51 protein-coding genes and 6 pseudogenes (2 of these 57 cut by a window edge) are annotated in these 57,671 nt (G+C 58.7%); 41 read left to right on the top strand and 16 right to left on the bottom strand.

All coding sequences use genetic code 11. The features are described 5' to 3' along the window. The 4 genes in view from F2982_RS31225 to arsH are tightly spaced (at most 2 nt apart) and all read left to right on the top strand, a layout consistent with a single transcriptional unit that may run on beyond the window. Window positions 1-434 carry the 3' portion of an arsenate reductase ArsC gene (locus F2982_RS31225; protein ID WP_203431370.1) on the top strand. The gene continues 94 nt to the left of window position 1, outside the view, so 434 of the gene's 528 nt are visible here — the last part of the coding sequence; its start codon lies beyond the left edge, outside the window; the stop codon is at window positions 432-434. A 1-nt stretch (window position 435) separates the two neighbouring features. Next, window positions 436-1,494 carry an ACR3 family arsenite efflux transporter gene (gene arsB / locus F2982_RS31220; protein ID WP_203431369.1) on the top strand — a complete coding sequence of 353 codons (1,059 nt, stop codon included), beginning with the start codon at window positions 436-438 and terminating at the stop codon, window positions 1,492-1,494. A 2-nt stretch (window positions 1,495-1,496) separates the two neighbouring features. After that, window positions 1,497-1,922, top strand: a complete 426-nt coding sequence (gene arsC / locus F2982_RS31215; protein ID WP_203431368.1) for an arsenate reductase (glutaredoxin) — start codon at window positions 1,497-1,499, stop codon at window positions 1,920-1,922. Next, on the top strand, window positions 1,915-2,625 hold the full coding sequence (gene arsH / locus F2982_RS31210) for an arsenical resistance protein ArsH (protein WP_162708705.1): 711 nt from the start codon (window positions 1,915-1,917) through the stop codon (window positions 2,623-2,625). Before arsC ends, arsH begins: the two co-directional genes overlap by 8 nt. Before the next feature lie 4 nt (window positions 2,626-2,629). Here arsH and arsK read toward each other — a convergent pair. After that, window positions 2,630-3,834, bottom strand: a pseudogene (arsK, locus tag F2982_RS31205) (arsenite efflux MFS transporter ArsK). 46 nt (window positions 3,835-3,880) lie between these two features. Between arsK and F2982_RS31200 the strand changes: the two are divergent. The 5 genes and pseudogenes from F2982_RS31200 to F2982_RS31180 all read left to right on the top strand — a co-directional run. Next, window positions 3,881-4,189, top strand: a pseudogene (locus F2982_RS31200) (SDR family NAD(P)-dependent oxidoreductase); the annotation flags it as partial. 606 nt (window positions 4,190-4,795) lie between these two features. Then, on the top strand, window positions 4,796-5,062 hold the full coding sequence (locus F2982_RS31195) for a PepSY domain-containing protein (protein WP_112717164.1): 267 nt from the start codon (window positions 4,796-4,798) through the stop codon (window positions 5,060-5,062). Between the two features lie 3 nt (window positions 5,063-5,065). Next, entirely contained in the window at window positions 5,066-5,632 is a 567-nt protein-coding gene (locus F2982_RS31190) for a cytochrome b/b6 domain-containing protein (protein WP_203431367.1), read from the top strand. After that, window positions 5,629-6,305: pseudogene (locus tag F2982_RS31185) on the top strand (response regulator transcription factor). The gene F2982_RS31190 and the pseudogene F2982_RS31185 overlap by 4 nt, the downstream one beginning before the upstream one ends. Beyond that, the gene (locus F2982_RS31180; RefSeq protein ID WP_203431366.1) at window positions 6,302-7,618 is read left to right on the top strand and encodes an ATP-binding protein; all 1,317 of its coding nucleotides are present in this window, start codon (window positions 6,302-6,304) and stop codon (window positions 7,616-7,618) included. The pseudogene F2982_RS31185 and the gene F2982_RS31180 overlap by 4 nt, the downstream one beginning before the upstream one ends. Before the next feature lie 48 nt (window positions 7,619-7,666). Here the strand turns inward: F2982_RS31180 and F2982_RS31175 are convergent, their stop codons facing one another. Both F2982_RS31175 and F2982_RS31170 read right to left on the bottom strand, forming a co-directional pair. Further along, window positions 7,667-9,190: a cryptochrome/photolyase family protein gene (locus F2982_RS31175; protein WP_203431365.1), complete on the bottom strand. Its 1,524-nt coding sequence runs from the start codon at window positions 9,188-9,190 to the stop codon at window positions 7,667-7,669. Between the two features lie 56 nt (window positions 9,191-9,246). Beyond that, on the bottom strand, window positions 9,247-9,939 hold the full coding sequence (locus F2982_RS31170; RefSeq protein WP_148194963.1) for a VIT family protein: 693 nt from the start codon (window positions 9,937-9,939) through the stop codon (window positions 9,247-9,249). An 820-nt stretch (window positions 9,940-10,759) separates the two neighbouring features. Between F2982_RS31170 and F2982_RS31165 the strand changes: the two genes are divergently transcribed. Then, entirely contained in the window at window positions 10,760-12,904 is a 2,145-nt protein-coding gene (locus F2982_RS31165) for an EAL domain-containing protein (RefSeq protein WP_203431364.1), read from the top strand. Window positions 12,905-13,075: 171 nt separating this feature from the next. Here F2982_RS31165 and F2982_RS31160 read toward each other — a convergent pair whose 3' ends face one another. Genes F2982_RS31160 through F2982_RS31150 form a run of 3 tightly spaced genes read right to left on the bottom strand, consistent with a single transcriptional unit; the run spans window position 13,076 to window position 17,314 of the window. Further along, window positions 13,076-13,396, bottom strand: coding sequence for a hypothetical protein (locus tag F2982_RS31160; RefSeq protein WP_203431363.1), 321 nt, complete (start codon window positions 13,394-13,396; stop codon window positions 13,076-13,078). Further along, the gene (locus F2982_RS31155; protein ID WP_203431362.1) at window positions 13,365-15,752 is read right to left on the bottom strand and encodes a DUF2309 domain-containing protein; all 2,388 of its coding nucleotides are present in this window, start codon (window positions 15,750-15,752) and stop codon (window positions 13,365-13,367) included. The genes F2982_RS31160 and F2982_RS31155 overlap by 32 nt, the downstream gene beginning before the upstream one ends. Before the next feature lie 2 nt (window positions 15,753-15,754). After that, a complete protein-coding gene (locus F2982_RS31150; RefSeq protein WP_203431361.1) occupies window positions 15,755-17,314 on the bottom strand; it encodes a proton-conducting transporter membrane subunit in 1,560 nt (519 codons plus the stop codon). Window positions 17,315-17,408: 94 nt separating this feature from the next. Here F2982_RS31150 and F2982_RS31145 point away from each other — a divergent pair, with 94 nt between their 5' ends. After that, complete coding sequence (locus tag F2982_RS31145) at window positions 17,409-18,287, top strand: LysR family transcriptional regulator (protein ID WP_112717145.1); 879 nt, start codon at window positions 17,409-17,411, stop codon at window positions 18,285-18,287. 261 nt (window positions 18,288-18,548) lie between these two features. On the opposite strand, the gene F2982_RS31140 is transcribed toward F2982_RS31145, so the two are convergent. Next, window positions 18,549-19,445 (bottom strand): helix-turn-helix domain-containing protein, encoded by an 897-nt coding sequence (locus F2982_RS31140; protein ID WP_112717143.1) that lies wholly within the window; start codon window positions 19,443-19,445, stop codon window positions 18,549-18,551. Between the two features lie 146 nt (window positions 19,446-19,591). On the opposite strand from F2982_RS31140, the gene F2982_RS31135 reads away from it, so the two are divergent. The 6 genes and pseudogenes from F2982_RS31135 to F2982_RS31110 all read left to right on the top strand — a co-directional run bounded on the left by F2982_RS31135 (window position 19,592) and on the right by F2982_RS31110 (window position 27,806). Continuing rightward, window positions 19,592-20,824, top strand: coding sequence for an extracellular solute-binding protein (locus F2982_RS31135; protein ID WP_203431360.1), 1,233 nt, complete (start codon window positions 19,592-19,594; stop codon window positions 20,822-20,824). Window positions 20,825-20,898: 74 nt separating this feature from the next. After that, complete coding sequence (locus tag F2982_RS31130; protein WP_246777700.1) at window positions 20,899-21,807, top strand: sugar ABC transporter permease; 909 nt, start codon at window positions 20,899-20,901, stop codon at window positions 21,805-21,807. Continuing rightward, window positions 21,807-22,657: pseudogene (locus tag F2982_RS31125) on the top strand (carbohydrate ABC transporter permease). Before F2982_RS31130 ends, F2982_RS31125 begins: the two are co-directional and overlap by 1 nt. Then, window positions 22,654-24,744: an alpha-galactosidase gene (locus F2982_RS31120; protein ID WP_203431359.1), complete on the top strand. Its 2,091-nt coding sequence runs from the start codon at window positions 22,654-22,656 to the stop codon at window positions 24,742-24,744. Before F2982_RS31125 ends, F2982_RS31120 begins: the two are co-directional and overlap by 4 nt. Beyond that, the gene (gene ugpC / locus F2982_RS31115; protein WP_203431358.1) at window positions 24,745-25,836 is read left to right on the top strand and encodes a sn-glycerol-3-phosphate ABC transporter ATP-binding protein UgpC; all 1,092 of its coding nucleotides are present in this window, start codon (window positions 24,745-24,747) and stop codon (window positions 25,834-25,836) included. Then, window positions 25,836-27,806: a beta-galactosidase gene (locus tag F2982_RS31110; protein ID WP_203431357.1), complete on the top strand. Its 1,971-nt coding sequence runs from the start codon at window positions 25,836-25,838 to the stop codon at window positions 27,804-27,806. Before ugpC ends, F2982_RS31110 begins: the two co-directional genes overlap by 1 nt. A gap of 32 nt (window positions 27,807-27,838) precedes the next feature. Here the strand turns inward: F2982_RS31110 and F2982_RS31105 are convergent, their stop codons facing one another. Continuing rightward, window positions 27,839-28,798, bottom strand: coding sequence for a LysR substrate-binding domain-containing protein (locus F2982_RS31105; protein WP_246777699.1), 960 nt, complete (start codon window positions 28,796-28,798; stop codon window positions 27,839-27,841). 59 nt (window positions 28,799-28,857) lie between these two features. Between F2982_RS31105 and F2982_RS31100 the strand changes: the two genes are divergently transcribed. Then, window positions 28,858-29,082, top strand: coding sequence for a hypothetical protein (locus F2982_RS31100; protein WP_148194973.1), 225 nt, complete (start codon window positions 28,858-28,860; stop codon window positions 29,080-29,082). 204 nt (window positions 29,083-29,286) lie between these two features. Further along, window positions 29,287-30,266 (top strand): annotated as a pseudogene (locus F2982_RS31095) (TerC family protein). Between the two features lie 489 nt (window positions 30,267-30,755). On the opposite strand, the gene trpB reads toward F2982_RS31095, so the two are convergent. From trpB to folE, 3 genes are all read right to left on the bottom strand, one after another. Further along, a complete protein-coding gene (trpB, locus tag F2982_RS31090; protein ID WP_199628435.1) occupies window positions 30,756-31,964 on the bottom strand; it encodes a tryptophan synthase subunit beta in 1,209 nt (402 codons plus the stop codon). 71 nt (window positions 31,965-32,035) lie between these two features. After that, window positions 32,036-33,361 (bottom strand): AarF/ABC1/UbiB kinase family protein, encoded by a 1,326-nt coding sequence (locus F2982_RS31085; RefSeq protein WP_203431356.1) that lies wholly within the window; start codon window positions 33,359-33,361, stop codon window positions 32,036-32,038. Between the two features lie 222 nt (window positions 33,362-33,583). Beyond that, window positions 33,584-34,195: a GTP cyclohydrolase I FolE gene (folE, locus tag F2982_RS31080; RefSeq protein ID WP_199628433.1), complete on the bottom strand. Its 612-nt coding sequence runs from the start codon at window positions 34,193-34,195 to the stop codon at window positions 33,584-33,586. 143 nt (window positions 34,196-34,338) lie between these two features. Between folE and F2982_RS31075 the strand changes: the two genes are divergently transcribed. The 4 genes from F2982_RS31075 to F2982_RS31060 all read left to right on the top strand — a co-directional run bounded on the left by F2982_RS31075 (window position 34,339) and on the right by F2982_RS31060 (window position 36,762). After that, a complete protein-coding gene (locus tag F2982_RS31075) occupies window positions 34,339-35,334 on the top strand; it encodes an NAD(P)-binding protein (protein WP_148195529.1) in 996 nt (331 codons plus the stop codon). Further along, window positions 35,331-35,768, top strand: a complete 438-nt coding sequence (locus F2982_RS31070) for a DUF3429 family protein (RefSeq protein WP_203431355.1) — start codon at window positions 35,331-35,333, stop codon at window positions 35,766-35,768. The genes F2982_RS31075 and F2982_RS31070 overlap by 4 nt, the downstream gene beginning before the upstream one ends. Before the next feature lie 112 nt (window positions 35,769-35,880). Continuing rightward, window positions 35,881-36,438, top strand: a complete 558-nt coding sequence (locus F2982_RS31065) for a fasciclin domain-containing protein (protein ID WP_199628430.1) — start codon at window positions 35,881-35,883, stop codon at window positions 36,436-36,438. Window positions 36,439-36,534: 96 nt separating this feature from the next. Next, complete coding sequence (locus F2982_RS31060; RefSeq protein WP_165402660.1) at window positions 36,535-36,762, top strand: hypothetical protein; 228 nt, start codon at window positions 36,535-36,537, stop codon at window positions 36,760-36,762. Between the two features lie 264 nt (window positions 36,763-37,026). Here the strand turns inward: F2982_RS31060 and F2982_RS31055 are convergent, their stop codons facing one another. Then, window positions 37,027-38,319 (bottom strand): pilus assembly protein TadG-related protein, encoded by a 1,293-nt coding sequence (locus F2982_RS31055; protein WP_112717556.1) that lies wholly within the window; start codon window positions 38,317-38,319, stop codon window positions 37,027-37,029. Between the two features lie 370 nt (window positions 38,320-38,689). Here F2982_RS31055 and F2982_RS31050 point away from each other — a divergent pair, with 370 nt between their 5' ends. From F2982_RS31050 to F2982_RS31005, 10 genes are read left to right on the top strand one after another with little or no spacing between them, the layout of a single operon-like run. Then, the gene (locus F2982_RS31050) at window positions 38,690-39,352 is read left to right on the top strand and encodes a response regulator transcription factor (RefSeq protein WP_203431354.1); all 663 of its coding nucleotides are present in this window, start codon (window positions 38,690-38,692) and stop codon (window positions 39,350-39,352) included. Beyond that, window positions 39,349-40,716, top strand: a complete 1,368-nt coding sequence (locus tag F2982_RS31045) for an ATP-binding protein (RefSeq protein WP_203431353.1) — start codon at window positions 39,349-39,351, stop codon at window positions 40,714-40,716. Before F2982_RS31050 ends, F2982_RS31045 begins: the two co-directional genes overlap by 4 nt. Next, window positions 40,703-41,476, top strand: a complete 774-nt coding sequence (locus tag F2982_RS31040; RefSeq protein ID WP_246777698.1) for an MtnX-like HAD-IB family phosphatase — start codon at window positions 40,703-40,705, stop codon at window positions 41,474-41,476. The genes F2982_RS31045 and F2982_RS31040 overlap by 14 nt, the downstream gene beginning before the upstream one ends. A gap of 26 nt (window positions 41,477-41,502) precedes the next feature. After that, on the top strand, window positions 41,503-42,915 hold the full coding sequence (locus F2982_RS31035) for an aminotransferase class III-fold pyridoxal phosphate-dependent enzyme (protein WP_203431352.1): 1,413 nt from the start codon (window positions 41,503-41,505) through the stop codon (window positions 42,913-42,915). A 4-nt stretch (window positions 42,916-42,919) separates the two neighbouring features. Then, the gene (locus F2982_RS31030; protein ID WP_203431648.1) at window positions 42,920-43,873 is read left to right on the top strand and encodes an arginase family protein; all 954 of its coding nucleotides are present in this window, start codon (window positions 42,920-42,922) and stop codon (window positions 43,871-43,873) included. Next, window positions 43,870-44,220 carry a permease gene (locus F2982_RS31025; RefSeq protein ID WP_203431351.1) on the top strand — a complete coding sequence of 117 codons (351 nt, stop codon included), beginning with the start codon at window positions 43,870-43,872 and terminating at the stop codon, window positions 44,218-44,220. Before F2982_RS31030 ends, F2982_RS31025 begins: the two co-directional genes overlap by 4 nt. Continuing rightward, a complete protein-coding gene (locus F2982_RS31020; protein ID WP_203431350.1) occupies window positions 44,217-45,092 on the top strand; it encodes a fatty acid desaturase in 876 nt (291 codons plus the stop codon). The genes F2982_RS31025 and F2982_RS31020 overlap by 4 nt, the downstream gene beginning before the upstream one ends. After that, window positions 45,082-45,897 carry an alpha/beta fold hydrolase gene (locus F2982_RS31015; protein WP_148195376.1) on the top strand — a complete coding sequence of 272 codons (816 nt, stop codon included), beginning with the start codon at window positions 45,082-45,084 and terminating at the stop codon, window positions 45,895-45,897. The genes F2982_RS31020 and F2982_RS31015 overlap by 11 nt, the downstream gene beginning before the upstream one ends. Further along, window positions 45,878-47,050 carry a GNAT family N-acetyltransferase gene (locus tag F2982_RS31010; protein ID WP_203431349.1) on the top strand — a complete coding sequence of 391 codons (1,173 nt, stop codon included), beginning with the start codon at window positions 45,878-45,880 and terminating at the stop codon, window positions 47,048-47,050. Before F2982_RS31015 ends, F2982_RS31010 begins: the two co-directional genes overlap by 20 nt. A 26-nt stretch (window positions 47,051-47,076) precedes the next feature. Continuing rightward, a complete protein-coding gene (locus F2982_RS31005) occupies window positions 47,077-47,409 on the top strand; it encodes an EamA family transporter (protein WP_246777697.1) in 333 nt (110 codons plus the stop codon). 17 nt (window positions 47,410-47,426) lie between these two features. On the opposite strand, the gene F2982_RS31000 is transcribed toward F2982_RS31005, so the two are convergent. Further along, window positions 47,427-48,134 carry a MipA/OmpV family protein gene (locus tag F2982_RS31000; RefSeq protein WP_246777696.1) on the bottom strand — a complete coding sequence of 236 codons (708 nt, stop codon included), beginning with the start codon at window positions 48,132-48,134 and terminating at the stop codon, window positions 47,427-47,429. Window positions 48,135-48,506: 372 nt separating this feature from the next. Further along, the gene (locus tag F2982_RS30995; protein ID WP_203431347.1) at window positions 48,507-49,235 is read right to left on the bottom strand and encodes an SDR family oxidoreductase; all 729 of its coding nucleotides are present in this window, start codon (window positions 49,233-49,235) and stop codon (window positions 48,507-48,509) included. Between the two features lie 95 nt (window positions 49,236-49,330). Here F2982_RS30995 and F2982_RS30990 point away from each other — a divergent pair, with 95 nt between their 5' ends. Then, window positions 49,331-49,753, top strand: a complete 423-nt coding sequence (locus tag F2982_RS30990) for a helix-turn-helix domain-containing protein (protein ID WP_203431346.1) — start codon at window positions 49,331-49,333, stop codon at window positions 49,751-49,753. A gap of 332 nt (window positions 49,754-50,085) precedes the next feature. Here F2982_RS30990 and F2982_RS32000 read toward each other — a convergent pair whose 3' ends face one another. Then, the gene (locus tag F2982_RS32000) at window positions 50,086-50,226 is read right to left on the bottom strand and encodes a hypothetical protein (protein ID WP_246777695.1); all 141 of its coding nucleotides are present in this window, start codon (window positions 50,224-50,226) and stop codon (window positions 50,086-50,088) included. A gap of 28 nt (window positions 50,227-50,254) precedes the next feature. Between F2982_RS32000 and F2982_RS30985 the strand changes: the two genes are divergently transcribed. The 3 genes and pseudogenes from F2982_RS30985 to F2982_RS30975 all read left to right on the top strand — a co-directional run bounded on the left by F2982_RS30985 (window position 50,255) and on the right by F2982_RS30975 (window position 52,440). Continuing rightward, entirely contained in the window at window positions 50,255-51,091 is an 837-nt protein-coding gene (locus F2982_RS30985; RefSeq protein WP_246777694.1) for an alpha/beta hydrolase, read from the top strand. Window positions 51,092-51,186: 95 nt separating this feature from the next. After that, window positions 51,187-51,635, top strand: a pseudogene (locus F2982_RS30980) (Rid family hydrolase). A gap of 73 nt (window positions 51,636-51,708) precedes the next feature. Beyond that, window positions 51,709-52,440 carry a gamma-glutamylcyclotransferase gene (locus F2982_RS30975; RefSeq protein WP_203431646.1) on the top strand — a complete coding sequence of 244 codons (732 nt, stop codon included), beginning with the start codon at window positions 51,709-51,711 and terminating at the stop codon, window positions 52,438-52,440. Here F2982_RS30975 and F2982_RS30970 read toward each other — a convergent pair. Further along, window positions 52,427-53,326: a LysR family transcriptional regulator gene (locus F2982_RS30970; RefSeq protein WP_130279729.1), complete on the bottom strand. Its 900-nt coding sequence runs from the start codon at window positions 53,324-53,326 to the stop codon at window positions 52,427-52,429. The genes F2982_RS30975 and F2982_RS30970 overlap by 14 nt on opposite strands. A 117-nt stretch (window positions 53,327-53,443) precedes the next feature. Between F2982_RS30970 and F2982_RS30965 the strand changes: the two genes are divergently transcribed. The 4 genes from F2982_RS30965 to F2982_RS30950 form a co-directional block, all read left to right on the top strand. Continuing rightward, window positions 53,444-54,379 carry a VOC family protein gene (locus tag F2982_RS30965; RefSeq protein WP_203431344.1) on the top strand — a complete coding sequence of 312 codons (936 nt, stop codon included), beginning with the start codon at window positions 53,444-53,446 and terminating at the stop codon, window positions 54,377-54,379. A 272-nt stretch (window positions 54,380-54,651) separates the two neighbouring features. Next, window positions 54,652-55,341, top strand: coding sequence for a hydrolase (locus F2982_RS30960; protein WP_112717085.1), 690 nt, complete (start codon window positions 54,652-54,654; stop codon window positions 55,339-55,341). A gap of 77 nt (window positions 55,342-55,418) precedes the next feature. After that, window positions 55,419-55,706: a XapX domain-containing protein gene (locus F2982_RS30955; RefSeq protein WP_203431343.1), complete on the top strand. Its 288-nt coding sequence runs from the start codon at window positions 55,419-55,421 to the stop codon at window positions 55,704-55,706. A 98-nt stretch (window positions 55,707-55,804) separates the two neighbouring features. Beyond that, on the top strand, window positions 55,805-57,671 hold the 5' portion of the coding sequence (locus tag F2982_RS30950; protein WP_203431342.1) for an amidohydrolase. The gene runs 11 nt beyond the window's last position; only the first 1,867 of its 1,878 coding nucleotides appear in the window; it begins with the start codon at window positions 55,805-55,807; its stop codon lies off the right edge, out of view.

The following is a 57,671-nucleotide window of genomic DNA, read 5'->3' as shown; positions in this document are numbered from 1 at the left end:
GCAGGTCTAAAGCCTATTCCGCCGGCAGCCAGCCGAAGGGCGAGGTCAATCCACACGCGCTGAAGGAGTTGGAAACGCTCGGCTACTCATCGACGGGTATCTCGTCGAAGAGTTGGGACGTGTTCGCCGAGACAGGTAGCCCGGAGATTGATTTCATCTTCACCATCTGCGACAGCGCAGCCGGCGAAGCGTACCCGGTATGGATTGGCCATCCGATGACCGCCCATTGGGGCGTCGACGATCCCGCGGCCGTCGTCGGAACTGAAGTTGAGATCCGGCGTGCCTTCGCCCAAGCTGCCCGGTTTCTGAAGAATCGGATCACCGCCTTCCTCAACCTAGCCGTCGCCTCGATCGACCGCCTGCCCCTCGAGCAGCACGTTCGCCAGATCGGTTCATTGGAAGGCGCATCGGTCAAATCCCCGAAGGCCGAGTAAGATGTCGACATTTGGACGATACCTGACTGTTTGGGTCTTCCTCTGCATCGCCGTCGGCGTTGCTCTTGGTCACCTGATGCCCGGCGTCTTCCAGGTCATCGGGGGCGCCGAGATTGCCAAGCTCAACATCCCGGTCGCGGTCCTTATTTGGCTGATGATCATCCCTATGCTGCTGAAGGTCGATTTCCGGTCGTTGGCGCGGGTCGGCTCCTACTGGCGCGGGATCGGCGTCACGCTGATCATCAACTGGGCGATCAAGCCATTCTCCATGGCTTTGCTGGGATGGCTTTTCGTCGGCTGGCTATTCCGACCCTATCTGCCGGCCGACCGGATCGACTCTTATATCGCAGGCCTGATCATCCTTGCCGCAGCACCTTGCACGGCCATGGTCTTCGTCTGGTCGAACCTGACGCGGGGTGAGCCGCTGTTCACCCTCTCGCAAGTGGCCTTGAACGACGCGATCATGGTCGTCGCCTTCGCGCCGATCGTCGGCGTGCTGCTCGGTCTCTCAGCCATCACCGTGCCGTGGGCGACGCTTGCCCTGTCGGTCGCGCTCTACATCGTGGTTCCCGTCATCATCGCCCAGGTGCTGCGGAACTACTTGACAGCCGACGGCGCAACAGGCGCGCTCGATCGCTTGCTTGCGAATCTGCATCCGCTATCGCTCGTGGCGCTGCTCGCCACGCTCGTGCTTCTTTTCGCCTTCCAGGGCGAGCAGATCATCGCTCAGCCGGCCATCATAGCGTTGTTGGCCGTGCCGATCCTGATCCAGGTCTATCTTAACTCCGGACTGGCCTACCTCTTGAACCGCATGGCAGGCGAGCGTCACTGCGTCGCGGGGCCGTCAGCGCTCATCGGTGCCAGCAACTTCTTCGAACTTGCGGTTGCCGCCGCCATTAGCCTCTTCGGGTTTCAGTCGGGCGCGGCACTCGCCACCGTCGTCGGTGTCCTGATCGAGGTGCCCGTAATGCTATCGGTCGTCTGGATCGTGAACCGCTCGAAGGGTTGGTACGAGGCATCGCCCGCCGTTTCCCGCAACACCACCATCGAAAGGCCCTGACCATGGACGCCACCATCTATCACAATCCGGCCTGCGGCACGTCTCGCAACACGCTGGCGCTGATCCGTGCCGCCGGGATCGAACCCACCGTCATCGAGTACCTGCAGAACCCGCCCTCGCGCGAGCAGCTCTCGAAGATGATCGCAGATGCCGGCCTGACGGTCCGCGAAGCGATCCGTGAGAAGGACACGCCCTATGCGGAACTCGGCCTCAACCATCCGGGCCGAACGGATGAGCAGTTGCTGGACGCGATGATTGCCACCCCGATCCTGATCAACCGGCCACTCGTCGTCACGCCGCTGGGCACCCGGCTGGCTCGCCCGTCGGAGATCGTGCTCGACATCCTGCCTGCCGACGCCTTCAAAGGACCGTTCACGAAGGAAGACGGCGAACAGGTCCTCGACCGGGAAGGAAAGCCCATTGTCTGAGACATTTCCCGCTTTGCAGGACGACCATCTTCAGCCCATCGCACCGGAATCTCTGCAGCCGGCATTCTCGACTCACAAGCCGAGAATCCTGATCCTGTATGGATCGCTACGGGAAGTGTCCTATAGCCGCCTCCTTGCATTCGAAGTCCGTCGGCTGCTTGAACGCCTCGGATGCGAGGTTCGGATATTCGATCCGGCGGGATTGCCGCTCCCGGACGAGGCACCCGTCAGCCATCCCAAGGTTCAGGAACTGCGCGACCTTTCCCTATGGTCGGAAGGCCAGGTGTGGATCAGCCCGGAGCGCCACGGCGCGATGACCGGCATCATGAAGGCGCAGATCGACTGGATCCCGCTGTCGCTCGGCTCCGTCCGTCCGACGCAGGGCAAGACGCTGGCGGTGATGGAGGTCTCCGGCGGTAGCCAGTCCTTCAACGCTGTGAACCAGTTGCGCATCCTCGGCCGCTGGATGCGGATGATCACCATTCCCAATCAGAGCAGCGTTGCGAAGGCGTTTCAGGAATTCGACACCGATGGCCGGATGAAACCATCTTCCTACTATGACCGCGTCGTCGATGTCTGCGAGGAACTGGTGAAGTTCACGCTCATGACCCGCGATGCCTCGTCCTACCTCACCGACCGATATAGCGAGCGGAAGGAAGAAGCAGCCGAGCTGGAGAAGCGGGTTTCGCTCAAGTCGATCTGACGCATCAAGCCGTCGCGGTGGCAGGCTGCTGGCAGGACGCTGCCACCGCGACGAATGCCGCGATGCTGATCGCCCCGAGACATGCGTGTGCGACGAGGGCGCCGCTCAGCCCGAGATTCTCCATGGCCGCCGCGAACACGAAGGGCGCGCCGGCGCCGACCGCCAGACGGGCGGCCGCCATCTTACCTGTGATCGCACCATATCCGTCCGATCCGAAGAGATAGAGCGGCAGGCTCCCCTGCGCGATGCTGTTGATGCCGGAACCGAGCCCGAGGCAAATGGCGAAGGCGACCGCACCTGGCAGCCAGTTGCCTGTCATCAGCAGGACCAGGACGCCGAAGACAATCAGCACGGCCGAGAGGACGGCAAGCCCTGGCGGCGACAGGTTCTTCCCAAACACCATGTTGATCAGGCGGCTCAGCACCTGCGCCTGCCCGAACAGCGAACCAATCACGACGGCGGTCGCACCCAGCCCGATCGATCCCAGCATCGGCACCATATGGGCAAGGATCGCGGCAAGCGTGAAGCCGAGGAGCGCGAACGCAAATGAGACCATGACCATGGCGCGGCGGCGTGCATGCGGCGGGATTGCGCCGATGACCGTCTCGCGCTGCCGGATGGATGTTTCGCCTGCCTTCTTTCCGAGGCTTCGGATCCAGAAGTGCAGCAGCATACAGAGAAACAGGTTCAACGCTGCAAAGACGAGGTAGATCTCCCGCCAGGACAGATAGGCGGTGAGCGTGGCCGATATCGGCCGGAAGATCGTCGAGGCAAAGCCGCCGATTAGCGTCAGATAGGTGATGCTGCGTAAGGCTGTGCGGGGATCGCTTTCGACCAGTGCTGCGAATGCCGCTTGATACTGGACCATGCCGGACGAAACCTCGAGTAGGATGATAGCGACGGCGAAGATCGCGACCGAGGGCGACCAGGCGCATAGGGCGAGCGTGACTGCGGCAAGGGCCGAGCCGTTCGTCATGATCGTCGCGGCGCCGATCTTGTCTGCTTGCCGATATAGGTGGCCGACAGGCCACCGATGAACAGTGACACGGAGAAGACGCAAAAAACTTCCGCCAGCGACAAGCCGAGATTGGCCGCCATGCCGGACGCCAGGATGCTGAAGCTGTAATGGGTGCCGTAACCGATGAACTGCGTCACGCCCAGAGCCGAGACGAGCCCGGCCGGAATTTTCGAGCTACGCAACGACGTCATCCTTGCCGGCCGGGATGCAGCAGTCATAGAACCGAGGTACACAGCGATGCTCAAGACAGATAACTCTGCGCTCGCCGGTAAGCGAGCACTCGTGACGGCGGCCGCTCGCGGCATCGGTGCCGCCGTGGCGTTATAGCTTGCCGAAGATGGCGCCGACGTTGCCGTAACTTTCGAGAAGTCCTCCGAATACGCCAGTGCCGTTATCGCGGAGATCCACGCGATGGGCCGCAAGGCTGTTGCCATTCAAGCAGACCCCGCGCTTGCCGAATCTGCGACGGCTGCCGTCGAGCAAGCAGTCGAGGAATTTGGCGGGCTCGACATTCTGGTCAACAACGCCGGAGTCCTATTCGCAGGCTATTTCTCGACGCAGCCGCTGCGAGAGATTGACCTCGTCGGCGGTCTCGCAACGAGCTACAAGTCGACCGACCGGGCGTGCGGATTCCATTGCGACGGACGCTAAGCGCTCATCCAGATGGCTTGTGCGAGCCAGCGTATCACTGCGCTGAGCCACAACGCCTAGCAGCCAATATCAAGCGCGCCTCCGACAGCCTAGGAGTTGCCGATGTTTCTCTAAGGCAATGGCTCCGCCATCTCGTTCAACTGCCGCTGCAGGCGTCCTCTGGCATCGTTGACGGTCTGGCAGGTTATCTCGTCAACTGGCCATTTTGGCGCGGAGAGCAACGGCCGGCTGGTCAACGTCAGATCCCCGCAAGGATTGATCACTGACTGATCTCACACCGTCTCCGTTTCGGCGATCGCGTCCGTCGCGCGCTTTGGGGTGGGCGTGACGAGATCGGCTCAGGTTGCAATCCCGAGAGAGCACAGGTTGGAGCGTTCCCAACGGCCTACATGGTCGATAGCGCTTCTGGGAGTAATGACTTTGTCGGACAGGAGACAGACAGGTTTGCCAGGCCATTAATCCCCTCGTCGCCCCACGAGGGCTTTAATCGGGATTAAAATCATGAAGCTGAAACTCATCGCTGCACTTGCAATGTCTGCTGCAACTCCGGCCGTCGCCTTCGCCAGCCCGAGCTGCACAACGGAACCGAAGTCCAAATGGATGTCCGAGGACGCCATGAAGGCCAAGATCGATGCGCTTGGTTACAAGGTCAAGACGTTTGAGATCACCGGCAGCTGCTACGAGATCTACGGCAAGGACAAGGACGGCAAGCGCGCCGAAGTCTACTTCAACCCGGTGTCCGGCGAGATCGTTCAGAAGGGTGATTAGCCCATGACCACAACTGAGAAGAGAGCGGAGGGCGGATCGCCCTCCAATACCGCACCGCGGATGATCAAGGTCTGGGACCCGATTGTTCGCATTTTCCACTGGACGATCGTCGCCGCCTGTACCCTCAACCTCTTTGTCCTTGAAGAGGGCAAATATTGGCATCGCGTGACCGGATATGTCGTTGCCGCCGCAATTTTCATCCGGATCATATGGGGCTTTGTCGGCACAAAGCACGCTCGCTTCCGTGACTTCCTGCCAACCCCGGCCAAGGTCAGGAAACAGGTCCGCGGGATCATGACGCGCAGCGAGGACCGATATATCGGTCACAACCCGCTCGCTTCCACCATGATGCTTGTGCTGATCGGTTTGCTCGCAGCCACGGCCCTGACCGGCTGGATGACGACGCTTGATGCCTTCTGGGGAGAAAAATGGCTGGAGCAATTGCATGGGACCATTGCCAACAGCATTATGGTGCTTGTTTTCATTCATGCCGGCGCCGCCATCATCGAAAGTTGGAGACACCGGGAGAATTTGGTCTGGTCGATGGTAACGGGTCGCAAGAAACTATGAGGATCCTGCTGATCGAGGATAGCGCCCGGCTTCGCGATCTCGTCAGCGAAGCCGTCAGGGATGCCGGTTGGAAGATCGACGCCTTTGCAACCGCCGAACTTGGTCGCGCAGCTCTGGCCGATCACACGTATGATCTGTTGCTACTCGACCTCGGCCTTCCGGATGAAGACGGCCTGGATGTCCTGAAATCCCTGCGTGAGGAAAAGCTGCAAACTCCGGTGCTTGTCCTGACAGCCCGCGGTGCCATCGATGAGCGTATCGCCGGGCTTGACGCGGGCGCTGACGACTATCTCGCCAAGCCGTTCCACAACGGCGAACTCGTCGCCCGAATTCGGGCCCTCATGCGACGGGCGCCTGTGACGTCCATGCCAGTTCTGGAATACGGCGCTCTGCGGATAGACGTCGCCTCGCGTCGGGTCATGTGTTCGGGGCGGAAATCACTCTGGCCCCCTCGGAAAAGGGCTTGCTTGAGCTCTTGATGCGAAATGGCGGTAAAGTCGTCGCGAAATCGAAGATCGAGCATGCCTTTTCGGAATTTGGAGACGAAAAAAGCAGCAATGCCGTCGAGCTCGCCGTCTCGCGGCTACGCAAGAAGGTGGAGGGACATAAGACGGGGACCTTGATCGAAACGGTCAGGGGGGTCGGATACATGATGCGCGAGGTGCCTGATTGAGCCGAAACCGCCCGACGCTCGGCACCATAGTGGCCAAGAGAATCGCGTTCTTTGCGGTTCTCGCAATGCTTGTTCAGCTTGCCGTCGTCATCTCCGACTACTACTGGAACACTGGTGAACTGTCTCGCCTCTACGTCGAACAGGAAACCCAACGACTGTCTGAGGGGATTTTCGTCGATCGCGACACCGTTCGCTACCAGCTTCCGCAGACGATCCGGGATCGATATCGACAGGACGGGGCTGGCTATTTGGCAAGGATCCGCAGCGCCAACGGCACACTCCTATTCGAGTCCTGCGATCCGGCCTGCGAAGATCGATTTCTTCCCGTCGATATCGACAGGCCGGATTTCTGGTTACGGTCGCTGAAGTCTGGCAAGCCTCTCACATTGGTCGGGGGGCGGGCATTTTTTATCGCAGGCCAGCGGTTTCTGATCGATGTCGCCACGCTTGGTGATCCACAAGAGGTTGTTTCCGACGTCTTGTGGAACGAGATCATCGAGCACCTTGTCGTGCCAATGAGTATTTTGCTCATTCTCGTGCTTGGGGCCACATTGCTTTCCGTACGACAGGCTCTCGGACCGGTCCGCGCCGCCGCCGAGGCAGCAGACCAGATCGATCCGATGGATGCGCGCTCTCATTTGAAGTTCGACGAGATGCCGCGCGAGGTTGCTCATCTTGCCATTGCCGTTAACAGGGCGTTCGAAAGGGTGGCGGAGCTCATGACGTCGCAAAAGACGCTGACCTCGGGGATCGCGCATGAAATCCGCACGCCGCTAGCAGCAATGAAGCTGGAACTTGGGCATATCGATCATCCGCGCGCGAGGCTGGTCGAGGCCGACCTCGATGATCTCGTGCGCTTCGTGTCCCAGCTAACGTCGCTCGCCCGCCTTGAAAGCTTCGATCACGGCGCTTTTGAAACTGTTGACCTGATCGAGGTGTCAACATCTGCCGTCGAGCAGGTAGCACCCTGGGTATACGAGAACCTGCACTCCGTAGAGCTTATAAAAGACGTCGACAGCGCGCTGGTCAGGGGAGTTCCGTCTCTCTTGCGCGATGCGGTCCGTAATCTGATTGAAAACGCCGTTCGTCATACGCCGGAGCGAACCCATATCGTCGTCCGCGTCGGGTCCCATCTTATAGAGGTTGAAGATCGGCGGATGGCAGCTGTCGACCAAACTGTCAGGGAAGCAGAGACCGACAGCCTTGGGATAGGGTTGAAAATTATCGGCCGAATTGCCGAGATCCATCGCGGCAAGCTAAGGCGCTCGACATCGGCAAGTGGGTCGACCTTCACCTTAACCTTCCGACCATGAGGACCAGGTTGACCCGGGATACAGATGCAGCATGTCGCGTGGGTTGCTTCACTCAAGGCCTGCGAGGAAGCTGGCGGCTTGTCGCCTGGTCTCGTCACGGCTCTCATCACTCATTCTCGACCATGTTGCGTAAGGCTGTACCAAGCGGTGGTTGGAGCTCAGCTTGTCGCGGTTGCGATCGAGGAAGTCCCAGTACAGAGCGTTGAACGGACAAGCCTTGCTTCCCACGCGCTGCTTTGGATCGAAGCGGCAACAGCCGCAATAGTCCGACATCCGGTTGATGTAATTGCCGCTGGCCGCATAGGGTTTGGTGCCGAGGAAGCCACCATCGGCAAACTGGCTCATTCCAATGACGTTCGGAAGCTCGACCCATTCATAGGCATCTGCGTAGACCTCGAGATACCACTGGTGAACTTGCTTGGGATCGATGCCAGCCAGCAGGGCAAAGTTCCCGGTGATCATCAGTCTTTGAATGTGATGGGCATAGGCGTGGTCGATCGTTTCCGTGATCACCGTTGAGAGGCAATTCATATCCGTGTCGCCGGACCAGTAAAACGAGGGCAGCGCGCGGGTGTTGCCGAAATAATTGCTCTCGGCATAGTCAGGCCCGGCGAACCAGTAGATGCCCCTCATATATTCACGCCAGCCAATGATCTGGCGGACGAAACCCTCGACCGCGTTGAGCGGTGCACGACCCTCATGATAGGCCCGTTCAGCCGAAAGGCAGACCTCGAGCGGTTCGAGGAGCCCGACGTTGATGTAAAATGACAGAAGCGAGTGGTTAAGCCAGGGCTCACCCTGCAGCATCGCATCCTGGGTTTCGCCAAACTCTGGCAGAAAATCCTCGATAAATCCGTCGAGCACCTTCAAGGCGTCGGAGCGGGTAACTGCAAAGCCAAAGCCCTCAAGCTTGCCGAAGTGGCCAGGAAACAATTGTCCGACCGAGTTCAGCACCTCGGTAGTGATGGCATCCGGCTCAAACTCCAGGTGTCTTGGTCTGAGGAGACCCGGCTCTGCCGGCTTGCGGTTTTCGGAATCGAAGTTCCATCGTCCGCCAAGTGGCTTGTCGCCTTGCATCAGTAGCCCGGTTTTTCGTCGCATTTCCCGATAGAAAAACTCCATCGTCAGCGACTTGCGGCCCTGCGCCCACTGCCGGAACTCCCGGTGCGAGCAGATAAAGCGGTGATCGCGCCGAAGTTCGACCTCAAGGCCCAGGGTATCCGACCAGCTCCTAATTTCCTTGAGGACGCGCCATTCGCCAGGTTCCGTGATGCATATGGCGGAAGGGCGGAGTTCGGCACTCGCACGCTGGACCTCGCCGGTGAAAGAGCCGGTGTTGGTCGGCTCGTCGATCGTGGTGTAGCGAACTTTGTAACCGGCTCCTCTCAACTCATCAGCAAAATGGCGCATGGCCGAAAAGATGAAGGCGATCTTCTTTTTGTGATGACCGACATAGGTTGCCTCGGCCATAACTTCACACATGAGTACGCTGTCATGGTCTTTGTCGGCGCCATCCAGCGACGAGATACTCCGCGACAACTGGTCTCCAAGGATGACAATCAGCCTCGACACAAAAACTCCCCTATCTGTCTCTGCATATCAGTTGTCCGCCGCTCGACGCGGTTATGTCAGAGTGCCTTGCCGATCAAGGCGCCAACGAGACCGGTGACGACCATGGCCATGGCTCCCCAGAACGCTACCCTGATCGTTGGCTTGATGATACCGGCGCCGCCCGCCCTGGCACTGACAGTGCCGAGCGCTGCGAGGAATATCAGAGATATGACCGGGATTGCGAGTTGAATTGAATGAGGCGGCGCCAAAATTGCGGTGAGGACGGGAACGATTGCGCCGGCTGAGAACGTCAAGGCCGAGGTCAAGGCGGCTTGAACGGGCTGTGCCGTAGACGTCTCAGTGATACCGAGCTCGTCTCGTGCGTGCGCATGCAGGGCGTCATGAGCGGTCAACTGTCGGGCGACCTGAAGCGCCAATTCCTTGGAGACGCCACGCGCTTCGTAAATCTCGGCGAGTTCAACCAGTTCGTGTTCAGGCTGATCGTCGAGCTCACGCCGTTCGCGCGCGAGATCGGCAGCCTCGGTATCAGCCTGGGAGCTGACGGAAACATATTCGCCCGCCGCCATAGCCATAGCGCCAGCGGCGAGCGAGGCGAAGCCGGCAACAAGCACCTGTGAGGTTGAAGTGGATGCCGATGCTACGCCGACCATCAAGCTGGCGGTTGAAATGATGCCGTCATTTGCGCCGAGAACCGCTGCCCGCAGCCAGCCTATCCGCTCGATCGAATGCTTTTCGATATGCCTGTGCATGGCCCACCGTCGCTAAAGGCGGTTGAAACTGCTTCAAATGTTATCTCGGAAGGTCACGCAAAATCCAGTCGCGGACCCGCATAGCTCCGATGCGCGGCTGCCTTGGTCGTGGGAAGATGCTGCGAAGGAAGTCGCGATCCTTGCCGCGCGGCTCATTCTTGGCCAATGCCCTTGCGCCTGCATTCCTTCCTGGTGACCGAGAGACCGGCGCGGACGCATTCCTCACGATATATTGCAGATCTCCGGAAAGATGCCTTCTGAGGTATAGTTTTGCAGATCGCAATCGTGATAAGCGTTGGCGCCCCTCATCACCCGCCGAAGGCTGTCATAGAGATGAAGCGACTTACCCCTGAGCAGTTCTCGAAATGCTCGACGATACAAGCAAGCTCAGACGTCTTCCTGAAACATCGACCAGTCTGGCATCGCTGGAGGAACTTGGTCTCATAGGGCCAGATCTGACCCTCACGGATGCCGGGAAGGCAATCGTGTCGCGCCGGACGAAAGATCGTTTCACGCGCAGCGTCCACTGATCGAGTTTCTTTATCGCAGGTCGCGGCTTGCAAAGCCTCGTTTGAAGAACGCCGGTTCCGCTTTGCATGTTCAGATTGTCAGCTTCGCGTCAGTCGCGAACTCGCCACAGGCGTGCTGAAAGGCACCCTGGCAAGCTGCTTTGCCTTTCCTGGGTTGTGACGTTAACGGGGCCTAAAAGATTCGGTGCGAAAAATCGCAAGCGTGGGAGAGAAGGGTGAGCTTCGCGTGAGGGGCGGGCCGACGACTTTTCTAGCGATGTTATTGAAAGTCATATTTTCGGGAGTTCGAAGTGCTGAGAGTTATGTCATGTATCGCTTACGAGCATAATCTCGCCTATGTTTTAGCCGCGGCCGTTCTTTGCATGTTGATGTGTACGGTCACCGCCAGACTTTTCGATCAGGCCGTTCGTTCTCCCGCCACGTCACGTCTCTCCGGCGCTATTGTCGCGGGCATCTCCGGAGGTCTGTCCATTTGGACGACGCATTTCGTGGCAATGCTAGGGTTCAAAATGCCGACAGAGTTGGCATTTGATCCCTACCTGACTGTCGGGTCGCTCCTTCTTGCGGCACTGTTTTCAGTCGCCGCCTTTACTATCGCGATCAACCTGTCGAGACCCGCGATACCGTGCGTTTCGGGCCTCTGTCTTGCCGGCGCAATCCTTTCCATGCATTTCGTTGGGATGACGGGGCTAAGGAACGCCGACGCGCTTTTCTGGGACCGCCGTATGCTCGTCGCGGCAGCGGCATTGGCGTTTGGCTTCGGGGTCGCGACGATGGTTACCCTGATCCGTCTGCGTTCAAGGATAGGCCTCGGTCTTGGCCTTGTCCTTATGACACTGGCCATCTGCAGTGCTCACTTCACGGCAATGACTGCGGTCACGATCGAACCCGGGCCGTTGCAGGCTGCTGCGAACGGTACGCTATCCAATAGCATGCTGGCGGTTCTGGTGGTCGGCGCCGCGATCATTTTTGCGGGAGCAGTCGTTATTGTAACTGACGCACGCGCGCAACGCGAGCTTCTCGAAGCGTATCGTTTCGCTGCGCACCACGATGCTCTGACAGGCTTGCCAAACCGAGCCCATCTCTATGACGAGCTGACGAGGCTTTTGGATGTGGCGACGTGCCGGCCTGGGCGTCTTGCACTGGCGGTCGTTGATCTCGACCATTTCAAAGAGGTCAACGACGTCAGGGGACATCAAGCCGGTGACGAACTGTTGCAAGATGTCGCTCGGAGCCTGTCGGCTTCGCTTGGACCAAACGAATTCGCGGTTCGCATGGGCGGGGATGAATTCGTCGTGGTCAGGCACAACATCGCAGCGGATCAAGACGTCGAGGAATTTTCGATGCGGGTGCTGCGCGCGATCGTCAGAAGCGACGGCTCGCAGCCTTCGCTTTTGTCTGTCGGTGCAAGCGTTGGCGTGTCGGTTTACCCCACGGATGCTTCGGATGTCGAGGAGCTGATAGCACGGGCAGATTCTGCTATGTACCGCGCAAAGCGCTCCGGCGGCAGCCGATTCTGCAGATACGAATTCTCCATGGACGAAAAGCGACGCGACAGGACGGCGCTTGCTGCGGATCTAAGGGTTGCCTTGGACAGGGACGAATTTGTTTTGCATTTTCAGCCCCAGGTGAACGCAGCTTCCGGAGACATACTGGGTCTGGAAGCGCTCCTGCGCTGGAACCATCCGCAAAGGGGCTTGATCCCGCCTTCGGAGTTTATCCCTATCGCAGAGGAAACCGGGCTGATCGTCCCGATCGGAAGATGGGTTTTGGTCTGTGCCTGCAGTCAGGCGGCATCATGGCCGCTTCCGGTCAGAGTCGCCGTTAACATCGCCTCGGCGCAGCTTGGAGAACCAGGATTTCGGTCGATGCTGGCAGAGATATTGCAAGGCTCGGGGTTGCCTGCGCAGCGGCTAGAGCTTGAGATAACAGAGGCGAGCGTCATCGAGGACCGGGAGCGCGCGCTTGCGGTGATCACTGAGCTGAAGGAACTGGGGGTTCAGATCGCCATGGATGATTTCGGCACGGGATATTCGTCATTGTCTACCTTGCAGATCTTTCCCTTCGACAAGGTCAAGATCGATCGCTCCTTTATAAAGGACATCAATGCGAACACCGTCTCCCAGGCCATCGTCAAGGCAACCCTTCTGCTGGCCGACTGCCTCGACATGAAAGTGATCGCCGAAGGCGTAGAGCGTCCCGAGCAGGCCGCATTTCTGCGCGGCCTCGGTTGCCATGAGCTACAGGGCTATCTTTACGGTCGACCGGTGCCGCATACAGACGTTGCTTTTTCGTTGACGCCGCCTGAACGCACCAACGTGGCAGGGGGTCCACCCCGCTGGCAGATAAGGGCCGACAAGACGCCAAAGGTCGAGGGCGGAGCAATGGTTCCGTCGGGGCGTCGCTCCCCTCTCTGCAATCTCTTATGGATTTGAGCAGCGCATGGCGCTTGTCTTGGCGAAAGGTCATTACCCTCCCGCCGTCGCCAAATCAGATCGTTGCGCGGCTCTAATAAAGCCGCAGTCCACGAGGTTCGTAAGATCACGCACAAGGACCTTTTTATCACGTATTTTCCCGGCTGCGAGGGTTAGGACCCTCTTGCGACCTTAGAGGCCTCGGCCCCACCCGTAGTAGGAGGGGCGGACTTTCAGTAGGCTCGGCTTTTCCCTGATCAATCTGTTGACCGCCTTCGAGAGAGCAAGCCTGCGCAGCGTGGAATGGCTGATTACACCGTGGCCGTGGAAGTCGATCAAAAGTGCTCGCACCGAAATGCGCTCTTCATCCGAGCCGATCCACCCATCCTCGATCAGCTCCTGCAGCACGTTGAGGCATACGGCTGGAGCCTCGTCCGTTGCTGTTTCCTCGGGCTTCATCGGCTTTCTTCCGCAACGCTTTTCATGCAACCTGCGCAAGGCCGGCGTCTTCATTCGGGCCCTCGACCGGCTCCCAGTTGCAGCCGGCACGATAGCGCCAGGCCAGCCGTCCTTCCTCGTTGAGGACAATGAGGTGCATCCATCCGTTGTCGAAGAGCGATTGGACAGATGGGTGCCGGCGCAGAACCACTGCTATCTCTTCCTTGGGCGCCTCCAGCGCCACAGTGAGCCGTTTCGGGTCGTGCATCAAATTCGCACCGTCGTGAACTGATTGCCAGGGCAGCCCCGTCCGCAAGTTTCCGCCGTTTCCCTCCAGAACGCCGATGCCGCCCACCGCGTTGTGCAGCAATTTGTTTCCAGACCCGAACAGCGACGGGGCAACCGCGGAGCCAAAATATTGCAACCCGATCCAACTGGCCACGACGACCGGGGCAGTCAGGATCAGCTCCAGGATTTTGAAGTCGACATCACGGTGCCATTCGTAGTCATGCAGGAAGACCCGTCCGCCGAGAGAACGTCCCCGCGTCCTGGTGCGCGGCGCCGCTATGAAGGCCGAGCAGCCGGCAAGCCCGGCTTCCGGCCGCATCTGGGCCCATTGACGGCCACGTGTGCCGATCGTGTCTGCTGACGATCCGCGCAGGCGACCCGTCCGCTCTGCGCGCGCGAGGTCACCGGCTTGCTGGAGCCACGTTCCTACGGTGGTCAGCGCGGATCTTTCGATGCCTTCTGGAAGGTCGCTTTCAAAAAGCGTCACATCGTCCGACGCAGTGTCATGGAGCGCGCCGACGAAGACAGTGTCGGTCGGAACGTCGATCCCCCTCGCAGCCAGGCCGTTTCTGACATCGACTTCGTTCAGCATCATCGCCAGCAGCCGCGCGCTGACATCGCCTGCATGGCCACCACATGCCCCGCATTGCAGAGCGCTGGCAAAGGGATTGTTGACGACCTTTGAACCGTGTCCGACCAGCAGAACGATGGGCGCGAAATCGGTGATGAGGCCCATCCCGCGCAAAGCACCCTCCGCGACGTCCGTCTTTCTTTCCGCAGTCATTTGATCGGAGAGTTGCAGCGGGTAGACCTTGTTGCCCGCCTTGCCTGTTGCCAAGGTCGATAGAATGAGGGGCAGGGCAGCCAGGGGACCGGCCGCTTCGACAAAGGCAAAGGAGGAGACTGCGGCGACCTTGAATCGGCTCCAAGCACGCTTGGCACGGGCGGTTATCTGCGCACCCCGATCCTTGCTGGCACTGGAAGCTTCGCACGCGAAGACCGAAGGCTCAACCAGCACCGGTAGCCGATTTTCCGAGGTGACAGTGCCCCGGCGCCGGAAACTGGCGCCCACACCGAAAAAGCCGGCAAAACCGCGCGTCTGGATACCAGCGTCGGCGCTTTCGAGCGCTCGCCTGAACGTTTCCGAGCGTACGTCGATGCAGAAGGCTGCCTGAAGGCTCGGTCGTCCCGTCCGCTGGCGACTGTCGCACCTCTCTTCAAGCAAGCTCTTGAGTTCGCGCTGGTAGGCGCGTTCTGTGGCTGTTTGTAGCACCGCATCGATCAGGTCTTCAACGCCTGGCGATATCGGTTGACGATGAGCAGCGAGCGCTTCGGACCAACGCGTCCTGACGTCGGCGGGACTAATCTTGTAGAGCGCCTCTTCGAACACCAGGCGGACGGTGAGTAGCTCGAATAGTGTTGTGTCGCGATTTCCATCTCGTTCAGCGAGCCAGTTCAGGTGCCGGGCGTGCTGGGCCCAGCCGCCCATGCTCACCAGGAGCTGATGAAAATATGTTCCCGGTTCGCCAATCCCGAGCCCTCGGCACGCATTTGAAAATGCGGCATCTGCGGTTGCGGCAGCGTGAGCGACGTGAGACGCAAAACCGCTCAGCCCCGACAACTCCGGCGTCAGGTCATGCATCGCGAAGTGACGCCAGCTTGCAAACAGCCCCTGATCTTGCGGGGCCGCCCATAGAGCTTGCCCGGCGTCGAAATAGCCGCTGGCAAAGCTCGATATGCGATCGCCAATCAATCCCTCCCAGTCCCTCCCGTCAAAGGCCGCGGCGATGCTGGCAAGCGACGGAAGGGGTGCGGAGCTGACAGGCTCGTTCGAAACACCTTGTTTTATCTGCGCAAGATCCAGTTTTGCAAACGATTCACGTGAGGCGATCGCGCCGACAATATCATCATCACGGATGGTCCCATCGCGTAGCTTTTGGACGTAATAGAAACGCGGCGGGGCAAGTCGGATGCCGGCAAGCCTTTGGAACAGCGCCGAGACATTTTCCAGGCTCTCGTTTGCCTGGCCCAGGAAAGGGTTGACGGCAACAGTGGCTTCGAGCGGCCAGGCGGGAGGGATCGCCCGGACTGCAGCTTCTGCGACGAGAAGAAGATCGTGGTTGTGAGCTGTTTGCAGTTGCATGGTCAGTCCTTGGTGATTGTTTGGGCGGCGGAAATCGCGCCGGTGGAGCGCAGGAGTTTGTCGACGATCGGCTGCACGTAAAAGCCGTTTGAGACGTGGACGCGCAAGCCAGCGCAAGCGGGATGATGGGCCCATTTTGGCAGCAGCGCCTGCATAACGGCGACCGCGCCGAACGATAGGAGTGCGAGGACGATCAACGTCCATTCAAGGGGACCGGCCGGCGGAGGGGCAGGAAGGGCGCCCGCTGTCAGCCGCTCCAGTAAATGCTGCAGGGCAAAGTAGGCGACGGCGGTGCAGAGTGAGAACATGGTGGTGCGCAAGGTCAGCGATCTCGGCGCGGTCTCCGCCATTCCCTGTGCGACAAGGTAGGCGATGCCAAAAATGAGGATCGTGCCAAGGGCAATCGCCTGCGGCGGTTTTTCGGTGATGCCGAAGGCGATGCCGATGAACAGGTAAACCCCTATCGCAATGGCGAAAGACTTTCCGACCGCCAACATGCTTGGTGAGGAAACGGGTCCGGGTCGACGCGTTGCAAGAACCTGTTCAACAGCCGAGCCTGACGCCAGAAAAGCGTGAGCCTTATAGAGCGAGTGGGCAATGATATGGAGAAGCGCGAGCGGGAAGAGAGCGAGGCCACACTGCAGAATCATGAAACCCATCTGCGCGACGGTCGACCAGGCCAGTGACGTCTTGATTGCCGGCTGCGTCAGCATGACAACACTGCCGAACAGTGCCGTAAAGCCTCCAAGAATGATCAGGGCTGCAAGGACGGCTGGTGCCTGGACCATGATGTCGGCGAACCGAATGAGCAGAAAACCGCCGCCGTTGACAACGCCCGCATGCAGCAGTGCCGAGACCGGGGTCGGGGTCTCCATGACTTGGGTGAGCCACCCGTGTGTGGGAAACTGTGCCGAGCGCAGGAGCGCTGCAACGGCCAGCAGCCCTGCCGCCCAGTGGATCACGCTGGTTGATTGGGAGACCTGGAGCGATGAGAGCTGAAGGCCGCCATCCGTCCACCAAAGCAAGACAAGCGCCGCGACCATGGCAAGGTCGCTCCCACGGGCAAACAGGAAGGCCTGATGCGCAGCTTTTCTAGCCTGGGGTCTATCAGGATAGAACAAAAGAAGTTTGTTTAGTGCAATGGACGAGCCCACCCATCCTACCAGCAGTCCGGCAAAGGATTCTGATTGGACGGCAAGAAGAACCGCAGCGATCGTTGTCGCCATCCACCCCATGAAGCGCGCCTGCCCATTCTCCGTATCCAGCGCTATCTGAGAATAGCGCACGACCGTCCATGATATGAATGAGACGAGAAGAAGCATTGCCACACTGACGACGTCGATGCGTGAGGCCAGAATATCGAAATGGCCGCCGGCACCGGTGGAGGTGCCGGCACCAAGGCCCAGGAGGATAGCGACACAAAATGCCGACACCAGAAGCGCAGCGATCGCGGCATTCTCAACGATAGTCGCTGCGGTGCGAGGTTTCGCTCGCGGACTAAACGCATAGGCAGCGGCCAGCAGGAATATTGTCGGACAAGCGAGTGGCGTGAGGTAAATCAAAGTCGGCTCCTGTTATGCTCAAGGAGGACCTATCCCACGCCGTGGCTCGTTAAAAATACATTGATTGCGTAATTTCGTTCTTTTAAATAGAACGATGGCAGACCTCAACTATCATCATCTCCGCTACTTCTGGGCCGTTGCACATGAGGCAAACCTCACCCGCGCCGCCTCGCTCCTCAATGTTTCCCAGTCGGCCCTGTCTCTCCAGATCAAGCTTCTGGAGGAGCGATTGGGCCACGCTTTGTTCGAGCGGCGGGGGCGTCAGCTCCACCTCACCGAGGCGGGACGTATCGCACTCGATCATGCAGATACCATCTTTGCGGCAGGCGACGAACTGATCGCCACGCTTCGGGAAAGTGGAGCAACCAGACGCACTGTTCGCATCGGGGCATTGGCGACATTGTCGCGCAATTTTCAGATGGAGTTCCTTCAACCGATCCTGGGTCGTCCGGATGTAGACCTGGTTCTTCGATCTGGCAGCTCGCGCGAGCTGATAGAGGCGTTGCAGACACTGAGCCTCGACATCGTCTTGTTGAACAAGTCTCCCGCGGCTGATCCGATCTCCGGCTTGATCGCCCAGCACGTATACGAGCAACCCGTCAGCCTTGTCGGAAAGCCGTTTCACGCCCGAACCGGCGCATCGGTAAAGGAGCTTCTGGCTGCATATCCATTGATCCTCCCAACACCGGAGAGTGGCGTTCGCTTCCAGTTCGACGCCATCGTCTCCGGCCTGGGCGTCCAGCCGCAAATTGCCGCCGAGGTCGACGATATGGCAATGATGCGTTTGCTGGCGCGGGCAGGGGCCGGACTTGCGGTTCTTCCCCCGATCGTCGTCAAGGGCGAGCTTCAGACCGGTGAGTTGATCCAGTTTGACGTCCTGCCGAGCATCATCGAAACATTCTATGCGGTTACCGTGCGAAGGCGGTTTCCAAACCCGCTGGCAGCGCTGTTGCTAAAGCGAGATCATGATTGACGCCGGGTTACTCGACCCCTTTTCACATACCGCTCATCCGCTGCAGACCGTCCAGTATCGCCCTCCGTTCGCTGAACCTTTCGCAGCCTGACGTCCTGCCGTGACACGGTGGGGTGGGGCAAACGGTCTGCTTTCGATCGGTTTGCAATCCATTCTAGCCTCCGGTCAAGACTTCGGCCAGCAGGCACCAAACGTTGCATTCCTTTCGTGAGCCAGAACTGGACTGAGAAGATGACCTTCTTTCCGGCGTTTTGAAGCTGGTCAGCATCGCAGCGATGAGACAAAACCTTCGCGATACTTCGCTGGCGTCGTTTCGAAGCGGGTCTCGAAGGCATCGTAAAAGCGGGAGAGCGACCCAAAGCCGCTTTCGAACGCAACAGAAGCGATCGGTAGCTCGGAGGAGATCAGAAGGGACTGCGCTGTGTCCAGCCGATGTCGTGTAACAGCCTGATGCATTGTCATGCCGACTGTCTTCTTGAAGACCGTCATGGCGTAGTTTGGATGAAGCCCCGCCGCGGCCCCGACAGCGGCGATGTCGATTGGGCCAAGGGCGTGTTCGGCGATATATCTCAGCATCACCTCGACTTTCGGCAGCCTGTCGGCGTCCATATCACGAGACGATACGAGAGCGGAGCCCTGTTCCCGCAGATCACGCCAGCCATCCCGTCCGATCCGTCGGATGCGCGCCACGAGCTCATCCCTGACGATCTGCTCGACTTCCTGATCGCCCGACAGCAGCTCCTCGCGCCAGCGCAGGAACATGTCCCTGTCAAAGCTTCTGACGCTGATTGCTTCGATCAGCGCGCCCCTGAAGACGGCGTCTCGAAATGGTGCCAGGCCGTGCAAGTTCACAAGAACGCTCATCGGGACGTATAGGCAAACGAAGTTCGTCGGGTCGGTCACCTCAGTGACTTGATGGGGGACCATTCCCCAGAAGAGACAAAGCTGGCCTTCCGAGATCTGAAGGAGTCGTCCATCCAACCAGTAGGTCATACGCCCTTCAAGGACGAGGTTGATCTCGACCTGGCTGTGCATGTGAGGACCGCTCATGCGGCGCACGTCAAGGCGCTCGCCCGCACAGAAGCGATGATCTCCGAATACGACCAGCGGGTGTCTCGTCGCGCCGGAATGCACCGGAATGGATTCGTCCTCGAACATGCCTTCTCCTGTAAAACGCGGACATCTTAGTATCCAGGAAGCGTATGCTTCAAGAGCGGTAGCAGAATTCTGCGCGATGTGATGTGGCTATGGCAAGGGCCGGAGGTACTCGGACGGCCCGCTGTATATCGGTCAGGGAGGAAGAAATGACCTTTAAGAACTATATTTATGCATTCGCGATGAGCACGGCTTTCATGGCGTCCGGCGCCTGGGCCGGCGAGCTCGTTCTCAATTCGGATCAGTCGGATCCCGCCCCGAAAAAGGCAATGGAGGAGCTGATTGCCGATTTCCAGGCCAAAAACCCCGACATCAAGGTCAAGTGGAACAACTTCGACCACGAAGGCTACAAGTCGGCGATCAGGAACTTCCTGACTGCCGATGCGCCTGATGTCGTGGCCTGGTATGCAGGTAACCGCATGGAACCGTTCGTGAAGGCCGGGCTGTTCGATGACGTGACGGACGTCTGGAAATCAAACGGCTTCGACGACCAGTTGAAGTCCGCCGCGGCGTCCATGACCATCGACGGCAAGAAGTGGGGCGTGCCTTATACCTATTACCAATGGGGCATCTACTACCGCGCCGACATCTTCAAGGACAAGGGCATCGAGCCGCCGAAGAGCTGGGATGAATTGATTGCTGCCTGCGCGAAATTGAAAGCCGATGGCATTACCCCATTCGCAATCGGGACCAAGGCGCTCTGGCCGACGGGCGGCTGGTTCGACTACCTCGATCTGCGCGTCAACGGCTACGAATTTCACATGGACCTGACCTCTGGGAAGGTCGCCTACACGGATCCAAAGGTGAAGGCGGTCTTTGACAAGTGGGCGGAGCTTGTAAAGCCGGGCTACTTCATCGAGAACCACGCAGCACTTGACTGGCAGGACGCGATCCCCCAGTTCGTTCAGGGCAAGGCCGCCATGTATCTCATGGGGAATTTTGCGGTCGCGCCGATGAAGGACGGCGGATTGAAGGAAGACCAAATCGGCTTCCTGCAATTCCCGCAGATCACTGCCGGTCTTCCGGTTTCCGAAGAGGCGCCCACCGACACCTTCCACATTCCGGCCGCAGCCAAAAACAAGAAGGACGCCAGGACGTTCCTCGCGTATCTGGGCTCTCCGGAGGCTCAGGCGAAGATGAATGCCACGCTCGGACAGCTTCCGGTCAATAACAAGGCTCCAAAGCCTGAGGACAAGTTCCTGGAAGCAGGCTTCACGATGCTTTCGAGCGCGCACGCACTTGCTCAGTTCTACGATCGTGATGCGCCGGCGGACATGGCAAAAGCCGGCATGGAAGGCTTCCAGCAGTTCATGGTGAAGCCGGACAAGCTCGACGCGATCCTTGAGCGGCTCGATAAGGTTCGCGCCCGCGCCTACAAGTGAAGCAAAGCCTTCTGAACCTACGCTGCCGGATGACTCTCCCCATTCCGGCAGCGCCTTTCGTTGAGGAAATAACAATGGTCGTCCGAAAAGCGACCCCAGCCGGCATGTGGTCAAAAAACCAGCGCCACTGGGCTCCAGTTTTGTTTCTTGCGCCAGGCGCGCTGATGTTTCTTGTCTATGTGATCGCACCTGTAGCGCAGTCGGTGTGGATCAGCTTTCACGACTGGGATGGCCTTGGCGCCATGACATGGATCGGCCTTGGCAACTATGTCGAACTTCTCGGTGACGATGCCTTCTACACTTCGCTCGAGAACAATCTTATCTGGCTGATCCTCTATCTCCTCGCCGTGCCTGCCGGGCTCGCAGCGGCGCTGTTCCTGAACCAGACGGTTGCGGGTATTCGCATCTACAAGTCGCTCTTCTTCTTTCCTTTCGTGATCAGCCAAGTCGTCGTTGGACTTATATTCACCTGGTTCTACGCGCCGAACTTCGGCCTGTTCTCCGCCCTGATACATTCGCTGACGGGCACCGAGGTCGCCATTCTCGCCGACGAGCGTTTCGTGACCTACGGCATCATCGCGGCCGGTCTCTGGCCGCAGATCGCCTATTGCATGATCCTCTACCTAACCGGCCTCAACAACATCAACCCCGAGCAGGTCGAGGCAGGGCGCATGGACAGTGCAAAGGGCTGGAGCCTGTTCTGGCACATCGTTCTGCCCCAGCTTCGGCCGGCGACCTTCATTGCCGTTGTCGTCACCGTTATTGGCGCGCTACGTTCGTTCGATCTCGTTTCGGTGATGACTGCCGGAGGACCGTACGGGTCCAGCCGTGTGCTTTCCTACTACATGTACGAGGAAGCTTTGTCGGAATACGGCTTCCGAATGGGCTACGGTGCGGCGATCGCCGTCGTCCTGTTCGTGATCATGATGGTCTTCATCACCTTCTTCCTCGTTCGCATGATCCGGCAGGAAAGGAACGCGTGATGTTTCCGACACCAGTTCAAAAAGCGTCGCCCTGGATTTCATGGGCCTATCAGATCCTCTTGCCGATACTGCTGGTCATTTGGCTTCTTCCTCTTATCGGGGTCGCACTCACCTCGATCCGCCCATCCGGTGATCTCGCTGCTGGCAACTATTTCGGCATGCCTTCCGGCTTCGCCGGCGTCGAGAACTACACCTCAGTCTTCCGGGATTCTCCGATCGGCTGGTATATCCTTAATTCGTTCAAAATCACCGTTCCAACCGTGATTGGCGCAGTCGGACTGTCGTGCCTATGTGGGTTCGCGCTTGCGGTCTATCGCTTCCGCGGAAGCCTCTTCCTGTTCTTCGTCTTCGTTGCCGGCAACTTTATTCCGTTCCAGATCCTCATGGTTCCAGTCCGCGATCTTACTCTTAAGATGGGTCTTTATGACACCGTGACCGGCCTGGTCCTTTTCCACGTCGCTTTCCAGACGGGTTTCTGCACTTTGTTCATGAGAAACTTCATCAAGGGTCTGCCCTTCGCGCTCATCGAGGCGGCGAGAGTTGAAGGCGTCTCCGAATGGAAGATATTCCGGCACATCGTTCTTCCCCTGATGCGACCGGCCATCGCAGCGCTCTCGGTTCTTATCTTCACCTTCGTCTGGAACGACTATTTCTGGGCAACTGTCCTCGTGCAGGGTCAGGCAGCCATGCCGGTCACGGCCGGACTGAACTCTCTGAACGGTCAGTGGGTCGCTGCCTGGCACCTGGTTTCTGCCGGTTCGATCGTGGCGGCGATGCCCCGGTCCTGATGTTCTTTTTCATGCAACGGCACTTCATCGCCGGGCTTACTCTTGGAGCAACCAAAGGATGACTGAGATCGTCACAATGACGAGCGGCCCGCTTTCCCTCGTAATTGGTCTACCCACAGCAGGGATGCCGGAAATCATTTCCTTTGGGTTGAAAGCTGCGACGGGCCGGATTTGGCGCGACGATATGCGGTCGAGCCGGGTCAACGGCATGGATGAGGCCGGGCCTTCGGCGGTCCTTCTACCGACAGGAGGCCTCGGTTATTTCGGTTGGCCTGCCATTTCAGGCCATCGTGACGGACGAGACTTCGTTCTACAGTTCCGGGATTGGAAGGCCAGGCACGACGGATCGACGACTACTCTGCACGCCGTAGATCCGGTGGCGGCGATCGAGATCGCAATCAACATCTGTATGAGTAACTCTGGTGTCCTGTCCATGTCGACCTTCCTCACGAACCGCGGCGCAGAATACACGGTGGATCGCTGCATGGCCGCGAGCTTTCTTCTTCCGCAGGGGGAGGCTACGCTGAATTACTTCACGGGCATGTGGGGACGCGAGTTCCAATCGAGGTCGTGTCGCGTCGATCACTCGCTCTGGCTACAGGAAAACAGACGCGGGCGAACGTCCCACGACAAGCCTCCACTTATCTCGGTAGAGGTAGGAACGCAAAACCTCTTGTTCCATCTTGGATGGAGTGGCAATCACGTGATCGCCGTGGATGTTCTCGACGACGGCCGGCGTCTTGTCCACCTTGGCGAGCTTTTCGAGCCGGGCGAGATCAGGCTTAAGAGGGGCGCGACCTATAGCAGCCCAGTCGCGTACGCTTGCAGCGACGACGCCTGCTTCCATGCGTTCGTCCGTGATGAGCTATTGCTCTGGCCCAAGGGGATAATGAAGCCTCGTCCGGTCATGTTGAACACTTGGGAGGGGAACTACTTCGATCACCGTCTGGATTCGCTCAAAGCGCAGGCAGACGCTGCGGCGGCACTCGGGATTGAGCGTTTCGTGCTCGACGACGGCTGGTTTGGCAAGCGGGACGACGACACGACAAGCCTCGGCGACTGGACTGTCGACAGCCGCAAGTATCCCGATGGCCTGACGCCGCTTGTCGATCATGTCATTGGACTGGGGATGGAATTCGGCATCTGGTTCGAACCTGAAATGGTGAGTCCTCAATCCGACCTGTTCAGGGCTCATCCCGAATGGGTTCTTCAGGTTGACGGTCGCCCATTGCTCCTCTCCAGGAACCAGTTGGTTCTCGACCTCAGTAGGCCGGAGGTCGGCGAATACCTTTACGGGGCGATTTCGGCTTTGCTTTCGAAGCACGCCATATCATACGTGAAATGGGACATGAATCGCGACTTGACCCATGTGGGCGGCCGCGACGGCACGGCGCGAACCTCTGCGCAGACGCAAGCGGTGTATACTCTGATGCACCGCATTAGGTCGGCTTTCCCGCATGTGGAGATCGAATCCTGCGCTTCGGGAGGCGGACGGATAGACTTCGGCGTCCTTCGTTACACGCACCGGGTCTGGACATCGGACTGCACTGACGCGCTAGAGCGGTTGGAGATTCAACGCGGTGCGTCGTCTTTGCTACCGCCCGAGATCCTGGGGGCGCATATCGCAGCCTCGCCGAACCACCAGACGGCTCGTCGTTTGTCGCTTTCCTTCAGAGCGATCGTCGCGCTCGCCTACCATCTGGGCGTCGAATTGGATCCGGTCGCTCTCTCCGAGGACGACAGGGTCGAATTGTCGCGCTGGATCAAACTGCACAAGGACTTGCGGCCGCTGCTTCATGCTCCGGACGCACAGTTCCGGATGGCGCCTGAAGATGGCCGCTACGTCTGGGGGGCAGCGGACAACGACCGCATGGCAGTGTTCGTCGCGCAGGGGCCGCAGATGGTCGCAGAGCAGCCTCCGCCGCTGAGGGTGCCGGCGCCTCAACATGACGACCGCTCGTGGAGGGTCAAGGCGATCCACCCTGCAGAACCCGATTTCATCCGAGTGTCGGACATGCAGCGTCGTTTATTGAGGGGCGAGCTTTCGTTCTCGATCCCGGACCTCACCGAGCTGGGACTGCCGCTGCCAATGCTGAGACCGGAGAGCGGCTTGATCCTTGAACTTGAACCCGTAGCAGGAGTGCATTGAATGGGTGCTGTGACGCTGGAAGGCGTGACCAAAAGCTTTGGCTCAGCCGCAGTGATCAAAGGTGTCGACCTTGATATAGCGGACGGAGAGTTTTGCGTTTTTGTCGGACCGTCCGGTTGCGGGAAATCCACGCTCCTGCGCATGATCGCCGGTCTTGAAGACATTTCGTCGGGCAAGCTCGCGATCGACGGCAAGGACATGACACGGGTCGGTACGGTGCAGCGCGGCGTCGCGATGGTCTTTCAGTCCTATGCGCTCTATCCTCACATGACCGTCGCAGAAAATATCGGATTCGGCTTGAAGATGACCGGCCATCCGAAGGCGATGATCACCGAGCGGATACGGCAGGCCGCTGTAATGCTGCAGCTTGAGGCTCTACTCGATCGAAAGCCCTCGCAACTTTCGGGAGGCCAGCGCCAGCGCGTCGCCATTGGTCGTGCGATCGTCCGTAATCCGGAAGTTTTTCTGTTTGACGAACCCCTGTCGAATCTCGACGCCTCGCTGCGTGTTCAGATGCGCACCGAAATCAGCAAGCTGCATCAGGACTTGAAATCCACCATGATCTACGTGACGCACGATCAGGTGGAGGCCATGACGATGGCCGATAAAATCGTTGTGCTTCAGGCTGGCCTGGTCGAGCAAGTCGGGACACCTATGGAACTCTATCACCGTCCCAAGAACATGTTTGTGGCGGGCTTTATCGGCTCCCCGAAAATGAACTTTCTCAAGGCGGTAGCATCGGCGATAGATGGCGGCATACGAGTGACGCTGCCTGGCGGAGCGTCGATCGATGTCGCGGGAAGCGGTGCGGTGCGCTCGGGTCAAGAAGTTACTTTGGGCATCAGGCCGGAACATCTGGAAAGCCAGGAAGGCGACGTGCTGCTCGACGGAACGGTAAGGCTCGCCGAACGGCTGGGATCGGAGACGATGCTTCACATAACGCTTACAGAAAACAGCGGGATAACCGCCAAGGCTGATGGCCTTTCTACAGCACGACCGGGCGACAAAATCGCCGTTGCCATTCCCGCCCGGGCTTGTCACGTCTTCGACGCTAATGGTGTCGCAGTTATCAATGGGGATCTGACGCGCTGATGCTTGGTGTTTGCTATTATCCGGAACACTGGCATGAAAGCCGGTGGAAAGCTGATGCCGAGCGTATGCGGCAGATCGGCATATCATTCGTCAGGATCGGTGAGTTTGCCTGGTCAAGACTGGAGCCCAGGCGTGGCGATTTCCAGTTTAATTGGCTTGATCGTGCGATAGACGTCCTGCATGCCGCAGACCTCAAAATCGTCCTGGGCACACCGACTGCGACGCCGCCTAAATGGCTTATGGACGACCATCCGTCCATAGCACCTGTCGACGAGCATGGTCGAACCCGCGGCTTCGGCTCGCGGCGACACTACACGTTTTCATCAGACGTCTGGTGGGCGCAATCGCGTCGCATCGTAGAGGCCGTCAGCAAACGGTACGGTGAACATCCAGGCGTCGTCGGCTGGCAGACAGACAATGAATACGGCTGCCACGATACGACCCTTTCCTGGGGGGCAGAGGACCTCATTGCCTTCAAGCGCTGGCTGCGATTGCGCTACCAATCGACGGATCAGTTGAACGAGGCCTGGGGCTCGGTATTCTGGTCCATGGAGGTCAACTCATTCGAAGAGGTCTGTCTCCCAAACATGACCGTAACCGAGGCGAACCCGGCGGCAAGGCTCGACTTCTGGCGATTCCATTCCGATCAGGTTGCCGCCTATGACAAAATGCAGTGCGAAATCATTCGACGTAACTCGCCTGGCCGCTGGATCACGCACAACTTCATGGGCTTCGTAAACGACTTCGATCACTGGCAGGTTGCGGAAAATCTCGATCTGGCGTCCTGGGATAGCTATCCCATCGGCTTCGTGGAGAAGTTTCCCTTCAACGAGACGGAGAGAGACCGTTGGGCTGAGACCTCTCATCCTGACATTGCCGCGTTTCATCATGATCTTTATCGGGGCGTGGGCAAAGGCCGCTTCTGGGTCATGGAGCAGCAACCGGGTCCCGTCAACTGGGCGCCCTGGAACCCGGTGCCCAAGCCAGGCATGGTCCGCCTCTGGACGTGGGAAGCGCTAGCCCACGGCGCTGAAGTCGTCAGCTACTTTCGCTGGCGGCAGGCGCCTTTCGCTCAAGAGCAGATGCATGCCGGCCTCAATCTGGCTGGGCTCGACGAACTCTCTGTCGGCGGAGAAGAGGCAAAAATCGTAGGGCGCGAGCTGCAAGAGATCGGCGCTCTGCCGCAAACAGGGCAGGCTTCCGTCGCTCTCGTCTATGACTATGAGACATACTGGGCCACCATGATCCAGCCGCAGGGCAAAGATTTCAGGTACGACGAACTTGCCTTCCGCTGGTACGAGGGCGTTCGGCGTCTGGGGCTTGACGTCGATTTCGTGAGGCCAGGCGCCTCTCTCGAGGGCTATGCCGTTGTACTCGTACCATGCCTCATGCACGTATCTGACGAGGCATACCGGGCGCTTTTGCGAGCGACGGGCAAGGTGTTATACGGCCCCCGTACAGGTTCGCGCGACCGCAATTTCAAAATTCCTCAAAACCTCGCGCCCGGTCCGCTCGCCGATCTGACCGGGGTCCGGGTCACGCAAGTCGGCTCGATGCGCCCCGGTCTCTCCCGCTCCATCGATGGGCGGGTTTCCGGGCTTGGAACCAGGTGGGAGGAGCATCTTCAGACAGGGGCCAATGTGCTCGCACGCTTCGATGATGGAAGGCCTGCGCTGACGCAGAACAACAATCACTTCTACCTTTCTGTTTGGGCCAGCGAAAATCTTCTGCGATCGACACTCACGCAATTGTGCGACGAGGCTGGATTGAAGCCTCAGGCCCTACCTGAGCATGTGCGCATGCGGCGCATCGGAAATATCCAATTTGCATTCAATTACGGGCCGCAGCCACACCTTTTGGATCATGAATTTGAGTTTATCATTGGCGCAAGTAAGATCGAGGGTGGCGACCTGGCGGCGTGGCGGACACCAGATGATACATCGCAGACCGCATCGCAATCGAGGCCGTGACAGCACTGTTCAGTTTTTCCTCTCACTGAGGCTCAGGCCTCAAGCAGCCCGAGCGCTCGCGCAGCATTCTTCCCATGCCGTGCGAGCGCCTCGAAGTGGCTTTTTCGGCCGCTGCCATCACGGAAGTAGAACCCGATGGTCCGCGTCTCCTGCCAGTCTACGAATGGGAGCAGCAGAACGTCTTCAGATTGACGAAACTCTGATCGAGCGTAGAGCTCGGGAAAGAGCGAGCAGCCCATGCCGATCGACATCATGTGCCGAATAGCGTCAAGGCTCGTTCCCTCATAGTCGTCGACGATTTGGGCGCCGGAGGCGTCAGCAAGATGTCTGACATTTTCGAAAAGCCTGTTACCGCTGCCCAGAGCGAGCAATGTCTCTCCTCGAAGGTCCGCCACCCGGGCGACCCGCGCCCCCGCAAGCCGATGCTCCCGGGGTATTCCCAGATAAAGCTTTTCCCGCCCGATCGGAATGAATGTCAGCGTGTTGTCGGTCAGAGCCGGTCCTATCCCGCAATCGAGGATACCCTCGACCACCGCGCTCTCGATCGCTGCCGGGCGATCCTCCGTGATGTATATCCTGAGCTCCGGAAATTCCGCATGGATCGTGGGAAGAAAGGTCGGCAAAAAATAAGGACCAAAGCTCGGGGAGGTTCCAAGCTTGATCAGACCCCCGAGGGTTTTGGCGCTTTGGCCAACGGCGTCAAGGAGATCGTTGATTGCGGCGAGGGTGATACGGGCGCCATGCACGAATTGTTCACCGGTTTTCGTCGTGATTACGCCGCTGGATGTCCGCTCGAATAGCTGGATCCCCAGGCCGTCTTCCACCGCGCTCACCTGTACCGAGAGCGTCGGCTGGGAAACATGACACCGACGCGCAGCCGCACCGAAATGCCGAGCTTCAGCTACCGCAATCACATATTCCAACTGGCGAAAGGACGGACGAAAAGGCATTGCGCGATAGAAGCATGCTATCGCAATGATTACAACAATCAATTGGCGCTATCATGAACTGCTCTCCACCTCTGTCCTGAAAAAAGTGTCAGGAGGCGAAGATGAACGATAACGTTACATTCCACGACAACAGCCCGTCGCGCCGGGAGGCTCAGCGCAAGCTCATCTCAACTGGGATCCAGCGTTCGAACGGGAAGAGGTCGCGCGTGCGCAAGCGTGACCGTGTCGACTATATCGAGCGGCGCAACCGAGATGGACATTCAGTGACCGTTCCGGTCGTCCGCCGCCGCAGCATGTCCCGAGTTCTTCTGCTCGAGGATATGTAACGGACCGGCGACCTGGTCAGAAACGCGTTAGCGCTGGGCGTGAACCGAGTTGAGACGGCTCGCTAAACCAAGTCGCCAAACAGACGTGCCTTATCCGGCACATCCCCACGAGCCCTGCAGTCCGGGCCCCTCTGGCGAGAGAAGCCGGTCCTCTCGCGATGTCGGATGTCGTATTCAGTATCGAACGACCGGTCGGAGAGAAATGTGGATTACGGCTTCCTTCTTGTCGATTGGCTCGGCAAGCCACTTTGGATGTGGCTGACGTTCCTATCTATTGTCTTGGCGCTTCTCGTATTCGACTTGGGCGTTCTGCATCGCCACGACCGGGAGATTTCGGTACGCGAAAGCTTTATCCTGTCGTCGATGTATATCGGGCTGGGACTCACTTTTGGAGGGTGGGTCTGGTGGCAGCTCGGCGCCGAACCGGGGATCAATTATCTGACTGGCTTCGTCGTCGAAAAGACGCTGGCGCTCGACAACGTGTTCGTTATCGCCTTGATTTTTTCATTTTTCGCCGTCCCCCGGATCTATCAGCATCGAGTGCTCTTCTGGGGCGTCCTCGGCGTTATAGTCCTTCGCGCGATCATGATCGGCCTCGGTGCGACGCTTGTATCGCAATTTTCCTGGCTACTCTATGCATTCGCGGCTTTTTTGATCGTCACTGGCGTCAAGATGCTGTGGGTGGGCGATAGTCTACCCGAGATGGGCGACAACCGGTGGTCAAGCTCCTTCGTCGCCGCTTTAACGTCACAGATGAGCACCATGGCCAAAACTTCTTTGTCAGAAAGCCCGATCCGAAAACGGGCAGGCTGGTCTGGTTCATGACGCCACTATTCATGGCGCTCGTCATGGTGGAACTGGCCGACATAATTTTTGCGGTCGACTCGGTGCCGGCGATCTTCGCGATCACGACAGATCCGTTTATCGTCTACACGTCGAATATATTTGCCATTCTCGGCCTTCGCGCCCTGTACTTCGCGCTGGCTGCCATGATCCATCGGTTCAAGTACCTCAAGCCGGCTCTTGCGATCGTGTTGATATTCATCGGGTCGAAGGTCTTCGTGGCCGATCTGCTCGGTCTGGAAAAATTTCCCGCAGCAGTATCGCTTGGGATCACGTTCCTGATCATCGGAACAGGCATCGTCTGGAGCTTGCTGCGGACGAAGACCGCGCACAGGACATAGCCGAACCCGACGGAGCAGCTATAGTTTTGTATACGCGCCGGGAGGTGTCCGGCGCGGTCGTCCGCAAATCGCCTGGGCTGACGCAGGACGAATACGTCTGGCACTGCCCACGGGGCGTCGAGGTCCTCTCCGGCTGTAGTCTGCTATATCGACAGAAGAGACAACGCTTTCGCAAGGGGCCTGGTGGCCCACGCCTTTATTCTGCTGGAAGAATGAGAATCAAGCTGGCGGTCGCCCCTCAGTCAGCATGGCACCGCCATCTGCACTTGCACTTGCGGCGCCAGGACCGTTGCTATTCCGGTCCCGCCAACGTTTGATCGGAGAAGCGTGCTTGCTGACCGCATCATGTGATTGCCGGATAGACGTTGCGAGGGTCGATTAAAAAACTCAACCTTGCCAGTCCGGACTGCCGGCCAAGGACGGAAGAGTTTTTGCAGTCCCAATATGAGGTTTCGGGACGGGGCAGATCGTTCTTACCATCGATAGCTGCTATTCCAGCTTCAGAAGGCCCGACACAGTAAAAATATCCTTATCGCCGCGGCCGCAAAGGTTGACGATTATGATCTCGTCGCGCTCCATGCGCGGCGCGATCTTCATCACCTCTGCAATTGCGTGCGAAGGCTCCAGGGCCGGAATGATCCCCTCGATCGTAGACAGGAATTGAAAGGCATTCAAAGCCTCAGCGTCTGTCGCGGAGCTGTAGAAAACGCGCCCTGTGTCTTTCAGCCACGAGTGCTCTGGGCCGACCCCGGGGTAGTCCAGCCCAGCGGAGATCGAGTGTCCTTCATTTATTTGACCCTCTTCGTCCTGCAAGAGGTAAGTGCGGTTGCCATGCAAAACTCCAGGACTTCCCCGTGTCAGTGAGGCGCAGTGTTGCGACGTGTCCAAACCTTTTCCGGCGGGCTCGACGCCAAGCATCGCCACATCGCGGTCGGCTAGGAAGGGATGGAACAAGCCGATGGCATTGGAGCCACCACCGACAGCGGCCACCAATAGATCGGGAAGCCGTTTTTCAAGTTCTACGATCTGCTCGCGTGCCTCCCGCCCGATGACGGATTGCAAGGTTCGGACCATCTCTGGATAGGGATGGGGACCGGCGGCTGTGCCGATGAGATAGTAGGTGTCATCGATGTTTGAGACCCAGTCGCGGAGCGCCTCGTTCATAGCGTCCTTCAGGGTCCCGTTTCCAGAGCGGACCGGGCGTACATCGGCTCCCAGCAGCTTCATCCGAAACACATTGGGAGCCTGCCGTTCGACATCAGTTTCGCCCATGTAGATCACGCATTCGAGACCGAACCGCGCGGCCATCGTCGCAGTGGCCACGCCATGCTGGCCTGCACCGGTCTCCGCAATGATCCTGGTCTTGCCCATGCGTTGGGCAACCAGGATCTGGCCGAGACAGTTGTTGATTTTGTGCGAACCGGTGTGGTTCAACTCGTCTCGCTTCAGATAGATACGAGGCCCTCCCAGTCGGCCTGTCAGTCTTTCCGCATAGTAGAGTGGGCTCGGTCTTCCAGCATAATGTCGAGACAACATGTCGAGCTGTTGCCAGAATGATGCATCTGTTTTCGCTTTCTGCCACTCTTCGCTCAGGGCGATCAGGAGGGGCATCAGCGTTTCGGGCACAAAGCGTCCCCCGAATCTTCCAAAAAATCCGTCATCATCCGGTAGCGCGTTGTGTGTGAGCATTTGCATCATGATCTCCTTGATGCTCTTACGCCACTGGCTGCATTTGGATGGTGCCGACTGACTGTTTTATGCTTTAGATCTCAGCCATTCATCGGATTGTAGCGGTCAAGCATCACCTCGAGTGGCACTTTGGCCTGCAGGGTTACCGCCAGCAGAACCGTGCCGCTTATCTTGCGCTGTACGAACAGCTTGTCTGGTGGCGGCACGCGCCACGTATTTCGATCTGCAATGATCGGTTCCGCCTTTTCCCGAATGGCTTTGACGAAGGCTCGATCTGAAAAATCGAACTGGTAACGGTCGTGTCTTGCCAATTGCCGAAGGACGATATCGATTATTTCATTGAGCGCGGCGCTGTGGTTCGCAATCTGCGCAGAAGAAACAAACTCCATGGTCAACAGGGCCTGTCGGATTTTGGTGCGATCGCGAGCAAGGCCGGCACCAAGCAAAGCCTGGTATTGCTCGGCGGTATCAGGTGCAAGCTGCCGCGTTGCGCCAAAGTCGAGTAGGACAATCTTGCCTGTATTGGCCTGAAACCGATAGTTGGCGAAATTGGGATCAGTCTGCATGAGTTTGAACTCGAACAGTTCCTTAAGAACAAGATCAAGAAGCGCAGTTACAGCGAGATTGCGGTGTTGCTGCGGGGCATCGGTCAAGGTCTCGATCTTTGAACCGGCCATGTAGTCCATCGGCAAGACAGTCTCATGAAGCAGGTCATCGACCGGAGCCGGTACCAGAAATCGTGGGTCGTCTTCGAGCAGCGCCCTGTAGTGTTTCATCTGCTCCGCCTCGCGCAAATAATTGGCCTCCTCCCGCAGCTGACGTTTTGCCTCCGCGAGCAGGGGGCCGAGATCCAGATTTGCCGGAACAAGGCCGGACATGCGCAGGATCGCAGCAACGTTATCAATATCGGAATCGATACTCTTAGCGACGCCGGGATACTGAACCTTGACAGCGAGCTCGCGACCTGTCGCAAGCCGGGCGCGGTGAACCTGACCGATCGAGGCAGCCGCGATCGGGGCCATATCGAAGCGAGCAAACCTGGATCGCCAGTTGCTTCCCCAGGCATTCCTGAGCACGCCCTCGAGTTGACGCAGCGGCATCGTGTGAGCATTTTCACGAAGTTGAGCAAGGATTGCGGTAAGTCCCCGGGGCAGGATGTCGCCGGGGTCAAGCGACAACATCTGGCCTAGCTTCATTGCTGCACCTCGCAGTCGCGATAGTTGCTCTGCTGCACGCAAGGCGTTTGATGGTGTCAGAACAAGGTCTGAAAGATGCGGCCGTTCACCCCGCGCCAGACGCCCCAGCCCCTCTCCCACAGCTCCGGCGGCAACGCCGCCGGCGAGCTTTCCCAAAGCAGCAAGTCGGCTAAGACGGCTTTGAGGTACCGGGCGAGTTCGGTCGGTCATTGGACGATCCTTTGCAAGGCGACGTTCGAAACATGAGCCGGTTGGAGGCCACAGGTTTCGCAACGCGGCCCGCATGCCGGTGGTGAGGCCGGTGAGGTGCAGGAGTGCCATAAAACCGTCAAATGCACCGGCATCCTGATCACGATTTCCAGCTGCGCTACCGCTTGGAGCAGGGCTAGTCGCTGCGCATGCTGCAATGTTACGTGCGCCCCAAGACCCCCTCTATCGCTGGCGCGCCAGCTGCATGAAGCGCGCCTGATCTGACGCAAACATTTGGAACTGGCCGGTGAAGAACGTGGTTATGGTCCTGGCGCCGTTTTTCTGGATCCCGCGCATTGCCATGCACATGTGCTCAGCTTCAAGCATCACGGCGACACCTTTGGGTCTTAAGCTCTCGTCCAGGGCTTGCGCAATCTGAGCCGTCATCGTCTCCTGCGTCTGAAGCCTGCGGGCGTAGAGATCGACCAGCCTTGCAATTTTTGACAGTCCAAGAACTCCATGATCGGGAATATAAGCAACATGGGCAACCCCATGAAACGGGACCATATGGTGCTCGCAGTGCGAATGAAACTCTATATCCCTGACGAGGACCATGTCACTGTACCCACCGACCTCTGAGAATGTCTTGGCCAGAATGTCTTCAGGTTCAACATCGTACCCCGAGAAGAGCTCGCGATAAGCCTTTGCCACGCGTCTTGGTGTTTCCATTAGCCCTTCGCGTGACGGATCATCGCCAGCCCAACGGATCAACGTACGCACGGCCGCTTCTACTTCCAATTGGGTCGGCCGTTCCGGATCTGGCGTAAGCTCGCTTTTGGTCACCACCGCGTCCATTTCACTTTCTCCTCAATCTGTCAGGCTGGTGTTACGCTGACCAAGCACAGGTGGATCAAACAGGCGTTGAGCTGAACAGTGGTTTCTGATCTGTTTCGGCGCAGAACCGTACAGTGAACCGTCATTGATCACGGCGAACGAATATGGTCGCGATGCAACGCGTTGGTATTATTGGTGCGGGAATGGCCGGTCTTGCTGCTGCCCGATCGCTGTCGAAGTCCGCGAACGTAACGGTTTTCGAAAAGGAAAGAGGCGTCGGCGGCCGGATGGCGACACGTCGGGTCGATAACAGCTCGTTCGACTATGGCGCACAGTATTTCACAGTGCGTGATGCAAGTTTTTCCAGGCAGGTGAAGGCAGCTTGTGAGGCCGGCCTGGTCGCTGTTTGGACCTGCGCTCCCATGACCTTACCGGACAATGGTTTACCGAAGACGGCTGCCTTGGACCCCACACGGTACGTCGCTATTCCAGAGATGGACGCTCTCGCAAAATCAATGTCGGTCGGTCTTGATCTCCGGCTGCATACGTCTGCGGGCAAAATTACAGGCAAACCCGGTAGCTGGTATGTCAACGCTGGTCATGCCTCGCATGGGCCATTTGATTGGGTGGTCGTAGCAGCGCCTGCCCGACAGGCGGCCATGCTGATGCCTGAGCTGTTCTCGCACCATCGAACATTGACGGGGGTCACAATGAGTGGCTGTTTCACGTTGATGATGAGAATGCTGGACGATGCCAGATTGCCATTCAAGGCTGCCTGGCTGTCGGATCCTGTCATCGGCTGGATCGCTCGTAATCACACTAAGCCAGGTCGCGCATCGTCCCCGACCCTGGTCGTCAACGCAACGGCGTCATGGGCGGACGCCAACATCGATGTATCGCTCGATATCGTGCGCCGGACGATGGTTGAGGCTTTAAAGCGTCATATGCCCCTGAAGCCGGCCGAAACTCGAACAGTTGTCATTCACCGCTGGCGCGATGCCGACGTCATAGAGGCTGCCGGCCAGCCTTTTCTCCTCGATGAAGGCAATCAGCTTGGCGCTTGTGGCGACTGGTGTATTGGAGGTCGTGTCGAGGCAGCATTCATGAGCGGCTCGAAGCTTGCGGATGCCATCCTCGCAGCGATTGGAGAACAGGAATGAAAGCGACGGTACGCGGCGTTTCGACGGTCCTCACCTATCTGGGTGCGCTGCCATTCTGGTTGCTCGTACTGCCAGTAATCCTTCAAGTCGGCGCGGCCTCGCAACTTTTTGCTGCTTACGGGTCCATTATTGCAGCGTTCATGGCCGGAGCGTTGTGGGGCGGCGCGCAGGCTTCGGCGTCTGGTCTCGGTATCATTGTGCTGAGTAACGTGTTGGCGTTGGCTTCCTTTGCAAGCGTTTTGATCGGATCACCCGCGCTCGGTCTTTCGATCCAGATGGCGCTCTACCTCGTGCTTCTCGCTTGCGATTTCTCGCTTTTGTCTGATCGTGCAGATCTCCGCTGGTATCTACGGCTGCGCTCAAGAGTCACGGCACTCGTTGTTCTGTCCTATGTTGTCGTGCTGATACACGCGGGTTTCAACATATCGAGGTGATCGCATCGCTTTATGTGGCGACCGGGACGCGTCTTGAAAAAAATCAAACCGAAATCGTGAGGATGCGTAGACAGGCGACCGGGCAAGAGACCGGCAACGAGAGGAGACCATCATGAACAGGCTTTTGGTAACTTCGGCTGTCGCACTATCAATCGGTTTGGCGGGAGTTATGGGTGCTAACGCTGCCAATCCTAAAGTCGGCGGTGCGGCGATGTATGAAGACAAGAATATCGTCCAGAACGCTTCCAATTCGAAAGACCACACGACCCTGGTCGCTGCGGTCAAAGCGGCCGGGCTGGTAAAGACGCTGGAAGGGAAGGGGCCCTTCACGGTGTTCGCGCCGACCAACGAAGCTTTCGACGCCCTTCCGAAGGGTACTGTCGAGACGCTGTTGAAGCCCGAAAACAAGGAAAAGCTGGCAAAGGTCCTCACTTGTCATGTGGTTGCTGCCGAAGCAATGGCAAGCACGGTCGCGAAGATGATCAAGGACGATGGCGGCGAGCATGACATCAAGACGGTCGGAGGTTGTGTGATCAAGGCCAAGGAAAACATGGGAAAGATCACCCTCACCGATGAGACCGGTGGCACTGCGACCGTGACCATCGCAGACGTGAAACAGTCAAATGGCGTCATCCACGTTATTGATAAAGTTCTGCTTCCGAAATCCTGATGTGAATTGCCGGGCTGCGTGTCGCAGCCCGGCTACCGTCCCTGTCGATGTCCGCGACGGTCTGCAAACGGCCGCCTTATGCCCGAGGAGAAGGGATTGCTCATGGGAGATGGCGACGATCGCAACCGGACCAATCATTGGATAATGTACGGCCTGCCGGCCGCCACCGTTGTCGCAATTTTGGTGTTCCTGGGAGGGACAGTGTTTCTGGGAGCCGATGACGAGACGTCAGTTTCGAGCGACGGGTTGTGGCAGCTGGCATCGCTCTCCTTGATGCCGATTGTCGTTTTTACCTTCTGGCTACTCGGCCGACACCGGCTTTGAGCGCCAAACTCGAAGGCGGCTTACGATCTCGGCTACACCCGGCAAAAGTTCGATCGCATACTCAAGAACACGGTCGGGCTTCATCGTCGATAGCAGGGAAGGTCTAAAGGTTCTTCCTATGCCCAAGCCTCGAAATACGCGCCACTAACAGTCGTGCTGTCTCTCGTGACCTTGGCGACTGACATGCGCACTACAAGGCGCCTTTGATCGAGCAAGCTGCACGGCAAAGCCGACTTAAGGGGATCGACCATCAGACCGCAATCACTAGGACGTTAAGCGCGGCTGCCTGATAACCCTGAGGAACAAAGCTTTCATTGCATCCGCGATGCCGTCGGTCGGTGTCACTTCGAAATAGAGGCCAGGGGACGCACATTCCGCCATTTTAGCAGGAATCTGGCTCTGGAACGGCGAGATCCAGGTATTGTACCAACTGTTCTTCGGAAGCGGTAAATAGGTCGTGTAGAGGACAGCAATCTTGACGCCGCGCGCTTTTAAAGGAGCGCAGAAACTCGTGTCGATCGGCTCCTGGCAGCGACCGCCGGTGGTTTTCTTGGTACAAGTGGATGGCTTGTAGCTGTCGCCGACGCCGTCCGCCACGAAGAACAGGATCTTCTGCGGGTCAGCGGACGTGTTGCCGCTGCCCGGCGTGGTGATGATGGTGTTCATCTGCGTCAGAGCACTGTCAAAGCTTGTTGTCTGATCACTGTTGTATCCCTGACTTGGAATGGTCATGAGATCGACGGCATCTGTGTATGATCGAACTTGATCCAGATCGTAGGTGGGATCTGAAATGGTGGTGAGCTTCGCATCCTCGGCCTTGGTGCCAAAGGTGTAAACTCCCATTCTGAACTGGTTGCTCGTGACGCGCGTGCTCTTTGCCGTCGTCGTTAACTGCTGGGTCGCCTGGCGGACCGTGTCGATACGCATGGTCACTCCGAGCGACTTTGCCAGATTGTAGTAGCTCTTGTTGCCGCTTGCGATATCGTGGCAGGCAAAGGCGCAACTGTCGGATGTGTTGGCTTGCATCTTGGTGACATCAGCTGCCGTAGCGCCGACACCCATTGAAGGTGTGTTGTCGATGAGGATATAGAAATCCATGAAGGACGCGGTTTGATATTCGGCGCTGGCGGTACCCGACACCTCAATACTGGTTTTACCAAATATCGCCATGAAGGTCGTCGGGATTGATGTCTTGAAGGCGATGTTGGAGGTGACCTTGTTCAAGTTGCGCGTTACTGTCACTGACAGGTCGATCGGTAGCGACGCGGCTTCTCCCGACATCTGTCCCGTGAACAGTTTGCGCGCTTCACTCTCGCCGACAGATATGGAGCCGTCAGCCGGCATTGCCATGGCCTGAGTAACGGCCGAAGACTTTTCCGCGACTGCCCCGACCGCTGCAGCGTCGGCAGCGTCAAAGAGTTGGGTGCGAATCTCCAGCGCGTGCGAAAAATCGATAGCCATGCCGGCGGCCCCGACCAGGGGCGTAATCAGGATTGCCGTCAATAACCCGAAATTTCCCGAACGGCATGCGAAGATGCGCCTAACTGTCTTTATCATGCACAAAGGTACCAAAGAGGACATGTGCGACTTCTAGCACCCTGCCTTTAAGGTCCCGCTAACCGGCTTGGTAAAGCAATTTCAAATGCTTACATCTCATACGCGAAAGCCGGAGGCGTCGCAGCCCGCGATGGTCGTGTGGCCGCCGTTACGCGGCAGACCCACAAGCACATGTCGACACGATATCATGCGCGCCAAAGCGTTCTGGAACGAAAGGCCGGTTAGCTCCCACGAGGCAGTCGGTGCAGTCCGGCCGACAGGGCCCGACCCCTGCGCCAAACAGATCCGCTCGCGCCAATCTCAGGCCGGATTTCAGCCTCATTTCGAGAGAACATAAGCCGATCTGACAGGGAGCAGCAAGGACGTTCCATTGCGTATACTGGTGGTCGAGGACGACGACATTCTTGGGTCGGCCCTGAAAAAGGCACTTGAGAAGCATGCTTATGGCGTGGACTGGTTCCGTGATGCCGAAACGGCGCTCCATGTCCTCAAATACAATGACTACGGCGCGCTGGTCCTGGATGTTAACTTGCCGAAGGCAAGTGGCTTTGATGTGCTGCGGGCTCTTCGCCAGAGTGGCAATGGCATCCCCGTTCTCATGCTGACCGCGCTCGACAGTGTGCGCGACCGGGTTGCCGGCCTGGACGAGGGAGCCGACGATTATCTGACGAAGCCGTTTGATCTGGATGAGCTTTTGGCGCGCATCCGCGCGCTGTTGCGCCGCAGGCAGGGGCGCAACGAAACGGTCATCCGTTGCGCAAACGTCGAGATTGACCCGGCCGCGATGGTTGCGCGTCGCGATGGGGTTCAACTTCACCTGCCCGCAAAGGAGTTCCATCTTCTGCGCCTGTTGATGGAGCGCAGCGGCCGCTACGTCACGAAAAGCGACATCGAATATGCCCTCTACGATTCTGAGGTGTCCGTGGAGAGCAACACGATCGAAGTGACGGTCTATAATTTGCGCAAGAAACTTGGCCCTGATTTCATACAGTCGATCCGTGGTGTCGGCTACATGGTCGAGCGCCGGCAGTGACCCTTACCCAACGGCTCTTTGCCCGTATCCTGCCGACCCTGATCGTCGCGATCGCTGTCGTCGGCTTTTTTGCCTATCGCAGCGCGACACGAGAAATAGACAACATCTACGACGCCCAGTTGATCAACGACGCGAACGTCCTGTGGTCCCTGATGCAGCATCCGCTCACCCGGCCCGATAACCGGCCAACGATCCAGGTACCCGACCTGGATTTCAATATGGATAATCAGCTGGCTCTGAACGAGGACGCTGACGATTATGCGGACGCGCACTCGTTCCGTGCCTGGAAGGGCGATACGCTCGCCTTTGCCAGCAGCAATGCCTTTCCAGCCGGGCTCAGCCGCTTCAAGGCCGGGTTTTCAGAGACCGTTAATAACGGCGCACGATGGCGGATCTATTCCCTGCCGATCCCTGATACAGATATTTCCATCGAGGTTGCGGAAGAAATCAATCTTCGCGAGGGCCTGGTCGAGAACATTCTTCTCAACCTGGCTTTCCCGCTTGTCGTGCTGATCCCTGTGATCGCCGTCATCATCTGGATGGCGATCACCAACGGGCTCAGCAATATGAAGGAGCTGGTATCGCAAATCCGGACGCGTACGCCCGATGACCTGTCGGTGATCGCAACGACCGGTCTGCCGAGGGACCTTGCGCCGCTTGTCCATTCGCTTAACAACCTCCTGCGCCGGCTTGGCCGGTCGCTGACGATGGAACGGCGCTTTTCCGATCTTGCAGCCCATCAGCTGCGCACGCCACAGGCCGGCATCAAGCTTTTGCTGCAGCTCTTCGACCGGGCCGATTCAGAGGATGAGCGGCGAGCGCTTTTGAAGGATCTGGTGGTCAGCAACGAGCGTGCCATGCACTTGATTGAACAGCTCCTGCGCCTGGCGCGGGTCAGTCACCAGCCGCTGCAGCTCGGCTCCGTGTCGCTGCGTGACATCGCTTCCGCCTCGCTTGCCGATTTTGCCGTACTGCTGAATGCACGCCACTTCGATGTCAGCCTTAGAGGTGCGCCGGAGGCCTTGGTCCAGACAGACAGGGCCCTCCTTCGGATCATGATCGATAACCTCCTCGACAACGCGATCAAGTATTCGGGCGATGCCGGAAAGATCGAGGTGCGGATCGAGCCCGGCGAGCGCGGCTGGCGGCTTTCCATCATGGACAGCGGTCCTGGCATTCCGCCAGACCAAAGAGAGGCGGCGTTTCAACGCTTCAACCGCCTCGATACGGGCGCCGGCGATGGCGCCGGACTGGGATTGCCTATCGTTGCCGATATCGCCAATCGGCTGGAGATCGCCCTCAGCCTCGGGACCTCGGAATGGGGACGGGGCCTAAGGGTCGATCTGGACATTGTCGGCGCGTGAGGCGCCGAATTCAGTTTCATTTCATCTTCGCCTCATCTTGCTTTCAGTTCGCCGCTCTAGACGTGTCCTCAGACGTTTGACGGAGCACGCGATGCAGGTGTTTTGCGATTTTGACGGAACGATATCGAAGGAGGACGTGACCGACCTCGTGCTCCAGCGCTATGCGCGCCCGGAATGGCGCGCGATCGAGGATCAATGGGTCAGCGGCAAGATCACGTCGGCGATATGCATGCAGCGCCAGATCAGGCTGATCGAGGCAACGCGCGCCGAGCTGAACGCCTTTCTCGACACTGTCGAGATCGACAGCGATTTTATTGCCTTCAAGCGGTTCTGCGACAACGCCGGGCTCGGCTTGAGCGTGGTTAGCGACGGCGTTGACTATTTCATCCGTCGCGTCCTTCGCCGCCATCAGATCACCTCCATACCCGTGATTGCAAACAGGCTCCGAGAGGGCGACGAGCTTTCGAAATCGGCATACGATCTCGATTTTCCCGCGATCAGCAGCGGCTGCAACGCTGGCTCCGGCGTCTGCAAATGCGCGGTCGTCAGCCCCTCGGTCGATTACATCTATGTTGGCGATGGACGCAGCGACTTTTGTGTCTCGAACGAGGCACCGGTTGTCTTCGCCAAGTCAAACTTGGCTGACCATTGCCGCTCCCGGGCATCGAATTCTTCCCTTACGACAGTTTCGCCGATGTTCAGCGGTCTCTCGCAAGCATTCTTTCAATCCCTTCGCGCCGGCGCCCCGCACTGCCGGTGAAGAAATCAGCGTAACAAGAGGACCTCATGCGTTCCAACCTGAAACTTGCTCCCACCCGCGCGCCGGTCATTGGCGAAGACGAACTTCGTCTGCTCGAAGAGACCTACTGCTCGCACGGCGATACAGTGCATTATACAGAGAAGCCGAAATTCTTCGAAACCTGCGAGGGCTCCTTCGTCTATGATGCGGCCGAAACGCCATTTCTGGATCTGCAGATGTGGTACTCGGCTGTCAATTTCGGTTACCGAAACGAGCGCCTGAACCAGGTTGCGCATCGCCAGCTTGATCGCTTGCCACAGGTCGCGTCGCAATATCTACATCGCGAGAAGGTCGAACTCGCCGCACTGATCGCCCGAGATATGGAAGAAAAGTTCGGTTCAAAGGGCCGCGTGCATTTCAACGTCGGCGGTTCGCAGGCGGTGGAGGATTCGCTCAAAATCGTCCGCAATTTCACTGGCGGCAAAAGCCTGATGTTTGCCTTCGAAGGCGGCTACCACGGCCGAACGCTTGGTGCGACTTCGATCACCTCCAGCTATCGCTACCGTCGCCGTTACGGCCATTTCGGCGAGCGGGCGCAGTTCATAGAATTTCCCTATCACTTTCGCGGCCCGAAGGGCATGTCGAAGGAAGAGTACGGTCACGATTGCGTCCAGAAGTTTGCCCGTCTGTTCGAAAGCGAATATAATGGCGTCTGGGATCCAAAGGCGGGAAAGTCGGAATATGCCGCCTTCTACGTCGAACCGATTCAGGGCACGGGTGGTTATGTCATCCCACCGATGAACTTCTTCGTCGAGCTGAAGAAGGTCCTCGACGATCACGGCATTCTGCTGGTCGTCGACGAGATCCAGATGGGCGTCTATCGCACAGGCAAGTTGTGGTCGATCGAGCACTTCGGTGTTTCGCCCGATGTTCTTGTGTTCGGCAAGGCCATTACCAACGGGCTCAATCCCCTTTCTGGCATATGGGCCAAGGAGGAGATGATCAATCCCACCATTTTCCCGCCTGGTTCCACCCATTCGACGTTTGCAAGCAACCCAATGGGCACGTCCGTCGCGTTGGAGACGCTGAAGATGGTGTCGGAGAATGACTTCGGCGCCAGCGTCATGGAGAAGGGTGCGCATTTCCTCGAGGGTCTCAAGGACTTGCAGTCGCAACATGCGATCGTCGGCGAGGTGGACGGCTTAGGCCTGGCCTTGCGGATGGAAATCTGCAGGGACGATGCTTTCACGCCTGACAAGGCGACGCTCGACTGGATGTGCGACGAAGGCATGAAGGGCGATCTCGTCGTCGACGGTCGCAGATATGGGTTGGTGCTCGATGTCGGCGGCTACCACAAGAACGTCATCACCTTTGCACCAAGCCTGATGATCAGCCATGACGAGATCGAGCTTGCAATTTCACTGCTCGACCAACTCCTCACTCGCGCGGAACGGAGATAGTCCGGTGCAACTGCTTCTCCTTCATCTGGATGATGCGTTGGAGTTGCAGCCCGACTTTGTGCAGTCTTGCATAATGGCAGGCGCGCACGAAGTCAGCGACAAGGAATGCGGGCGCGCAGTCAGGCTCTGGGGCCGGCGCCGCGCGCTCGATGCCCTTAGGAGACGCCTGGCACGGATAGGGTCGCCGTCGGGCGATCAATCGCGGCTCTGCTTCATGGGTTCTGGCGATTTCCATCACGTGACGGCGCTGTTGCTGTCGCTGGCGCTTGAGCGTGCCCGCCGGCCCGTAACTGTGATCCATATCGACAATCACCCCGACTGGGTACATTTCGGCGATGGCATGCATTGCGGCTCCTGGGTTAACAAGGCGCTGGAGCAGCCGCTCGTCGAAAAGGTGATTACCCTCGGCGTCTGCAGTCATGATCTGAAGTCGCCCGAGAAAAAGGGCGCCAATCTTGTACCGTTGACCGATGGACGGCTGGAACTCTACCCTTATGACCATCCACCGAGCAGGGTGACATCAAGCTATGGGTCTGGAGCGAGCTTCAGCCAGATCGACGGTGCGCTGCACTGGCAGTCGATATCAGAACTCGGCGAGGCCAATTTCCTCGACCGGTTGCTCGGCCGTATCAAGACCGAGGCGGTTTACATTACCATCGACAAGGACGTGCTGACGAATGCCGATGCGGTGACAAACTGGGATCAGGGCCATATGCGGCTTCCCTACGTGCTTTGGCTCTTGAGCGAGATCGGTGAAAAATATCGCGTCATCGGCGCCGATGTTACCGGTGACTACTCAACTCCGCATTACAGCGGCAATCTCTATACCCGTGCAATGAAGACGGCCGAAGTGCTGATCGATCAGCCGTTGCGGCGACGCGACAAGGCGGCGGTGCGCAACATCAACAGTGCCGCCAACCATGCGCTGCTGGAGGTGTTGTCGGAGCTGATGCCATGATTGGGGGTCTTTCGGAATGGACGACCGGGGTCATCGTCTTCTGCATCCTGGCCGAAACCGGCCGGGAGATCTGCTTCAAGCGCGGCGCCACCGGTGCGCTGTTTGCGGACCTGCGCAACAAGGTAATCTGGCTCGGCATCCTCCTTTGGGCCGTCGAACTGGTAATGTGGACGCGCGTGCTTGAGGAAGTGGCGCTGTCGGTCGCCTTTCCGCTGATGGCGCTGAGCTATGCGGCGATCGCGCTCGCGGGCGGGATCATCTTCAAGGAAACTATCAATCGTCGCCATGTCCTGGGCATCGCCCTGGTGACCTTTGGCGTGGTCTGTGTTGGAGCGACGGGACTATGACAATCTTCGCCTATTCGAAATGGGATATCGTTCCGGTGCTGGCCGCAACGGCGCATCTGGCCTTCAACATCGACCTGATTGCCGGATTTGAGAGCCGACCGCTCTGGCTATCGGCGGCGCTTGGGTCACTCTATGCTCTATCGATATCCTGGAACATCAACAGTATCTCGCATAATTTCATTCACACGCCCTATTTCAGATCGAGATGGATGAACCGTCTCTTCAGCCTTTTGGAATCGGTGACGATCGGCTTTTCGCAGACCTACTATCACTTCGTGCACATGCGCCATCACTCCGGCAATAGCGACCGGCCCAACGACAGGGGCGAGACGATCGACATGCTGTCGATCTACAAGCATGGCAAGAACGGCGAGCCGGAGAACGTCCTTTCCTACACGTTTCTGAGCTTCTTTCGCGACGACATCGGTGACATTCACCGCGCGATCGCCAGCAAACGGCCGGCCGAAGCAAGATGGGGGCGTTTCGAGCTGGTTTGCGTTGGCGCCTTCGTGCTTCTGGCGTTGGTCTACGACTGGAAGGCTGCCTTGTTCTTTCTACCGTTCTATTATCTTGGAAATTGCCTCTCGTCACTGAATGGCTATTACGAGCATCTGCACGGCGACCCTGACGAACCGATCGCCTGGGGCGTCAGCAGCCACAACAGGCTCTACAACTGGCTCTGGTTCGCCAATGGATATCACGCCGAACATCATTATCGTCCGAAAACCCACTGGACCAAGCTGAAGAATTTCCACGAGCAGATCAAGCAGGACCAGGCTGCGGCCGGCACGCATGTGATCAGCACCTGCCATGCGCTCGGCTTCATGGCGAAGGAAAACCGGCAGCCGGGGGAATTTCCCGATGCCGGCTGAGGGACTTTCCTTCTATCTCGAGGGCACGAATGGCAGGGGCATTGTCCTTGTCCACGGCCTGACGGGGGCCCCTGCCGAGATGCGGCTGGTCGCCCGGCAACTCCATCGCCGCGGCTTCAGCGTCTATGCGCCGCTCTTGGCCGGTCATGGCGAGAACGAGGCGGTGCTGCGCAAGTCGCGCTGGGAGAACTGGCTCGACAGTGTCGAGGCCGCCAGTGACCTCATGGGCGAGCGGTGCGACGCAGTCTTTGCCGCCGGCATCTGCGTTGGCGGAAAGCTCGCGATGATGGCGGCAGAGCGCAATCCGATGTCGATCCGCGCCGTTGCCGTTTATTCTCCCTGTTTTCATTACGACGGCTGGGATGTGCCCCGGTACTACGCGCTGTTTTCGCCGCATATCCGCTGGATATCGTTTATCCCCTTTATCGGCCGCTTGAACTTTCGCGAAACACCTTCGCTCGGCATCAAGGATGAGCGAATGCGTCGCATGGTGGCAGGCATGAACGGCGAGGGCATGCTCGAGACCTTCCCTGGGCGCGGTCTCATCGAGATGCATGAACTTGGAAGAGCACTCAAGGCAAGGCTTCCTGACATGCGAACGCCGACGCTGATCGTTCATTCACGTGAAGACGACCTTAGCGGTCCGTCGCACGCCCAGTACATCGCAGCCAATATCGGCGGGCGTCGCGAGCTTCGCTGGCTGGATGACAGCTATCACATGATCCATGTCGATCGCCAGCACAGGCATGTGGCCGACATGACAGCCGAATTCTTCGAGGCGGAACATGCAGCAGCAAGCGCTTGAGATTGGCACAGCCGAGCATGCCGGATCCGGCGGACCTTCACCAGTCGCATCACTGCTTTCGAGCATCCGTATGCTGGACAGGCACGCCTGGAACATCTGCTTTTCGAAAGAGATCGAGACCTATGACTATCTGCTGGTGGTGGAGGAGGCCGGCATTGCCGGTTTCGACTTTCGCTATGTCGTATTGCGCGAAGACGATGAGATCGTTGCCGCGATGCCCGCCTTTTTGTGCCGCTACGCGCTCGAAACGACATTGCAGCCCGGCCGCATCAGACGTTCGGTGGGCAGGATCCGTTGCCTTTTCCCCGAATTTCTGACGCTGCGCCTGGCCTGCCTTGGTTCGCCCTGCACGGAAACCGGCATGATCGGCTTTCATCCGCGGATCTCCGAGAGTCGCCGGCCACAGCTCTTTGCGCAGCTTCTCGCCGCTTTCGAAGCGCATGCGCAGGCCGAGGGCTGTTCGCTGATCGCGATGAAGGATCTGGCGCTACCGCTGCCGTTGGGTGTGACGCGCGTTTTGTCTGACGGCGGGTATGCTGAGATCGTCAGCATGCCGACAGCGTTCCTTGATATCGACTTCGATACGCTCGATGACTACCTTTCGAGGTTGTCGGCGGGGACCCGCAAGGATATGCGGCGCAAGCTCCGGGGCCGCGGCACCGTGCGCATCGAATATCGCAGCGATTTCGGCGAATGGCTGCCTCGCGTGATGCAACTCTATCTGGAGACGCGAGAACGCAGCGAATGGCAGTTTGAAGAGCTGACGCCTGCCTATTTCCAGGGTCTGCTGAAGGGGATGCCCGGCCGGTCCTTCTGCACGATGTATTTCGTCGAAGACGAATTGCTGGCAGCCAATGTCATGGTTTGTGACGGGTCCAGGCTCATCGACAAGTTCTTTTGCATGGATGCCCCTAGGGGCAGGGCCCACAACCTTTATTATCTCAGCTGGTTCACCAACCTCGAATATTGCCTCAGGCACCGTATCGGTCGCTACCAGAGCGGTCAGGCCTACTATCGCAACAAGGTCCGGCTCGGTAGCAGCCTGACGGCCAATGCGATGTATTTTCGCCATCGCAATGCGGTCCTTCAGCTTGTTTTGAAGACCGTATCGCCCTTCTTCAGTGGCGATGACGGTGCCGAGGTGATGACGTGAATGCGATCCGGCCGATATGGTTGGCAGTGCCGCTATTGAACACAGCCCAGCAGCTGCTGTTGAAACGCAGCGCCGAAGAGGCGGCTCGTACCCACGGCGAGTGGCTGTTTCAGATCCTGTCGTCTCCCTGGTTTTTCGCGGCGATCGCTGCTGAGATCGCCTGTTTTGCTATCTGGATGACAGTTCTGTCACAGCTCGATATCAGCAAGGCCTTCCCGCTTTCGGCCATCAGCTATGTCTTCGTGATGGCCGTCGCCTGGCTTGCGTTCGGCGAGCCGGTGAGCGTGCTCCAGCTCGCAGGCAGCGGTCTGATCCTGATCGGCATCTGGTGCATCGCAACGGCCGTGCCATCGCATTGAAAATCGAAGGTGTCGGGTCAGAAGCCGACGCTGAAGGCCTTGTTCAATGAAATGCCGATGATGTTCTGGTTCGCGTCGCCGAGCTTCGAGGTGATCGGGCTGTCGGCGCCGTCGCCCGTCAGTCTGTCGAGCCGGTCATAGAGCTGCAGCGACAGGGTCGGCGTCACGTCATAAGACGCCGAAACGGTAAGTCCGACCGATTTCAGGCCGCCGGTGGCATCGAAAGCGGGCAAAACCCCGTTCTGGGCTGCTTCGCTTGACGAAATAGAGAAGTATTTGCGCATGTAGGCGCCGTCGGCGAATGATGCGCGCGGTCCGATCGAAAGCAGCCACTTGTCGCCAAACGACTGGAACCAGTCGATGCCGAGATCGGCGACCAGACCGCTGCCATTCGACAGCGCCTGGCGGATTTCGGTGCGGATACGCAGCTCGTCTGGTATTGCCCAATATTGCGCAAAGACGCCGGCGTCCACGTCCCAATGAACCGCATGAAGACCGGCGAGCCTCTGGTCGTCGGAACGGGACCGGGAATCGCGAAAACCGAGCACTGGCCCAGCTTCGAAGCCGCCAAGACCAATAAGGCCATAGTCGATGCTGTCGTCGGGAGCACCCGGCTCATCGGGTTCGTCAAAGCGCCTGATATCGAACGACGGGATGGCGCTGAAACCGTCATGCCTCGATCCGGGAAATTTTGGGCCATATTCGATGCTGGCGCCGAGCGTCACGACCCAGCTGTCCGGTGATACAACGGCTGCTTTATCTCCAGCAAATGCCCTTCCCGTGGCAGCCGGAAGAAGGAGTGTGACAACAAGACTTGTTTGAACCAATCGACTGATGCCGGTCATGCCTGTACCAGATACTGACGCACGCACTCGATAGTGCCTTCCTGCTTGCAGGAGTCAAGCAGCAGGCGGGCGGTCGAACCCAAGGCCTGTCTGTGTTTGGGCTTGTCCCGCAGGAAAAAGCCACTGCAGACAGCGCCTCACCTGGGCCTTGCTTCCAGTGATGATGCACCCATCATCACTGGAAGAGGTCCTTTGATGGCTCGCGCGCTTTTTAGCGCCGAGTTTGTCTCCGGCGGATAACAGGGATGGGCATCAGACCTGTGCCATGCCTCCGTCTACGGCTATTTCCGCGCCTGTCGTAAAGCTGCTTTCGTCGCTGGCCAGAAACAGGGCCGCGGCCGCCACCTCCTCAGGTTTGCCCATCCGCCCAAGCGGTATCATCCTGGACAGTGCGTCTCGAATTTCCTGCGAGGCTGCAGCCATCATCGCGGTATCGGTTGGGCCAGGACTTACGACGTTGACACGTATCCCCTTGGGAGCGAGTTCGTTGGCCCATGTGCGTGTGAGCGAACGGACTGCAGCTTTCGTGGCGCCATAGACCCCATAGCCCTTGGTGCCGATATCGCCGGCAATCGAGCCAATCAGCACGATCGTTGCCCCGGGCTGCATCAAGGTAATGGCACCTTGCGCCGCAAACAGCAGAGACCGGACATTCAGGCCGAACGTTCGATCGTAGTGATCCTCGGAAATTGCTCCGAGAGGCGCGTGTTCAGAAAGCCCGGCGTTGACGACAAGCACGTCGATATGGCCCTGCTCCGATCGGATCTGCTCGAAGACGCGCTGGAGATCTGCATTGTTTCCGGCATCGGCCTTTATGGTGCGGATGGTGCCAGTGCCACCCGGCTGCCTCTGTGTCTCTGCGCCCTTGCGGCTCGTTGCGTAAACCGTTGCGCCCTCGCTGGCAAAGCGATGCGATATGGCCCCGCCGATACCGCCAACGCCGCCGATTACGAGGGAAATCTTGTTTGCTAATCTCATCACATCAACTCCATCAATAGTGATGGGCAGAAGATATAAACTCTATACCTACGGTCAATTACGTACTATATGTAAAGCAGATATCATGGAGTATATCGATGCGAAGGACCGACGTAGGTTTTCCGGTTAAGCCTTGTTCTGCTGAAAGACACAAAGCTGCCGCAGCCGAGGCACTATTGAACGTAGAAAAGGCGCGCCCGGTGCTGGAGCAGATCGCCAACAAATGGTCGGTGCTGATCCTGACGGTTCTTTGCTCAAGGCCGTCGCGGTTCAACGAGATCATGCGGCGTCTGGACGGGATCACGCACAAGGCGCTCGCCGAGGCGTTGAAGCGCCTGGAGCGCAACGGTCTGATCCGTCGTGAAGTGCTGACCACGACGACACCGGTCGGGGTGGAGTATACCATCACTTCGCTTGGCCGTTCGCTTCAGCAACCGTTCGAAGCCCTTTACACATGGTCCATGACCTACGGTCCCGAGCTGGAGCAAGCGCAGCACGACTACGATAACGGCAAACGTTGATCGCTTGGCGCTTTGCATCGTCGACATGCCTTTTGTGGCTGGCAGGGCCTTGAGGGACGCAGCGCTTTCACAACCTGCCTCGCGTGAGCAACGAAGCCAAGCCCAGCTGCCTGTGTCGTTACGACGGTGCGCGCTCGCGTCCGGCCGGTGCATCGCAGATTCATGGGTCAGCGGTGACGTTCCTGAAGTCGGGTCTTCCACGCATGATCTGGCCGAGGCTGCGGATTGTTTCGCCAGACGCAACAAACTCAACACTATTCAATCAATTGTTGATCCGCGGTTCTGGCGGCAATATCGCACCTGTCAGACGAAGACGTCTTCGCCTGAGAGTTTCAAAAAAAAATCGCAGGACGCACGATGACGAAAGCTTTTACATCGATCACACGCCGGAACGTGTTGATGAGCGCAGGCGCCGCAGTCACGCTCGCAACCATGTCACGCGCTTCCGGCCTTGCAGCCACCATCGATCCCACCACAGTCTCCAGCAAAGGACACGAGTTCATGAGCACTATAACCACCAAAGACGGCGTCGAAATCTTCTACAAGGACTGGGGAGCGAAGGATGCCCAGCCGATCATGTTCCACCATGGCTGGCCGCTTTCATCCGACGACTGGGACGCGCAGATGCTGTTCTTCCTCTCGAAGGGCTTTCGCGTCGTCGCCCATGACCGCCGCGGCCATGGCCGCTCGGCCCAGGTGTCGGACGGCCACGACATGGATCATTATGCGTCCGACGCCTTCGCAGTCGTCGAGGCGCTGGACCTGAAAAATGCCGTCCATATCGGTCACTCCACCGGCGGCGGTGAGGTTGCCCGCTACGTCGCAAAGCATGGCGAACCTTCTGGTCGTGTTGCCAAAGCAGTTCTCGTTTCTGCTGTCCCGCCGATCATGGTCAAGACCGAGGCCAATCCCGAAGGCTTGCCGATGGAGGTGTTCGACGGCTTTCGCTCGGCGCTTGCGGCAAACCGTGCGCAGTTCTTCCGCGATGTGCCGGCTGGTCCATTCTACGGTTTCAACCGCGATGGCGCGACTGTGCATGAAGGCGTGATCCAGAACTGGTGGCGTCAGGGAATGATGGGCGGCGCAAAAGCGCATTACGACGGCATCAAGGCATTCTCGGAAACCGACCAGACCGAAGACCTGAAGAATATCAGCGTTCCGACGTTGGTTCTGCACGGCGAAGACGACCAGATCGTCCCGATCGCAGATTCCGCCCACAAATCCGTCAAGCTCCTGAAAAACGGCACGCTGAAGACCTACCCGGGCTTCTCTCACGGAATGCTGACTGTCAACGCCGACGTTCTCAACGCTGATCTGTTGGCTTTCATCCGGGCCTGATCGGCATTGACGGCGGGTGCGGGCTCCCTCGCATCCGCCGTCTTCGGATTGCTGGTCCACACGCGCGAGCGCGCTGCATATCGATAGGAAACGTAATGACGACGACAAAGACAATCGCAAACCTTGGCGTTGCCTGGGAGCAAACCTTCGGCTACGCGCAGGCTGTCCAGGTCAAGGATACGATCTACATTTCTGGACAGTTAAGCCAAGACGGCGACGGCAAGATGGTCGCGCCAGCCACCCTTGACGCGCAAGGCCGTCCTGTCGACTTCGAGCCAATGGAGGCGCAGATACGTCAGAGCTATGTGAACGCCAAGAGCTTCTTTCTGAGTTCGGTGCCACTCTCGACGACGTTGTCGAAGAGACGCTTTTTGTCCTCGACGTCGCGAGTGCATTCGCAGCCGGATCAAAGGTCCGCAAGGAGATGTACGGCACGGACACTCCGTCCGTCGCAAGCAACCTGATCGGAGTGAGTGCGCTCGCCTTCCCCGAACAGATCGTCGAGATCACGTTCCGCGCGGTGCTCGACGCCACGGTCGCCTGATTAGACAACAGTCGCTCGAAGCGTTGCCGGGGTGATGCACTGCCGCGGCGAACCTTTCCTGATGGGTTTCCCGATGCCAAGACCATATTCAGCGACGATGAGATCGCCATCCGCCTTGCATCTCACCACGGATCTCGTTGCCAGGACCTTGAGGACTGTTACGGACGAAGGTCCGGAGCCTAACTGGACGCCCATCTCGTCCAACCAGCTCGAGGAGCTCGTCCAGAGGGTCGATGAGGAAGCGCGCGATCAAGAGATTTGGGTGTTTGCCTATGGCTCGCTGATGTGGAACCCCGGGTTCGACGTGGCGGGCTTCGAAAGAGCCGTCGCGTTCGGATGGCACCGTGCGTTCGCATTGAGGATCGAACGGCTGCGGGCGACCTCGGATGCGCCGGGTCTTATGCTTGCCCTTCAGCCGGGAGGAAGCTGCACCGGCCTGATCCTCAAGCTTGCCTGCGCGTCGAAGAAGGAAGATCTACGTAGGCTCCTGGCCCGCGAAATCCGCTATGTCGAAGTTTGCGATATGGTCCGTTGGGTCAGGGTCCGGACACCGGCAGGACCCCGTCGCGCATTGACATTCTGGGCAAGCCCGACGCGGTCAGCACTGACCCAAAAGGTACCTCTCGAACAGGCGGCGGCGCTGATTGCCCAGGCCTGCGGACCGGCCGGGTCTTGTGCGGAATACCTGCATCGCACCGTCGTTGATCTTGCAGAACGCCAAATCTTCGACCGGAACCTATGGCAGTTACAGGAACTTGTGGCAACGAAGCTTCAGGCTCTCCCGCTACCTGTCAATCCAGCATGACCATATGCGCCGCCACCTGCTCTTCGAAGAATTTCGAAAAGGAGGCAATACGCGGCGGCAGAGCCTGGTAGGGCGGATAGTAAAGGGTGAGCCACAGATCTGGCGGCGCCCATCCCTTGAACACATGCACGAGCCGTCCACTGCGGATGTGCTCGGCGATGTTGAACCCCGGAAGCAGGGCGACACCTGCCCCGTCTGCGGCCATTTCCGCGAGCACCTCGCCGCTATTGGCGCTGAACGCTCGCCCCGCCGATATTGCGATGCTTGAGCCACCATCCGACAGAACCCAGTTCTCCCGCCGGCTTTCTCCACTATAGGCAAGGCAATCGTCCGGCGTCAGTTCGTTGGGATGCGACATGGTGACGAAGCGGCTGCCGGGCGCGGCAACAAGGATGCGCGGCACGACGCGGATCTTCCTCCAGATCGTGAACTTGTCGGAGGGCTGCGAGGAGATGCGGATCGCCAGGTCGTAATCGTCGTCGACGATGTTGATCAGGCCGTCAGACAGGGAGATCTCGAAGCTGATCTTCGGATAGCGCTCCTTGAATCCGGAAAGGATCGTCGGCAGCACGACCTTCCCGAACCAGGTCGGTGCGCTGATCCTGAGGCGTCCTTCCTCGGCTTTGTGGGCGTTCATCACTTCGCGTCGGGCATCCTCCAGCGTCTTTACCGCGGGTTGGATCTGCGCAGCAAAGATCGCGCCGTCGGTGGTGAGGGACACTTGGCGCGTGGTGCGCACGAAGAGCTGAACGCCGAGCTCTGCCTCCAGGGCGGCGATGGCTCGCGTTACGGCAGCGGGCGTCATGTCGAGTTCGCGGGCCACCTGGGCGAAGTTCCGCTTCTCAGCGGCGAGGAGGAAGGTGCGGAGTGCCTTGTAGTCGTTCATATCATTATTTCAAAAATCGCAATTCGTTCAAAACAAGTATTGCAATTCCGCCTGGTCATCAACGGGCCTAGATTGCCTTCACACAACAATCATCCGTGCTGAGAGAAAGGCATCGACATGATCAAGGACATCAAGGGACTGCATCACGTAACGTCTATGGCGTCGGACGCACGCCAGAATAACCACTTCTTCACAAATACGCTCGGCCTGCGCCGCGTCAAGCAGACGGTGAACTTCGACGATCCCAGCGTCTATCACCTTTATTACGGCGACGAGACCGGTAGCGCCGGGACGGTGATGACCTACTTTCCCTTTCAGAACATGATGCTTGGCCGCCCCGGGGTCGGCGAGGTCGGCGAGACGCAATTTTCCGTGCCGAAAGGTTCGCTGAAATTCTGGCGCGACCGCCTGGCCTCGCAAGGCGTCGATGGGCTGGAAGCAGACACAATCTTCGGAGCCAGGCGGCTTCGCTTCATGGGCCCGGACGGCGACAGCCTGGCGCTGATCGAAGCGGCCGACGACCGCCGCTCGTCCCCCTGGCTTGGTCGCGGTATCCCGGACGATGCTGCTATCCGCGGTTTTGCCGGCGCTCGCTTCCGCCTGCACGATACGGCTGCGACGGAAGAACTGCTCGGGTTCATGGGCTACCAGCGCGCTGAAAAGGAAGGCGACGTCACGCGCTTCATCATTCCGGGCGGAAACGGCGCCGACACGATCGACCTTCAGCTCCTGCCAACGACGCCCTTTGCCCGGCAGGGCGCCGGATCCGTTCACCACATCGCCTTCGCCGTCGACAACCGTGAACAGCAGCTCGAAGTGCGCAAGGCTCTGATGGATACCGGTTACCAGGTCACGCCGGTCATAGACCGGGATTATTTCTGGGCCATCTATTTCCGCACGCCCGGTGGCGTTCTGTTCGAGATCGCAACGAACGAACCGGGCTTCAATCGAGACGAGGACACCGCCCATCTCGGAGAGGTGCTCAAGCTGCCCAGCCGTTATGAGGCAATGCGCGCTGAAATAGAATCCAACCTCGTGCCCCTGGCTGCGTAGGAGCATACCAGACATCTGACGACAACGAGGGCTGCGATCGGCAAGGATCGCGGCCCTTCGTGCACATCCAGACCCATGCATCCTCAAGGGTTATTTCATTTTTCGCAATTCATTCAATAGAATTATTGCAATTCTGCAGCGCGGCGTCGAACGCTAGGTTTGATTTCAGCAGCCAGGACGGCGAGCGAAACGGCCTGCGGGCCAGGAAGCTCCCGCCCGCCGCTATCGATTTTCAGGCACCCCATGCGGGCCGCAACCACGAGGAAAGTACCATGTCCAAGCTCCAAGTCCTGACCCCGGCAAACAGCCAGCTCATCTTCATCGACCAGCAGCCGCAGATGGCCTTCGGCGTCCAGTCGATCGACCGGCAGACATTGAAAAACAACGTCGTCGGTCTCGCCAAGGCCGCCAGGATTTTCGACATCCCGACCACGATCACCACGGTCGAGACGGAAAGCTTCTCCGGCAACACCTTCCCGGAACTGCTCGGCGTCTTCCCCGAGAACGACATTCTGGAGCGCACGTCGATGAACTCCTGGGACGACCAGAACGTTCGTGACGCCCTTGCCAAGAATGCCGCCGGCGGCGCTAAGAAGATCGTCGTCTCCGGTCTCTGGACGGAAGTGTGCAACACGACGTTCGCGCTTTCCGCTCTCAACGACGTCCCGGACTACGAGATCTACATGGTCGCCGACGCCTCCGGCGGCACCTCGCTGGAAGCCCACAATCGCGCTATGGACCGCATGGTGCAGGCGGGCGTAATTCCGGTGACCTGGCAGCAGGTCCTGCTTGAGTGGCAGCGCGACTGGGCACGCAAGGAGACGTATAACGCGGTCACGTCGCTGGTGAAGGAACATTCCGGCGCCTACGGCATGGGCATCGACTACGCGGTCACGCATGTCCACGGCGGCGCCGAGCGCGTCAGCCACGGCAAGCGCATCGGCCCGAACCCAGCCAAGTAATCACCCATCACCGCCGCTTCCGCAGGATCGCACGTCCGGATGCGGAGGCGGCTTCATTCACAGTCGAGGATGCCCCCATGAAACTCTACATTCTTTCCATCGGCGCCGGTCTTCTGGTCGGTATCGTCTACAGCCTGCTCAATGTTCGCTCTCCCGCGCCGCCGATCGTGGCCCTTGTCGGCCTGCTTGGCATTCTGGTTGGCGAACAGCTCATTCCTTTCGCCAAGACGCTGATCGGCAGGGAGCCCGCAGCCGTCTCCTGGATCAACCAGATCAAGCCGCACATGTTCGGCCATATGCCGAAGGGCGAGAGCCGCAACGACGTTGTCCTGTCTCGCCACGATCAGCACAAGTCCGATAGCTGACACCGCAAGAGGAGATTCGCTTGCGGTGGGCCCCAGCCCGTCGATCCCGGCGCAAGGCGTTGAAATCAATCTTAATAATAAAGCCAGGAGCATTTCCCATGTTCGCCGACCTCATCCTCCACCACGGTCTGATCACCACGCTCGATCGCACCAATCCAACTGCCAGCGCAGTCGCTATCAAGGACGGGACCTTTCTTGAAGTCGGCACCGACGCCGAGATCATGGCGCTCGCTGGCCCCGACACCAAGATCGTCGACCTCAAGGGCAAGCGCGTCCTACCCGGCCTGATCGACAACCACACCCACGTCGTGCGCGGTGGTCTGAACTACAACATGGAACTGCGCTGGGACGGCGTTCGTTCGCTGGCTGACGCGATGGACATGCTCAAGCGTCAGGTAGCGATCACGCCGGCCCCGCAATGGGTTCGCGTCGTCGGCGGCTTCACCGAACACCAGTTCGCCGAAAAGCGCCTGCCGACGATCGAGGAGATCAATGCGGTTGCGCCCGATACGCCGGTCTTCCTGCTGCATCTCTATGACCGCGCGCTTTTGAACGGTGCTGCGCTCCGCGCCGTCGGCTATACCCGCGACACACCGAACCCGCCCGGCGGGGAGATCACGCGCGACGCCAACGGCAACCCGACCGGCATGCTGCTTGCCAAGCCGAACGCCGGCATTCTCTATTCGACGCTGGCAAAAGGCCCCAAGCTGCCCTTCGACTACCAGGTCAATTCCACCCGACATTTCATGCGCGAGCTCAATCGTCTCGGCGTTACCGGTGTGATCGACGCCGGTGGCGGCAATCAGAACTATCCCGATGACTACGAGGTCATCCAGAAGCTCTCCGACGAAAATCAGCTGACAGTTCGTCTCGCCTATAACCTGTTCACCCAGAAGCCGAAGCAGGAGAAGGAAGACTTCCTCAACTGGACGTCTTCGGTCAAATACAAGCAGGGCAACGACTACTTCCGCCACAATGGTGCCGGCGAGATGCTGGTCTTCTCCGCCGCCGATTTCGAGGACTTCCGCCAGCCGCGCCCGGAAATGGCGCCGGAGATGGAAGGCGAGCTCGAGGAAGTCGTGCGCGTTCTCGCCGAAAACCGCTGGCCCTGGCGCATGCACGCCACTTATGACGAAACCATCTCGCGCTCGCTCGATGTCTTCGAGAAGGTCAACAAGGACATTCCGCTCGAGGGCCTCAACTGGTTCTTCGACCATGCCGAGACCATCTCGGAGCGCTCGATCGACCGTATCGCGGCACTCGGCGGCGGTATCGCCACCCAGCATCGCATGGCCTATCAGGGCGAATATTTCGTCGAGCGTTACGGCCACGGCGTTGCCGAGGCCACGCCGCCGATCCGCCGCATGCTCGACAAGGGCGTCAATGTTTCGGCCGGCACGGATGCGACGCGTGTCGCCTCCTACAATCCGTGGGTATCGCTCTCCTGGATGGTGACGGGCAAAACGGTCGGCGGCATGCAGCTCTATCCGCGTGCCAATTGCCTCGACCGCGAGACCGCGCTCAGGATGTGGACGGAAAAGGTCACCTGGTTCTCCAACGAAGAGGGCAAGAAGGGCCGCATCGAGAAAGGCCAGTTCGCCGATCTCGTGGTGCCAAGCAAGGACTTTTTCACCTGCGCCGAGGACGAGATCTCGTTCCTGACCTCCGATCTGACGATGGTCGGCGGCAAGATCGTCTACGGCTCGGGTGACTTCGCCAACTACGACGAAAGCAATATCCCGCCCGCCATGCCGGATTGGTCTCCGGTGCGCAAGTTCGGCGGCTACGCTGCCTGGGGCGAACCCGAAGGGGCGGGCGCACGCTCGCTGCGCCGCACGGCCATCTCCACCTGCGGCTGCGCCAGCGACTGCGGCGTTCATAGCCACGACCATGCCGGTGCCTGGACCTCGAAGCTGCCGATCGCGGATCTCAAGGGCTTCTTCGGCGCACTCGGTTGCTCCTGCT

Source organism: Rhizobium sp. BG4 (assembly GCF_016864575.1).
Taxonomy (GTDB): Bacteria; Pseudomonadota; Alphaproteobacteria; order Rhizobiales; family Rhizobiaceae; genus Rhizobium.
Note: the sequence above shows the minus strand (reverse complement) of the source record. Positions and strands in the feature narration are given on the sequence as shown.

Bases quoted from the DNA above. Each gene is read 5' to 3' on its own strand.
- arsB (WP_203431369.1), top strand. From the start codon at position 436: ATGTCGACATTTGGACGATACCTGACTGTTTGGGTCTTCCTCTGCATC.
- arsC (WP_203431368.1), top strand. From the start codon at position 1,497: ATGGACGCCACCATCTATCACAATCCGGCCTGCGGCACGTCTCGCAAC.
- F2982_RS31195 (WP_112717164.1), top strand. From the start codon at position 4,796: ATGAAGCTGAAACTCATCGCTGCACTTGCAATGTCTGCTGCAACTCCG.
- F2982_RS31190 (WP_203431367.1), top strand. From the start codon at position 5,066: ATGACCACAACTGAGAAGAGAGCGGAGGGCGGATCGCCCTCCAATACC.
- F2982_RS31170 (WP_148194963.1), bottom strand. From the start codon at position 9,939: ATGCACAGGCATATCGAAAAGCATTCGATCGAGCGGATAGGCTGGCTG.
- F2982_RS31160 (WP_203431363.1), bottom strand. From the start codon at position 13,396: ATGAAGACGCCGGCCTTGCGCAGGTTGCATGAAAAGCGTTGCGGAAGA.
- F2982_RS31155 (WP_203431362.1), bottom strand. From the start codon at position 15,752: ATGCAACTGCAAACAGCTCACAACCACGATCTTCTTCTCGTCGCAGAA.
- F2982_RS31145 (WP_112717145.1), top strand. From the start codon at position 17,409: ATGGCAGACCTCAACTATCATCATCTCCGCTACTTCTGGGCCGTTGCA.
- F2982_RS31140 (WP_112717143.1), bottom strand. From the start codon at position 19,445: ATGTTCGAGGACGAATCCATTCCGGTGCATTCCGGCGCGACGAGACAC.
- F2982_RS31135 (WP_203431360.1), top strand. From the start codon at position 19,592: ATGACCTTTAAGAACTATATTTATGCATTCGCGATGAGCACGGCTTTC.
- F2982_RS31130 (WP_246777700.1), top strand. From the start codon at position 20,899: ATGGTCGTCCGAAAAGCGACCCCAGCCGGCATGTGGTCAAAAAACCAG.
- F2982_RS31120 (WP_203431359.1), top strand. From the start codon at position 22,654: ATGACTGAGATCGTCACAATGACGAGCGGCCCGCTTTCCCTCGTAATT.
- ugpC (WP_203431358.1), top strand. From the start codon at position 24,745: ATGGGTGCTGTGACGCTGGAAGGCGTGACCAAAAGCTTTGGCTCAGCC.
- F2982_RS31110 (WP_203431357.1), top strand. From the start codon at position 25,836: ATGCTTGGTGTTTGCTATTATCCGGAACACTGGCATGAAAGCCGGTGG.
- F2982_RS31100 (WP_148194973.1), top strand. From the start codon at position 28,858: ATGAACGATAACGTTACATTCCACGACAACAGCCCGTCGCGCCGGGAG.
- trpB (WP_199628435.1), bottom strand. From the start codon at position 31,964: ATGATGCAAATGCTCACACACAACGCGCTACCGGATGATGACGGATTT.
- F2982_RS31085 (WP_203431356.1), bottom strand. From the start codon at position 33,361: ATGACCGACCGAACTCGCCCGGTACCTCAAAGCCGTCTTAGCCGACTT.
- folE (WP_199628433.1), bottom strand. From the start codon at position 34,195: ATGGACGCGGTGGTGACCAAAAGCGAGCTTACGCCAGATCCGGAACGG.
- F2982_RS31075 (WP_148195529.1), top strand. From the start codon at position 34,339: ATGGTCGCGATGCAACGCGTTGGTATTATTGGTGCGGGAATGGCCGGT.
- F2982_RS31070 (WP_203431355.1), top strand. From the start codon at position 35,331: ATGAAAGCGACGGTACGCGGCGTTTCGACGGTCCTCACCTATCTGGGT.
- F2982_RS31065 (WP_199628430.1), top strand. From the start codon at position 35,881: ATGAACAGGCTTTTGGTAACTTCGGCTGTCGCACTATCAATCGGTTTG.
- F2982_RS31055 (WP_112717556.1), bottom strand. From the start codon at position 38,319: ATGATAAAGACAGTTAGGCGCATCTTCGCATGCCGTTCGGGAAATTTC.
- F2982_RS31035 (WP_203431352.1), top strand. From the start codon at position 41,503: ATGCGTTCCAACCTGAAACTTGCTCCCACCCGCGCGCCGGTCATTGGC.
- F2982_RS31025 (WP_203431351.1), top strand. From the start codon at position 43,870: ATGATTGGGGGTCTTTCGGAATGGACGACCGGGGTCATCGTCTTCTGC.
- F2982_RS31020 (WP_203431350.1), top strand. From the start codon at position 44,217: ATGACAATCTTCGCCTATTCGAAATGGGATATCGTTCCGGTGCTGGCC.
- F2982_RS31015 (WP_148195376.1), top strand. From the start codon at position 45,082: ATGCCGGCTGAGGGACTTTCCTTCTATCTCGAGGGCACGAATGGCAGG.
- F2982_RS31010 (WP_203431349.1), top strand. From the start codon at position 45,878: ATGCAGCAGCAAGCGCTTGAGATTGGCACAGCCGAGCATGCCGGATCC.
- F2982_RS30990 (WP_203431346.1), top strand. From the start codon at position 49,331: ATGCGAAGGACCGACGTAGGTTTTCCGGTTAAGCCTTGTTCTGCTGAA.
- F2982_RS30985 (WP_246777694.1), top strand. From the start codon at position 50,255: ATGAGCACTATAACCACCAAAGACGGCGTCGAAATCTTCTACAAGGAC.
- F2982_RS30975 (WP_203431646.1), top strand. From the start codon at position 51,709: ATGCCAAGACCATATTCAGCGACGATGAGATCGCCATCCGCCTTGCAT.
- F2982_RS30970 (WP_130279729.1), bottom strand. From the start codon at position 53,326: ATGAACGACTACAAGGCACTCCGCACCTTCCTCCTCGCCGCTGAGAAG.
- F2982_RS30965 (WP_203431344.1), top strand. From the start codon at position 53,444: ATGATCAAGGACATCAAGGGACTGCATCACGTAACGTCTATGGCGTCG.
- F2982_RS30960 (WP_112717085.1), top strand. From the start codon at position 54,652: ATGTCCAAGCTCCAAGTCCTGACCCCGGCAAACAGCCAGCTCATCTTC.
- F2982_RS30955 (WP_203431343.1), top strand. From the start codon at position 55,419: ATGAAACTCTACATTCTTTCCATCGGCGCCGGTCTTCTGGTCGGTATC.